The sequence below is a fragment of the Pseudomonas sp. BIC9C genome, assembly GCF_034541995.1.
Taxonomy (GTDB): Bacteria; Pseudomonadota; Gammaproteobacteria; order Pseudomonadales; family Pseudomonadaceae; genus Aquipseudomonas; species Aquipseudomonas fluorescens_CC.
In genome coordinates this window covers 977,291-1,018,504 of record NZ_JAWDGM010000002.1, presented here as the reverse complement: position 1 = coordinate 1,018,504, position 41,214 = coordinate 977,291, and the positions used below count along the sequence as shown (strand labels likewise).

33 protein-coding genes and 2 pseudogenes (1 of these 35 running past the window's edge) are annotated in these 41,214 nt (G+C 60.2%); 13 read left to right on the top strand and 22 right to left on the bottom strand.

Going from position 1 to position 41,214, the window contains the following annotated elements; genetic code table 11:
* The first annotated feature begins 776 nt into the window (after positions 1-776).
* Positions 777-1,643, top strand: a complete 867-nt coding sequence (locus RS887_RS14610; RefSeq protein ID WP_322615909.1) for an OST-HTH/LOTUS domain-containing protein — start codon at positions 777-779, stop codon at positions 1,641-1,643.
* A gap of 677 nt (positions 1,644-2,320) precedes the next feature.
* The gene (locus RS887_RS14605; protein ID WP_322615908.1) at positions 2,321-2,650 is read left to right on the top strand and encodes a hypothetical protein; all 330 of its coding nucleotides are present in this window, start codon (positions 2,321-2,323) and stop codon (positions 2,648-2,650) included.
* 376 nt (positions 2,651-3,026) lie between these two features.
* Here the strand turns inward: RS887_RS14605 and RS887_RS14595 are convergent, their stop codons facing one another.
* The 3 genes from RS887_RS14595 to RS887_RS14585 are packed head-to-tail and all read right to left on the bottom strand — an operon-like array spanning position 3,027 to position 4,509.
* A complete protein-coding gene (locus RS887_RS14595; RefSeq protein WP_322615907.1) occupies positions 3,027-3,437 on the bottom strand; it encodes a hypothetical protein in 411 nt (136 codons plus the stop codon).
* 60 nt (positions 3,438-3,497) lie between these two features.
* Complete coding sequence (locus RS887_RS14590; RefSeq protein WP_322615906.1) at positions 3,498-4,319, bottom strand: lipid II-degrading bacteriocin; 822 nt, start codon at positions 4,317-4,319, stop codon at positions 3,498-3,500.
* A 7-nt stretch (positions 4,320-4,326) separates the two neighbouring features.
* On the bottom strand, positions 4,327-4,509 hold the full coding sequence (locus RS887_RS14585; RefSeq protein ID WP_322615928.1) for a Com family DNA-binding transcriptional regulator: 183 nt from the start codon (positions 4,507-4,509) through the stop codon (positions 4,327-4,329).
* A 1,024-nt stretch (positions 4,510-5,533) separates the two neighbouring features.
* Between RS887_RS14585 and RS887_RS14580 the strand changes: the two genes are divergently transcribed.
* A complete protein-coding gene (locus RS887_RS14580) occupies positions 5,534-5,842 on the top strand; it encodes a DUF3077 domain-containing protein (RefSeq protein WP_322615905.1) in 309 nt (102 codons plus the stop codon).
* A gap of 172 nt (positions 5,843-6,014) precedes the next feature.
* Here RS887_RS14580 and RS887_RS14575 read toward each other — a convergent pair whose 3' ends face one another.
* A complete protein-coding gene (locus tag RS887_RS14575; protein ID WP_322615904.1) occupies positions 6,015-6,932 on the bottom strand; it encodes an Abi family protein in 918 nt (305 codons plus the stop codon).
* Positions 6,933-7,507: 575 nt separating this feature from the next.
* Here RS887_RS14575 and RS887_RS14570 point away from each other — a divergent pair.
* Genes RS887_RS14570 through RS887_RS14555 form a run of 4 tightly spaced genes read left to right on the top strand, consistent with a single transcriptional unit; the run spans position 7,508 to position 12,634 of the window.
* The gene (locus tag RS887_RS14570) at positions 7,508-7,984 is read left to right on the top strand and encodes a formate dehydrogenase subunit gamma (protein ID WP_322615903.1); all 477 of its coding nucleotides are present in this window, start codon (positions 7,508-7,510) and stop codon (positions 7,982-7,984) included.
* Positions 7,981-9,543, top strand: coding sequence for a formate dehydrogenase beta subunit (locus RS887_RS14565; RefSeq protein WP_322615902.1), 1,563 nt, complete (start codon positions 7,981-7,983; stop codon positions 9,541-9,543). Before RS887_RS14570 ends, RS887_RS14565 begins: the two co-directional genes overlap by 4 nt.
* Positions 9,540-12,416: a formate dehydrogenase subunit alpha gene (gene fdhF, locus RS887_RS14560; RefSeq protein ID WP_322615901.1), complete on the top strand. Its 2,877-nt coding sequence runs from the start codon at positions 9,540-9,542 to the stop codon at positions 12,414-12,416. Before RS887_RS14565 ends, fdhF begins: the two co-directional genes overlap by 4 nt.
* Positions 12,413-12,634, top strand: a complete 222-nt coding sequence (locus tag RS887_RS14555; RefSeq protein WP_322615900.1) for a formate dehydrogenase subunit delta — start codon at positions 12,413-12,415, stop codon at positions 12,632-12,634. The genes fdhF and RS887_RS14555 overlap by 4 nt, the downstream gene beginning before the upstream one ends.
* A 329-nt stretch (positions 12,635-12,963) precedes the next feature.
* Here the strand turns inward: RS887_RS14555 and RS887_RS14550 are convergent, their stop codons facing one another.
* The 8 genes and pseudogenes from RS887_RS14550 to RS887_RS14515 all read right to left on the bottom strand — a co-directional run bounded on the left by RS887_RS14550 (position 12,964) and on the right by RS887_RS14515 (position 24,963).
* Positions 12,964-13,308, bottom strand: coding sequence for a potassium channel family protein (locus RS887_RS14550; protein WP_322615899.1), 345 nt, complete (start codon positions 13,306-13,308; stop codon positions 12,964-12,966).
* Positions 13,309-13,610: 302 nt separating this feature from the next.
* Positions 13,611-15,254 (bottom strand): fatty acid--CoA ligase, encoded by a 1,644-nt coding sequence (locus RS887_RS14545; RefSeq protein WP_322615898.1) that lies wholly within the window; start codon positions 15,252-15,254, stop codon positions 13,611-13,613.
* Between the two features lie 24 nt (positions 15,255-15,278).
* Positions 15,279-17,056 (bottom strand): annotated as a pseudogene (locus RS887_RS14540) (acyl-CoA dehydrogenase C-terminal domain-containing protein).
* Positions 17,057-17,062: 6 nt separating this feature from the next.
* Positions 17,063-19,582, bottom strand: a complete 2,520-nt coding sequence (locus RS887_RS14535) for an efflux RND transporter permease subunit (protein WP_322615897.1) — start codon at positions 19,580-19,582, stop codon at positions 17,063-17,065.
* Between the two features lie 16 nt (positions 19,583-19,598).
* Entirely contained in the window at positions 19,599-20,690 is a 1,092-nt protein-coding gene (locus RS887_RS14530) for a WD40/YVTN/BNR-like repeat-containing protein (RefSeq protein WP_322615896.1), read from the bottom strand.
* Between the two features lie 178 nt (positions 20,691-20,868).
* Complete coding sequence (locus RS887_RS14525; RefSeq protein WP_322615895.1) at positions 20,869-22,227, bottom strand: DUF1329 domain-containing protein; 1,359 nt, start codon at positions 22,225-22,227, stop codon at positions 20,869-20,871.
* Positions 22,228-22,268: 41 nt separating this feature from the next.
* A complete protein-coding gene (locus tag RS887_RS14520; protein WP_322615894.1) occupies positions 22,269-24,272 on the bottom strand; it encodes a DUF1302 domain-containing protein in 2,004 nt (667 codons plus the stop codon).
* Positions 24,273-24,396: 124 nt separating this feature from the next.
* Positions 24,397-24,963: an RBBP9/YdeN family alpha/beta hydrolase gene (locus RS887_RS14515; protein WP_322615893.1), complete on the bottom strand. Its 567-nt coding sequence runs from the start codon at positions 24,961-24,963 to the stop codon at positions 24,397-24,399.
* Between the two features lie 356 nt (positions 24,964-25,319).
* On the opposite strand from RS887_RS14515, the gene RS887_RS14510 reads away from it, so the two are divergent.
* On the top strand, positions 25,320-26,354 hold the full coding sequence (locus RS887_RS14510; protein WP_322615892.1) for an AraC family transcriptional regulator: 1,035 nt from the start codon (positions 25,320-25,322) through the stop codon (positions 26,352-26,354).
* A gap of 138 nt (positions 26,355-26,492) precedes the next feature.
* On the opposite strand, the pseudogene RS887_RS14505 reads toward RS887_RS14510, so the two are convergent.
* The 7 genes and pseudogenes from RS887_RS14505 to RS887_RS14475 all read right to left on the bottom strand — a co-directional run bounded on the left by RS887_RS14505 (position 26,493) and on the right by RS887_RS14475 (position 32,902).
* Positions 26,493-27,502: pseudogene (locus RS887_RS14505) on the bottom strand (YeiH family protein).
* Positions 27,499-27,825, bottom strand: a complete 327-nt coding sequence (locus RS887_RS14500) for a Rieske (2Fe-2S) protein (RefSeq protein ID WP_322615891.1) — start codon at positions 27,823-27,825, stop codon at positions 27,499-27,501. Before RS887_RS14500 ends, RS887_RS14505 begins: the two are co-directional and overlap by 4 nt.
* Entirely contained in the window at positions 27,822-28,484 is a 663-nt protein-coding gene (locus RS887_RS14495; RefSeq protein ID WP_322615890.1) for a DsbA family oxidoreductase, read from the bottom strand. The genes RS887_RS14500 and RS887_RS14495 overlap by 4 nt, the downstream gene beginning before the upstream one ends.
* Positions 28,481-29,812, bottom strand: a complete 1,332-nt coding sequence (locus RS887_RS14490; RefSeq protein WP_322615889.1) for an MFS transporter — start codon at positions 29,810-29,812, stop codon at positions 28,481-28,483. The genes RS887_RS14495 and RS887_RS14490 overlap by 4 nt, the downstream gene beginning before the upstream one ends.
* A gap of 91 nt (positions 29,813-29,903) precedes the next feature.
* The gene (locus RS887_RS14485) at positions 29,904-30,956 is read right to left on the bottom strand and encodes a 3-keto-5-aminohexanoate cleavage protein (protein WP_322615888.1); all 1,053 of its coding nucleotides are present in this window, start codon (positions 30,954-30,956) and stop codon (positions 29,904-29,906) included.
* Between the two features lie 103 nt (positions 30,957-31,059).
* Entirely contained in the window at positions 31,060-31,908 is an 849-nt protein-coding gene (locus RS887_RS14480; protein WP_111281072.1) for a TauD/TfdA dioxygenase family protein, read from the bottom strand.
* Between the two features lie 13 nt (positions 31,909-31,921).
* Positions 31,922-32,902 carry a quinone oxidoreductase gene (locus RS887_RS14475; protein ID WP_322615887.1) on the bottom strand — a complete coding sequence of 327 codons (981 nt, stop codon included), beginning with the start codon at positions 32,900-32,902 and terminating at the stop codon, positions 31,922-31,924.
* 255 nt (positions 32,903-33,157) lie between these two features.
* Here RS887_RS14475 and RS887_RS14470 point away from each other — a divergent pair, with 255 nt between their 5' ends.
* The 4 genes from RS887_RS14470 (at position 33,158) to RS887_RS14455 (ending at position 36,877) form a co-directional block, all read left to right on the top strand.
* Positions 33,158-35,080: an alkaline phosphatase D family protein gene (locus RS887_RS14470; protein WP_322615886.1), complete on the top strand. Its 1,923-nt coding sequence runs from the start codon at positions 33,158-33,160 to the stop codon at positions 35,078-35,080.
* Positions 35,081-35,671: 591 nt separating this feature from the next.
* Positions 35,672-36,163: an adenylate kinase gene (locus tag RS887_RS14465; protein ID WP_322615885.1), complete on the top strand. Its 492-nt coding sequence runs from the start codon at positions 35,672-35,674 to the stop codon at positions 36,161-36,163.
* Positions 36,164-36,371: 208 nt separating this feature from the next.
* Positions 36,372-36,626, top strand: coding sequence for a type II toxin-antitoxin system prevent-host-death family antitoxin (locus RS887_RS14460; RefSeq protein ID WP_057716335.1), 255 nt, complete (start codon positions 36,372-36,374; stop codon positions 36,624-36,626).
* Positions 36,623-36,877 carry a Txe/YoeB family addiction module toxin gene (locus RS887_RS14455; RefSeq protein ID WP_322615884.1) on the top strand — a complete coding sequence of 85 codons (255 nt, stop codon included), beginning with the start codon at positions 36,623-36,625 and terminating at the stop codon, positions 36,875-36,877. The genes RS887_RS14460 and RS887_RS14455 overlap by 4 nt, the downstream gene beginning before the upstream one ends.
* 8 nt (positions 36,878-36,885) lie before the next feature.
* Here RS887_RS14455 and RS887_RS14450 read toward each other — a convergent pair whose 3' ends face one another.
* Positions 36,886-38,061 (bottom strand): aspartate aminotransferase family protein, encoded by a 1,176-nt coding sequence (locus RS887_RS14450; RefSeq protein ID WP_322615883.1) that lies wholly within the window; start codon positions 38,059-38,061, stop codon positions 36,886-36,888.
* Between the two features lie 102 nt (positions 38,062-38,163).
* Here RS887_RS14450 and RS887_RS14445 point away from each other — a divergent pair, with 102 nt between their 5' ends.
* Positions 38,164-39,069, top strand: coding sequence for a LysR family transcriptional regulator (locus tag RS887_RS14445; protein ID WP_322615882.1), 906 nt, complete (start codon positions 38,164-38,166; stop codon positions 39,067-39,069).
* A 47-nt stretch (positions 39,070-39,116) separates the two neighbouring features.
* Here the strand turns inward: RS887_RS14445 and msrA are convergent, their stop codons facing one another.
* Both msrA and RS887_RS14435 read right to left on the bottom strand, forming a co-directional pair.
* A complete protein-coding gene (gene msrA, locus RS887_RS14440) occupies positions 39,117-39,824 on the bottom strand; it encodes a peptide-methionine (S)-S-oxide reductase MsrA (RefSeq protein WP_322615881.1) in 708 nt (235 codons plus the stop codon).
* A 30-nt stretch (positions 39,825-39,854) separates the two neighbouring features.
* Positions 39,855-41,214, bottom strand: partial view of a cytochrome c biogenesis protein DipZ gene (locus tag RS887_RS14435; RefSeq protein WP_322615880.1) — the 3' portion only. The gene runs 416 nt beyond the window's last position; the window shows 1,360 of its 1,776 coding nt (coding positions 417-1,776); its start codon lies off the right edge, out of view — the gene reads right to left on this strand; the stop codon is at positions 39,855-39,857.

Here is a 41,214-nt window from a genome sequence, read left to right as displayed (position 1 = left end):
ATTGACTAGCAGTCTAACTCCACAAGCACCCACACGAATTGCTTGATTCAGTTGTTAAAGAGCGGTTGGTTAAGATCTTTCGTCTCAACCGAGGCGTGCATTCTACAGCAAACCCCTTTAAGCAGCACCCTTAAAAGTTTCTGATTTTAACAATAAAATCAACTACTTAAGCCAAAACCAGCATCAAGCTGCTCGTTAGCGGGAGGCGAATACTACAGCATTAAATTACGTGGTCAACCCCTGCCTAGAAATTCTTTTCCCTTACCAAAGAGCCTAGGTTGCCACTATGAAAATTTCCAAGGTCTGTACAAAACATCAGGGCAGCAGAGTACCCAGACCACGTCGTCACTAAATCGCCCCTTACTTTCGTAGACGCTGACTGACCGCTTTTGGCTGTGGATTGCTGCCTGTCGCGACAGACTGAAAACGACCCAGGCTGTGTAAAAACGCAGACACCGTTTTGAAGTCCTCGCTTCTACGTTGAATCTGCAAACGTCCGGTTAGTTAGCAGACCTGGATTTTGCGTAGGTGCGTGTTTTTCGCGCCGATTTTCACTGCCGCATCTGCCTTAAAATGTTTTTACACAGCCTCGCCCCATAGCTGTCACTCGCCAGCGGCAGCTGTCGACCGATTCTGTTGAAAAAGTCCGAGCGGATTGACTCAACCTACACTGAGCTTGAAAAGCGTCCGATTTACGCGTTGCTCGCCCTCCTAGCAGGGCGAGAGTATTGCAGTGAATCGCTCCAGCCCTACCACTTATGCCTGAGTCGTTAATCATGGAGGACGTCACTACCATGCCCTCGGATGATGTACCTGCTATTCAACACATCGTGCAGCGCAAACTCGGACGCTGCCTGTTGCGCTTGCAACAATACGAACGGCAGCTGAAAGCCATTGTCGCGCATGGTGAGCTGAACGGTCCTGTGGATCGGCTGCCTATCATCCGAGAGCAGAAGGTCGCACGTGCCCAGAACAAGACGATGGGCACGTTGATGGGGATGTTGACCGAAAGCTTTCTGTCCCCGCCGCCCCCAAATGAAGAAGAGTCACAGACGGAAGCCGATCTCGGTGACCAGATCTGGCTCAGGTATAGATACCAGTTGGAAATGACAGCCGAGAACTATGAGGCAATGAAGGCCGACCTCAAGGAGCTGGTTGACCTGCGCAATAAAGTGGTTCACCACTTTATTGAGCGTTTCGATCTCTGGTCTGAATCAGGCTGCCAGGCGGCGGTTGGTTTTCTGGAGGAAAGCTACGAAGCCATCAATCGGCATTGCCTAAATCTGCAATCCTGGGCCAAACACATGAGTGAGGCACGAGCTAAACTGGCTTCGCTTATGCAGAGCCAGGCATTTGAAGATGCGCTCATCGACGGTATCAGGGAGGACGGTTCAGTCTTTTGGACTGGCAGTGGGATATGCCGCTGTTTACGTGAAGCAGAAAACAAACTTGCCGAAGATGGCTGGACTCGACTGGAAGCAGCCATCTGCTGGATTGGTGGTACCTATCCAGAGCAGACGCCCAAGCGCTACGGTTGCAAAAGCTGGAGGCATGCCCTGTACGAATCACGGCAGTTCGAAATACGAAAATCCCAAGCTGATAACGAACCTACTGCCGTCTGGTATCGCAGCAAAGTCAGTTGAAAACTGAATCCTCCTTCCTTTTGCAAGCGCGCTGAGTGAATGCTCCTAGCCGACTTCTGCCTGTCACTACCGTCAGCTTTGGGTCCAGGCTGTGTAAAGACGCAGACACTGTCTTGAAGTCTGTGTCGCTACGTAAAATCTGCCAATGATTGGTGTATCAGGGGAGCTGAAATTTGTGTAGGAACGCGATTTTCGTTCTGGTTCTGACTGTCAAACCTGCTCTAAACCGTTTTTACACAGTCTCGGTCGTTTTCTGCCTGTCATGACTGACATGTTTGGGTCGACAGTTGCCTATAGCGGTAGGCCAGACTCCACCAAACCCGATTGCTTTGTTGACAACAATGACTCACACAACATGCATCTCGTCGGAAATCAGAAAGGCGAAATCTGGAATCTTCCATCCACCAAGTTCCATTGATATAAATCACTCAAATTTACACTTTTCCGTATATTAAAAAGTGTACATGTGCTTTTATAGATATTAATCAAATGCTTAACCTATTCTTCGAGTCCCCCTCGGGCACCAAAATTAAGAAAGGTCTTGCTTTGCAAGGCCTTTTTTTTCGTCTGCGAAAAAGCACCTGACACCCCACCGATCTGTAGGAGCCGGCTTGCCAGCGAAGCTTTTTAATCTCTCGCACCCTCGGTCGGCACGACCCCTCTCAAGGATTCCCCCCATGGAATTGCACCTGGAAACCGTCGCCCTCTTCTCCCTCAAATTGGCTTATGAGAAGGAAGACTCAAGCCCAATTTTGCGTGACGATCTGGTTATGGGTGATTACCAGCGGGATGTGTTTGAGTTGCTGGTGCGTCGGGGGGATGTTGAGGCGATTCAGGTGAAGGTGGATGAGTGTGTGGGGTTGGCGTTGGAAACTCTAGGCGGCGCGGGGAAACCCCTTGGCCGGGAGCTAAACAGACTGGCGACTGATTTTGGCAGCGCACAGACGATGAACCACCTTGATATCCCGCTCATGGCGCTTAGGGATTATTTGAAAGCCATCCAGTGACGGTGCATTTAATGGCCGAACACCTTGGCCGCCATGTGTTGACCAATAATAAATCCGCCCCTTTATTTGCAAGCGGAGCCTGTCGCCTCCCCTCCCCCATAGATCAAGCGCAAGAGGGCGACCCAGAACGACAAGGTCGCGACATAGAATATCGGCGAGTGTTGGCTAAGCCAGGCCATGACGATGGGCCTGGTACTGGTTTGTCGGGCATGTTTGGCATCCGAACTCCTCTCTTTCGGGGGGAGCGAGAATAGGTCCAGCAATCCACGCCATCCTTATCTTCTCGGAGCAAAGACGGGGTAAGGGTGCCAGATACGAAAAAGCCACAGCGATTGGTGGCTTTAGAGATATAGAGGGTTAGAACACGCTGCTGTGACTATGTGTTTCGTGTACGGAATAACGCCAAATCCTGCCGAATAAAGAAAAACGTTGTGGCTAGATAAACAAGTGCTGGTGCAAGAGCCAGTAAAGAAACCTCATAGGCCAATACCAGACTTAAAGCTCCGACAAAAAACGTAAAAATCGTTGCGGGTAAGCGCAACAGAAATGACAGCACCTTGGCCCATTGTTTATTTGGAGCCAAAACAAGTAGAAATGAAGAAAAAGCCTGCAAAAAAATAATAAAAGCAGAGAAGTACGCAACATAAAAAACCACAAAGAACATAGGAGCTGGCTTTTCCATCTCATCTACGTTGACGATCGAACAATAGAGTGAGCCCCATAGTAAAATGGCGCCCAACACGAGCAGTAATGTTGGTGAAAAGGCCTTGCAAAACTGCTTAAGCATATCTTTCTCCATGATGGGCGCTAAAGTAGGCGCCTCGAATACAAAGACGCCTATATTACATCAACGATTGATCGAGATGCCTAGATAACCCTCAATCGCGATCTCATAGGGTTGACCATTCATTACCTTTTGTACCGTGTCAAGGATTGCGGTAGAGGACTCTCCAAGCCAGCTCCGATGAGTACTTGGGTTGCCGTCATAAATATCGTTGTAAGCCTTCGCATCACCATTGAAGGTCAAGTAACCATCTGCCGTCTTGGTGACAGTACCTTCAATTTTCAGAGTGATGCTACCAAGCCAGGATGCGGTCATCCACGAATCGTTTGCTGTATTGTAGGGCACCTTGTCTAAGTAAACTGAAGAGGCACCAAGCGGAGCTGCGGCCAGTGCAGCTTCCAGTAACGGCATCTTCGTTGTGGACAATTGCAAGCCCAGACTGTTGATATTGGTTCTTGCAGTGGTGCCTTTGCCGAACACCAAATGACTCATCGCTGCAACTGGAGTCAAAATCCCGCCCGAAAAATATGCACCATCGTACTCAAATAGTTTTTTTTCCGAAATTTGGCGACTGGCGTAGTTCAAAGCTTGCGCAGGGCTCTGATCAGGATTGTGAGAGCTAAATGTATCTGCCCAACGTATTGTTCCGAAGTCGAAAGGAAAACCATGCACAACGTAGTTTACATGACCGTAATGCGCTTGCTCATTACAAAGCTTAATTATCATTTCGCGCCAATGGCCATTCGCATAATGAACATTTCGCTGTTGTTGCTGCTGAAACAGAATGACCCCGGGGTTTGGGCCAGGAAAAGGTGCGCCAGGTGGATTAGAATAGCCGGGCTTCGTTGCATATACATAAATTGGTGGTAGTTCGACTGTGCTCATGGTTTACCTACGATATTTTAAATTGTGCAGCATATGCTGCGTTTGAGTCGCTCGTAGGCGATCGCTCGAGGCTCTTGACCTTCACATGATTAAACGTCCCACATCGGGAGCATTTAATCTGGAGCTCAGTGCACTCGCCCATTCGGGCGAGAAGTCGATTGCAGTTACCGCACCTATAGTCTCTTAACATCTTCAAGTCCATTTGAACTTCTATTAAGCGCCACCTCGCTCGCGACAAGAAAGTGGACAGATCTATTTCCACTCGAACAACAAATCTGTACACGCTCCACCGGTTGAAGAATACGCCTGTGACACTTACACCCAGCCGAAAATCCCACCAGCGCCACCAAATAGAAAAAGCAATTCAACAATGATAATCATTCCCCCCAGCGCAATATGACAAGCTTGCATTTAATAGAAACCGGAAGGATATTTATATTTTAAACCCGGCCCTTCGCGCCCTTGCGCGAAGCCGAACATCAGGATGTGAGTATCGACCCCCAGAAACTCGCCACCACAAATGGTCTTATCACTTTTGTAAATAAAGTATCCCTTCGTCATTGCTTGCACTCCGTGTCCATTCACGCGCCAGGCAAGGTACGTGCTGCGGCTATATGAATTGCACCGACTCAGGAATGAGTGGATCAACACAAAATACGTGGATTCCGAGGCAATTCAAGGCACTGCGAAACGAACAGTAGACCTCCTACAAGTTATACAGAAAAAGGAGACAAAAAATTAAATAAGGCAAATACACGCTCGTACTTTGTTCGCATTCGAATTGAAAAGATGAGAACAAACCACACTACTTCACAAAGTAGATTTGTGGCTGATGTGTTCAGAGGTTGCGAGAAAAGGGCCTTCACGATAACCTCCCACGGTCGCTGCCAATTCAGCGACCGGGTGTGAGAGCCCGAAACAATCAAGGCGCAAAGCGCCCCAAAACCTATCGCGGCGTTTTTTTTCGTCTGCGATATGGCTTTATGGCGGCTGTGCGTGGGAGACCTTCGGGTCTACCGGTTGCCTTGATTGCCGGTTTCTCACCCCGCGCACGGCTGTCACCCAAGCCCGTGAGAAGGCTCGTGGCAGCTCCTCAAATCAAGGATTTTGACCATGACCAAGATAAATCCGTTTGAAATTTGGCTTTCCCCACTACGCAATTCCCAATCGCGTAACACCCTCCCCCATTGCCCCTCCATCCTCGGAGGTGGTCAATGACCGAACAACCCGAACTCAAAACCATCGGTTTAACCCCCGCCATCTACTGCTCCGATCAACCGCTGTTCCACGTCACTCGCGGCGTTCCCCTCTGCGATGCGTTATCAATGGCTTCTGATTTTCTGTTCCTGGCCAAATCGCTCACCGAAGATGCAGCCTACGCCACAGACACCGACCGCCACGCCTGGGCTGCGCATTATCTGACGTCGATGAGTAAAGCGTTGGTGGATGATGCGGTGAAGGTGCTGACGCGGGATTGGACTGGTGCGCCAACTTCCAAGCGAGCGGCGGAGGCTGAGGGGTAGCTCCTAGAAGTTGGGCATGATGCTTGTAGGGCGGGGTTGGTTGCGGTAGGCGTGGGCATTCAGCAGGAATGGTGGTTGCCTTGAGTTTTTCGCGAGCGAGCTCGCTCCTACAGGGGTGTGGCTATCTGGCGGGTATTAGCCCCGAGTTTTTCGGGGTTTTCGTCGAAGTCAGCTAGATCCCGAACAGTTTTCGAGGAAAGCCCGATTCATCTGAAAACCCCATTGCTTTGAAAGTGCAGCCGGGCATAGCAGGCTTGCGATCGATCAGATCCGCAATGTCGTTGATCCAGGTCGAAGCCGGTGCGATTTTCTGTAGCAGAAACCATATGACCGCAATTAACCCGTACAGCCGCTTGAGCGCATGTTGATCCAGCCCCAGTCTCTGAAAATAGGGTTCCGAGGGGATCGATAACGGGTTTGCCGAAGCCTGATTCCAGATGCGAGTATGGTGAGCACAGCGGTTGCGCAAATGGCTGGTCTGCTGCACCCACCGACTGAGCATCTTTGCGTTGTTCAAACCGAGACGCGCGAGTATCAAATTCTGATACTTGCTGGTGAGCAGCTCGAAGAACTCCGAAAGATCCCCGAAATCCCAGGCTTCCACGGCGACCCAAACAGGAATGGACTTACCGGCTCGCAAGTGCCACTGAATACAGTCCTCTTTGCTCCGCGCAATATGCGACTGCTGTTTCAGACTCCACTCTGTCCACTTGTTGCGCGCATTACCACGGCTGTCCGTGTACGGCTGGGTCCATTTGTGCAGGATAAATTTCACATTGGTGTAGGCCATCGGGTCGTGATACCCAACCTCGTGAGCCATTATGGTCTTGAGGTGGACCTCCAGACGCTCGACTGCATCCAGCATGAGCATTCGCAATCGTTTATCGAACTGGTAAAGGTCTACGATCGCATCGAAAGAGGTGGTCGCCTGGAAAGTGTCCAGACGTAGAGGCTTGCCCGCGACCGGGCAGATTTCTTGCGCAAGGCCATTCATTTTGAATTCCCGCGCCGGGTACCAGAATCCGCTTAGACGGTAATACCCAAGCTGAGCGAGCTTGCGTTCTGCGCGAGACTGATCATTGATCTGCATACCCCTGCTTGTCAGGAGCGCAACCATGTCAGGGTACGTAAGGAAAGGCTTCGGAGGGGCTGGTTTAGGCAACTTCCATGTTCCATAAACAAGAAGGCCCGAACGTAATGCCGGACTGAGCCAGCACCAGAGGATCGGGCGCGATTGGGATCAATGCTGCCGTAGCCAAGTAACAATGTCAACGTCGACGACACCGGCAGGAACGGTGGTTGCCTTACGTTTTTCGCGAGCAAGCTCGCTCCTACAGGGATTTCGGTTGTCTGGCAGAAATTATGTAACAAGCCTCCAGCAACAGCACCTCGCCTCGCATTCTTCTAGACTCAATACAAGGTCGTAGACAGAACCAAACACGTCGCTCTGGTGCAGATAAATCAAAGGCGGCGTGGCAATCTGGCTTTTATGCCCTTACCGATGCGCGGCGAAGACCGCGCCGGGCACAACAAGATGCCCGCCCAGGGTGCCCTGGCCAACGGCCTGAAAATGCCACGATTCCGTGACGTGGTGTGAGTGCCGCAGCCGACACTTTCGGACAACCGACGACCTTCTGGTTTGTCCGTGACCGTGAGGAATGCTGTATGCCTGATGAGAGTTTGCACCTGCCTGTGGTCAACAGCCTGCTGGAGCGCCACAAGGGCTCTGCGGGTGCACTGTTGCCCATTCTTCATGATATTCAGGAACGCATCGGTTACGTCCCCGATGTCGCCGTCCCCGAGATTGCTCACGCCCTCAATCTGAGTCAGGCGGAGGTTCGCGGGGTGATCAGTTTTTACCATGACTTCCGTACCGCGCCGCCGGCCAGGCATATCCTGCGGTTGTGCCGCGCCGAGTCCTGCAAGAGCCGTGGTGCCGAGCAGTTGGCCGCGCAGTTGCGCGAGCGTCTGCAACTGGACGATCACGGCAGCAGCGCTGATGGCAGCATCAGTTTGCGTCCGGTGTATTGCCTTGGCGCCTGCGCCTGTTCGCCTGCTCTGGAGCTGGATGGCCGGGTGCATGCACGGCTCAGCGCTGAGCGTCTGGATGCGCTGCTCGACGCTTGCCGGGAGGACGCATGATGCCGACGCTCTATCTGCCCTGTGATTCTATTGCCCGTGCCGTGGGTGCCGATGAGGTATCCGTGGCCCTGATCACTCAGGCCAAGGCACTTAATCTGCCGCTGGAGCTACAGCGCACCAGTTCGCGCGGCCTGTACTGGCTGGAACCGCTGCTGGAAGTGGACAGCCCCCAAGGCCGGATCGGCTTCGGCCCGATGACCGCTGCTGATGTGCCGTCCGTGCTCGATGCGTTGCAAGGCGAGCCGTCCAGCCATCCACTGGCCTTGGGCCTGGTGGAAGAGCTGCCCTATCTCAAGACTCAACAACGCCTGATGTTTGCCCGCGCCGGCATTACCCGGCCGCTGTCGCTGGAGGATTACCGGGCCCACGGTGGTTTCGAGGGTTTGACCCGCGCCATCGCGGTGGGCGGCGAGCAGACCGCGACGGAAGTGTTCGATTCGGGCCTTCGTGGCCGTGGCGGTGCGGCCTTCCCGGCCGGGATCAAATGGCGCACGGTGCGCGGCACTCAGGCTGCGCAGAAGTACATCGTGTGCAACGCCGACGAAGGCGACTCCGGCACCTTCGCCGACCGCATGTTGATGGAAGGCGACCCCTTCCTGCTGATCGAAGGCATGGCCATTGCCGGCCTCTGCTGCGGCGCCACCTACGGCTACATCTATGTGCGCTCGGAGTATCCGGATGCCGTGGCCACTCTGCGTCAGGCGCTGAACATAGCCCGTGATGCCGGTTATCTGGGCGCCAATGTCGGCGGCAGCGGTCAGGCTTTCGACATGGAAGTACGAGTGGGTGCCGGCGCGTACATCTGCGGCGAAGAAACCGCGCTGCTGGACTCGCTGGAAGGCAAGCGCGGTATTGTTCGCGCCAAGCCGCCGATCCCTGCGTTGCAAGGCCTGTTCGGCCTGCCGACCCTGGTGCACAACGTGCTGACTTTGGCCTCGGTGCCGCTGATTCTGGCCAAGGGCGCGCAGTTCTATCGCGATTACGGCATGGGCCGTTCGCTGGGCACCATGCCCTTCCAGTTGGCGGGCAATATTCGTCACGGCGGGCTGGTGGAACGGGCCTTTGGCCTGACCCTGCGGGAGCTGGTGGAAGACTACGGCGGTGGTACTGCCAGTGGCCGGCCGCTGAAGGCCGCACAGGTCGGCGGCCCTCTCGGCGCCTGGGTGCCACCTTCGCAATTCGATACGCCGCTGGATTACGAGGCCTTCGCCGCCATCGGGGCGATGCTCGGTCACGGTGGTGTGGTGGTGGCTGACGACAGCCTGGACATGGCCCACATGGCGCGTTTTGCCATGCAGTTCTGCGCCGAGGAATCCTGTGGCAAATGCACCCCCTGCCGCATCGGCTCGACCCGGGGCGTGGAGGTGATCGACCGTTTGCTGGCCGCGCCCGACCAGAGTGGTCGCGATGAGCAGGTGATCATCCTCAAGGACCTGTGCGACACCCTGCAATACGGTTCGCTGTGCGCGCTGGGCGGCATGGTCTCTTTCCCGGTAGCCAGCGCCCTCAAGCACTTCCCCGCCGACTTCGGTCTGCAAGCCTCGGAGGCCGAGCAATGATCACTGTATTCGATCCGAAAACCGATATGGATCTGGGCACGCCGGCCCGCGAAAGCCAGGTGCAAGTCACCCTGAACATCGACGGCCGCAGCATCAGCGTGCCCGAAGGCACTTCGGTGATGCGTGCCGCCGCGCTGCTGGGCACCACCATTCCCAAACTCTGTGCCACCGACAGTCTGGAAGCCTTTGGCTCCTGCCGCATGTGCCTGGTGGAGATCGACGGCATGCGCGGCTACCCCGCGTCCTGCACCACGCCGGTCACTGAAGGCATGACCGTGCACACCCAAACGCCGAAGCTCGCGACCCTGCGGCGCAATGTCATGGAGCTGTACATCTCCGATCACCCGCTGGACTGCCTGACCTGCTCGGCCAACGGCAACTGCGAGCTGCAAACCGTTGCCGGCCAGGTCGGCCTGCGGGAAGTGCGTTATGGCTATGAAGGCGAGAACCATCTGGAGGACGTGAAGGACACCTCCAACCCCTACTTCGATTACGACCCGAGCAAGTGCATCGTCTGCAACCGCTGCGTGCGCGCCTGCGAAGAAACCCAGGGCACCTTTGCCCTGACCATTACCGGGCGCGGTTTCGAATCCCGGGTTGCGGCCGCCGGTGGCGAGAACTTCCTCGACTCGGAATGCGTGTCCTGCGGTGCCTGTGTACAAGCCTGCCCCACCGCGACGCTGATGGAAAAAAACGTGGTCGAAATGGGTCAGCCTGAACGCAGCGTGATCACCACCTGTGCCTATTGCGGTGTGGGCTGCTCGTTCCGCGCCGAGATGAAAGGCAACCAGCTGGTGCGCATGGTTCCCGACAAGAACGGCCAGGCCAACCACGGCCACTCCTGCGTCAAGGGGCGCTTTGCCTGGGGCTACGCCACCCACCCGGATCGCATCACCAAACCGATGATCCGCAAAAACATCAGCGACCCTTGGCAGGAAGTCAGCTGGGATGAAGCCGTGACCTACGCCGCCAGCGAATTCCGCCGGCTGCAGCAAAAGTACGGCCGCGATTCCATCGGCGGCATCACCTCCAGCCGCTGCACCAACGAAGAAACCTACCTGGTGCAAAAACTGGTGCGCGCCGCCTTCGGCAACAACAACGTCGACACCTGTGCGCGGGTCTGCCACTCGCCGACTGGTTATGGCCTGAAGCAAACCCTGGGCGAGTCCGCCGGCACCCAGAGTTTCGACTCGGTGATGCAGGCCGACGTGATTCTGGTGATGGGCGCCAACCCCAGCGACGCCCACCCGGTGTTCGCCTCGCAACTCAAGCGCCGCCTGCGTGAAGGCGCGCGGCTGATCGTCATCGACCCACGGCGCATCGATCTGGTGGACACGGTGCACGCCCGCGCCGAATATCACTTGGCTCTGCGCCCTGGCACCAACGTTGCCATGCTCAATGCCTTGGCCCACGTGATCATCACTGAAGGCCTGCAAAACCAGGCCTTTATCGACGCCCGTTGCGAGGGCGGCGATTTCGCCCGCTGGAGCGAGTTCGTCAGCCGTGCGGAAAACTCGCCGGAAGCGATTGGCCCGATCTGCGGTGTACCCGCTGCCGACATCCGTGCCGCCGCTCGCCTGTACGCCACCGGTGGCAATGCGGCGATCTACTACGGCCTGGGCGTCACCGAACACAGCCAGGGCAGCACTTCGGTCATGGGCATCGCCAACCTGGCCATGGCCACCGGCAACATCGGCCGCGAAGGCGTGGGCGTGAACCCGCTGCGGGGGCAGAACAACGTTCAGGGCTCCTGCGACATGGGCTCCTTCCCCCACGAGTTGCCCGGCTACCGGCACATCTCCAACGAGGTCGTCCGCACGCAATTCGAACAGGCGTGGAACGTCACCCTGCAACCCGACCCGGGCCTGCGCATTCCCAACATGTTCGAGTCGGCACTGGCCGGCAGCTTCAAGGGCCTGTACTGCCAGGGTGAAGACATCGCCCAGAGCGACCCGAATACCCAGCACGTCACCGCGGCCCTGTCGGCCATGGAGTGCGTGGTGGTGCAGGACATTTTCCTCAACGAAACCGCCAAGTTCGCGCATGTGTTCCTGCCGGGCGCTTCGTTCCTGGAAAAGGACGGCACCTTCACCAACGCCGAGCGGCGCATCTCGCGGGTGCGCAAGGTGATGGAGCCGCTGGGCGGCAAGGCCGACTGGGAAGGCACGGTGGCCCTGGCCAATGCCCTGGGTTACCCGATGAACTACAAGCATCCATCGGAAATCATGGATGAAATCGCCAGCCTGACGCCGACCTTCACCAACGTCAGCTACGCCGCACTGGATAGCCACGGCAGCCTGCAATGGCCGTGCAACGCCGAGGCACCGGACGGCACGCCGACCATGCACATCGAGGAATTCGTGCGCGGCAAGGGGCGCTTCATGCTCACCGGCTACGTGCCCACCGAGGAGAAGGTCAACAGTCGCTATCCGCTGCTGCTGACCACCGGGCGCATCCTCAGCCAGTACAACGTCGGCGCCCAGACCCGGCGTACCGACAACGTCGCCTGGCATGACGAAGACCGCCTGGAAATCCACCCGACCGACGCCGAGAGCCGTGGCATCAACGAAGGTGACTGGGTCGGCATCGGCAGCCGCGCCGGGCAGACCGTACTGCGTGCGCGGATCACCGAACGGGTCGCCCCGGGCGTGGTGTACACCACCTTCCACTTCCCTGAGTCGGGCGCCAACGTCATCACCACAGACAACTCCGACTGGGCCACCAACTGTCCGGAGTACAAGGTCACGGCCGTGGAAGTCAGCCGCGTCTACCACCCTTCCGAGTGGCAAAAGCGCTTCCAGGCATTCAGCGATGAGCAGCACCGCTTGCTCAAGGATCGCGCCCGTGGCGCTAAAGCGGAGGTACGTCGATGAGTACTGAAAACCTGATCAAGATGGCCAACCAGATCGCCCAGTACTTTACCAGCGAACCGGACCAGCAACAGGCCGTGCTCGGGGTGCGCAATCACCTGCAAATGTACTGGACGCCCGGTATGCGCAAGGAATTGCTGGCCTGGCAGACAGAGCACCAGGGGGCGGACCTGCACCCCTTGGCGCAGGCGGCAGTGACTGGGGCGGGTTGGGAGGCTTAGCTTGCTGGCTGCAAAAAACTAATGTGGGAGCGACGGTGCGGCGATCCGACTTGCTCGCGATGGCGTCAGCTCAGTCAGCTCGATGTTGAATGTGCTGGCCCCTTCGCGGGCAAGCCCGCTCCCACAGGTTTGTGCGTCGATTACAACACTTGTATACGACACGAACCCTGTGGGAGCGAGCTTGCTCGCGATAGCGGTGTATCAGCCAGCAAAAATGTCGAATGTTTCGCCGCCATCGCGAGCAAGTCGGATCGCCGCACCGCCGCTCCCACAGGGTTTGCAGCGCTCACAAGTGTAGAGGTCAGTTCAAAGTAGATGCTGGCTACACCTCACGCCTCACCTTTGCGTGTCGCCGTCACGGTCACTTCAATTGCCCGGACACTGATGGCCGCGAATGTCGCGGTCAGCAGTACGCCGTTGAAACCCAGCAGCACTGCCAGCACTCGCGAAGCGCCGAGTTTGGGCACGAGTTCGCCGTAGCCAATGGTCAGGCCCGTCACGAAGGCGAAGTAGATACCGTCATCAGGGCTCCACCCTTCCAGATGGGCGATGATCAGGCCGAACACTACGATCACTAACAGCAGTATCGAGAAGATCGGCCACACCACTTTGAAATAGAACCAGACCGCTTTGTAGAACTCTTTGCGGACGTTTTCTGCACGGGTGAAGTTCATGGCGTGGGCTTCCTGGGGTTTGCCTGACCGGCAATGGGATGCACGGCGATTCAATACCCCGTTCAGCTTGGCACAAGCGCTGAAAACTGCGACCAACGGGGCGATATCGCTGGCGTGCGCAGGACTATGACAAAGACGGCACCACCGAGACTATCCAGAAACCGCCCGGCGCCGGTGGATTCTTGTAGGAGCGAGCCTGCTCGCGATGGTCGTTAACGATTACGCGTGTTTACTGGTTAAACGCGGCGCTCTCGAGTCCATCGCGAGCAGGCTCGCTCCTACATTGTTCGTGTCAGTTCGTGTCAGTTCGCTTCAGTTTCCCGAATCAGCTTCTTGTTGATCTTGCCGACGCTGGTCTTGGGGATTTCGGCGACGAACTTGAACTGCTTGGGGATCGCCCATTTGTTGATGCGCCCGCCGTCGACAAAGGCTTGCAGGTGCGTCTCCAGGATCTTGCGATCCAGGTATTGGCCCGGCTCGCTGACGACCATGGCCATGGGCCGTTCGCCCCATTGCTCATCGACAATACCCACCACCGCGACGGACATGACGCCCGGGTGTTCGCTGATCAGGCTTTCCAGTTCCAGGGAGCTGATCCACTCGCCACCGGTCTTGATCACGTCCTTGATGCGGTCCTTGATTTCCACGCCACCGAGCTTGTCGATGGAGGCCATGTCACCGGTGTGCAACCAGCCGTTGTGCCACAGCTCCGCACCTTTGTCCGGGGCTTTGAGATAGCCCTGGGTCAGCCACGGCGCGCGCACCACGATCTCCCCCAGGGACTCGCCGTCGTGGGCCACGTCATTGCCGTCGGCGTCGATGATTTTCAGGTCGACCATCGGCACCGGCGTGCCGGTCTTGATGCGGATCGGCAGCTGCGCGTCGGCGGACAGCTTGAGGTCTTCGTCGCGCAGGTACGTCAAGCACAGCAACGGGCAGGTTTCGGACATGCCGTAGCCGGCATGCACCACCATGCCTTTGGCGCTGGCTTCGCTGGCGATGCCGAGGGTCAGCGCACTGCCGCCCAGGAGCATTTTCCAGCCGTCGAAACGGGTCGCCTTGCCTTCCTCACAGTTGAGGATCATCTGCAGGATGGTCGGCACGCAGTGGGAGAAGGTCACCTTCTCTTCGCGGTACAGCCGCACCAGACTGTTGGGCTCGTAGCGGCCCGGATACACCTGCTTGATGCCCATCAGGGTCGCGACATACGGCACGCCCCAGGCATGCACGTGGAACATCGGCGTGATGGGCATGTACACATCGTCGGAGCGCAGCAACGGCTGGCCCTGATAGACGCCCAGGGTGCCGACGGCGTTCAGGGTGTGCAGGACCAGCTGGCGATGGCTGAAGTACACGCCTTTCGGGTCGCCAGTGGTGCCGGTGGTGTAGAACAGCGTGGCCACCGAGTTCTCGTCGAAATCGGGGAAGTCGTACTGGTCCGAGGCCAGGGACAGCAGGTGCTCGTACTCGCCCAACACCGGCAGCGAGGTCGTGGTCGCCTCGTCATCGGTGAGTTGCAGGTAGCCTTTTACGGTTTCCAGCCGACCGTGGATCTGCTCGACCAGCGGCAGGAAATCATCATGCACCAGCACCAGGTCATCCTCGGCGTGGTTCATGGTGAACAACACCTGCTCCGGCGACAGGCGAATGTTCACCGTGTGCAGCACCGCGCCGATCATCGGCACGGCAAAGAAGCATTCCAGGTAGCGGTGGCTGTCCCAGTCGAGCAGGGCCACCGTGTCACCGGCCTTGACCCCGGCGGCGGTCAGCGCATTGGCCAGTCGGCGGATGCGCTGGTTGAGTGTCTGGTAGCTGTAGCGCAGCTTGTCGGCGTAGACGATTTCCCGGCCCGGCTCATAGCGCACGCCGGACAGCAGCAATTGCTTGATCAGCAAGGGGTAGGCATAGGCGCCGTCGGCGGGCGGGATTATTTTTGTCGCCATCATGATTAAGGTTCCTTGTCCTTTAGATCAGAACTGGTCGGCTTGCAGCTCGTAGAGGCAGTCGCTGCCGGCCTTGGCCGATGCGCTCAACGAGTGGATACGCGGCAGCAAGCGGGCGAAGTAGAAGCGCGCGGTCGCCAGTTTGCTGGTATAGAAATCATCCTCGACGTGCGAGCTCATGACGGCCTTGGCCATGCGCGCCCACATGTAGGCATACGCGGTGTAGCCAAACACGTGCAGGTACTCGACCGAGGCCGCGCCGATTTCATTCGGGTTGTTCCGGGCACGGTCCAGCAGCCAAGCGGTCAGCTCGTCGAGGGTATCCACGGCGGCATTCAACGGTTTGGTGAACTCGCCGAGGTCGGCGCAGGCATTGGCGGTAAAGTTGCGGATCTCCGAAGCGAACAGGCGGTAGAGCGCCCCGCCGCTGCCGACGATCTTGCGCCCGACCAGGTCCAGGGACTGGATGCCGTTGGTGCCTTCGTAGATCTGGGTGATGCGCACGTCGCGCACCAGTTGCTCCTGGCCCCATTCGCGGATGTAGCCGTGGCCGCCAAAGATCTGCTGGCCGTGAATGGTCGTCTCAGGCCCATGTCGGTGAGAAAGGCCTTCGCTACCGGGGTCAACAGCGATACCAGTTCCTGAGCGCGGGTGCGGGAGGCGGCGTCTTCGCTGTACTTGGCGATGTCCAGTTGCAGGGCCACGTAGCTGGAGAACGCACGGCCGCCTTCGTTCAAGGCTTTCATGGTCAACAGCATGCGGCGCACGTCCGGGTGCACGATGATCGGGTCGGCGGCCTTGTCCTTGAATTGCGCACCGGTCGGCGCACGGCTTTGCAGACGGTCGCGGGCGTAGGCGACGGCGTTCTGGTACGAACGCTCACCCTGCGCCAATCCCTGGATGCCCACGCCCAGTCGCTCGTAGTTCATCATGGTGAACATCGCCGCCAGGCCCTTGTTCGGTGCGTCGACGATCCAGCCCGTGGCGCCATCGAAGTTCATCACGCAGGTGGCGGAGGCCTTGATGCCCATCTTGTGTTCGATGGAGCCGCAGGACAGCGCATTGTTTTCACCCAGCGAACCGTCGGCGTTGACCAGCACCTTGGGCACCAGGAACAGCGAGATGCCTTTGGGCCCCGCCGGTGCATCCGGCAGTCGCGCCAGTACCAGATGGATGATGTTCTCGGTCAGGTCGTGGTCGCCGCCGGTGATGAAGATCTTGCTGCCACTGACCTTGTAGCTGCCGTCGGCCTGCGGCTCGGCGCGGGTGCGAATCAGGCCCAGGTCGGTGCCGGCGTGGGCTTCGGTCAGGCACATCGAACCGGTCCAGGTGCCGGCGTACATGTTCGGCAGGTACGCCGCTTTCAGCTCTTCGCTGGCGTGGGCCTTGATCGACAGGCACGCGCCGGCGGTCAGCATCGGGTACAGGCCGAACGACAGGCTGGCCGAATTGACCATCTCTTCGACCTGCGCGGAAATGGCCTTGGGCATGCCCATACCACCGTACTGCGGATCACCGCCAACCCCGACCCAACCGCCCTCGGCGAAGGCTTGATACGCCTGGGCAAAACCGTCCGGGGCGGTGACCGAGCCATTGCTCCAGGTGCAGCCCTGTTCGTCGCTGGCGCGGTTCAAGGGCGCGATCACTTCGCCGCTGATCTTGCCGGCCTCTTCGAGGATGGCGGCGGCGGTTTCTTCATCGATCACATCGGCCAGGCCGGGCAACTTGGCCCAGAGCCGGGATACCTGGAAAACCTCGTTGAGTACGAAGCGCATGTCGCGCAGGGGAGCTTTGTAATCAGACATCTTGGCTTACTCGGAAGTGGTCAGGGCATGGGGCATGCCGTGACGTTCAATGGATTCAGGGTTTTCGGCTGCCGCCACAGAACCGGGCAGCGGTGCCCGTTCGCGCAGCAAAAACCAGGACAGGGCCGGAATCAGGATCAGCGCGCCGAGCATGTTCCACAGGAACATGAAGGTCAGCAGGATGCCCATGTCGGCCTGGAACTTGATCGGCGACCAGACCCAGCACACCACGCCGGCCGCGAGGGTGATGCCCACCAGCCCGACCACCCGGCCGGTGAAGGACACGGCGTTGCGGTAGGCCTGGGACAGCGGCAAGCCCTGGCGCTGGAAGTGCAGTTGCACGCTGAGCAGGTACAAGGCGTAGTCCACGCCGATGCCCACCCCGAGGGCGATCACCGGCAGGGTCGCGACTTTCACGCCGATGCCCATGGCCACCATCAAGGCTTCGCAGAGGATCGAGGTCAGCACCAGCGGCAACAGCGCCACCAGCGTGGCGCGCCAGCTGCGGAAGGTGATCAGGCAGAACAGCGTCACCGCCGCATACACGTACAGCAGCATGGTGCGGTTGGCTTCGCGCACCACGATGTTGGTCGCCGCCTCGATCCCGGCAGTGCCGGCGGCGAGCAGAAACTGGCGATCTTCAGTGCTGTTTTCCCTGGCGAACTTGTCGGCAATCGCCACCACCGCGTCCAGGGTTTCAGCCTTGTGATCCTTGAGGAAGGTGATCACCGGCATCAACGAGCAGTCGGTGTTGAACAGTTCCGGCGAGTTGACCGAGGCTTGTTGCGCCGCGTAGTTCAGCACGTCCTGGTTGCGCTGGATGCTGTTTAGCTTGGGGTTGCCTTCGTAGGTGCCGGCGGTGATCTGCCGCACCGCGTTGACCAGCGAAGCCGTCGCCTGCACGCCCGGGTACTGTTGCAGCTCCCACGCCAGGCGGTCGGCGAGCACCAGGGTCTTGTAGTTCAGGCAGCCTTCCGGCGCCGTCTTGATCATCACCGCGAACAAGTCGCTGGACAGCGCGTAATGCTGGGTGATGTAGGCGTTGTCGCGGTTGTAACGCGAGTCGGCGCGCAGCTCCGGCGCACCGCTTTCCAGGTCGCCGATCTTCAGATTCAGGCTGACCATGTAACCGCCGACACCCATCAACACCGCGACCAGAACCGCGCCCGTGGCCCACTTGGCGGTGGTGAAGCGGTCGAGCAGATCCCAGAGTTTGCCGAAGCCCTTGTGGTGCTCGGCGCGAGTGTCGATTTTCAGCGCACGCTCGGCGGCCTTGGCACCGACGCCGACATAGGACAGCGCCACCGGCATCAGCAACAGCGAGGTGAAGATCAGCACCGCGACGCCGATGCTGGCGGTGATCGCCAGGTCCTGGATCACCGGAATATCGATCAGCATCAGCACCGCAAAGCCCACGGCATCGGCCAGCAATGCGGTGACGCCGGCAATGAACAGACGGCGGAAGGTGTAACGCGCGGCGATCAGCTTGTGGGTGCCACGGGCGATGTCCTGCATGATGCCGTTCATCTTCTGCGCGGCGTGGGATACGCCGATGGCGAAGATCAGGAACGGCACCAGCACCGAGTACGGATCGATGGCGTAACCGAGCCAGGCGACGATGCCCAGTTGCCAGACCACCGCGATCAGCGAGCAGCCGACCACCAGCAGGGTGCTGCGCACGCAACGGGTATAGGCGTAGATGATGACCAGCGAAGTGACGACCGCCAGACCGAAGAACATCATCACCTGAATCAGGCCGTCGATCAGGTCACCCATCAATTTGGCGAAACCGATCACCCGCACCTTGTACTGACCGCTGCCTTCTACCCCGGATTTACGCGCAGCGCTGTCGCCGGCGTATTCGATCTTGTCGCGCAACTGCTCTTCGAGCATCTGCGAGAACGCGTGGTAATTGATGCGCTGTCCACCGGCGGCGGCTTTGTCCAGCAGCGGCACGATCAGCATGGTCGACTTGAAGTCGCTGGCCACCAGGCTGCCGACAATGCCGGCGCGGGAGATGTTCTGGCGCAGCTGTTCGATCTGTTCAGGCTGGCCTGAATAGGTGTCGGGCATCACCGGGCCACCCTGGAAACCGTCCTCGGTGACTTCGGTCCAGCGCACGGCCGGGCTCCACAGCGACTTCATCCACGCACGGTCGACGCCTTCGGTGAGGAACAGTTGGTCGTTGACCTGTTTGAGTACGTCGAGGTATTCGGGGTCGAAAATATCGCCCTTCGTGTTCTCGACCACCACCCGCACCGAGTTGCCCAAGCCGCGCAGCGAAGCGCGGTTTTCCAGGAAGTTCTGGATGTACGGCTGGCTCTGCGGAATCATTTTTTCGAAGCTTGGGCGCAACTCCAGGCGAGTCACGGCCATGAAGCCCAGCACCACGGTGACCAGCGCCATCAGCAGCATGAAAAGCGGGCGGAAGTTGAACACCAGTCGCTCGAGGAGGTTGCCGGAGCGCTGGTCGAAATCACGCACATCGCGGATCACCGGCATGGCGTCTTGTTTGATATTGCCCATGTCTGGGTTCTCGCTCTTAGGGTTCGAGGGCTGGGTCGGCGGACAGCGTCCGGGCACCACGGCTGCCGGCCAGCACCAGGGCGCCATCGGCGGACTGGGTGGCGCCGGCGACCGGCGTCGGTGCCGGTTGCTGCACCAGATGCAACTGCGCGCCCGTCCCCTGGCTGACCAGCATCTGCCCGCCCTGGGTGAACAAGCGATAATTGCCACGGGCATCGATCAGGCCCGCGGTGATGCTGACGTGCAGGCCTGTGTCCAGTGCGGTCCAGCTCTGGCCGCCGTCGGCGCTGCGCAGCACGTTGCCGCGCAGGCCGTAGACCAGCACCTCGCCGGGCTTGCCGAGCACGCCGAAGAAGCTGCCTTGATAAGGCGTCGGCACGGTGGCGAAGCGTTGGCTGTTGTCATCCCATTTGAGCAACAGGCCCTGCTCGCCGGCGATATACAAACCGTCACCGGTGGAGGCGATGGCGTTGAGGTGAAAGCCCTGCGGGTTGTCGGTGCGATCCTGGAACGGGGTCCAGGTCTGGCCACCGTCCTCGGTGCGCAAAATCAGGTTGAACACACCGACCACATAACCCAGTTTTTCGTTGGCGAACCAGACGTCGAGCAACGGTTTGTCCGCGCCCTGTTCGGCTAGCTTATGGCCCTCGGTGACCAGCAGCGGCCATTGCTCATTACCCGGTTCGGCGCTGGCCAGCGCCGTGTAATGCTTGACCAGCAAGGCGCCGATCTGGCGACCGTCGAGCTGCTTTTGCCAGGTCGCACCGGCGTCGCTGCTGTGCAGCACCACGCCGTCATTACCCACCGCCCAGCCCTGGGTGGTGGTCGGAAAATTCACTGCGGTGAGGTCTGCACTGACCGGCACCGCCGCTTGTTGCCAGTGCTTACCGGCATCATCGGAAAACAGAATGTGGCCACGCTGGCCGACGGCAATCACGCGCTCACCGGCGCGGGCCATGCCGGACAACGGGCTGTTGATCGCCAAGGCACTGACCCTGGCGGGCAGGTCCAGCACGTCGACGTACTCGGCCGCGTGGGTGACGCCCTGCGACAGGCAGAGCACAACGCCGAACGCCAGCCGCAACCTATTATTTTTATACGAACACATACTGCGTCCTCTTCGGAAAACCACGCCGGGACACACATCCGTGTACCTGACGAGCCGGTCATGCCGTTGTAGGAGCGAGCTTGCTCGCGATGGTCGTTAACGATTACGCGTGCTTTCTGGATGCCCGCGTCGCCCTCTGGTCCATCGCGAGCAGGCTCGCTCCTACAACACGGTTGGCTTAGCGAATGCCGCTGCCGGCCAGGGATTCCGACGACCACTGCGCCTTGGAGAGCGGGTCTATGTACTTGATGCCGCCATACGGGCCGACTACGCCGTTGATGTTGTACGAGCCACCCACCAGGTCGTAGATCATGAAGGGCGTCGAATCCGGCACCTGCTTGTCGTAGCTCTGGCTCAGGAAGGCGAAGGAGCCGCGATAGAGCTGACCACGGGCGTCATATTGATCCGAGGCCAGAGCGGTCCAGCTGTCTTCGTCGAGGTAGAAGCGGCGCTTGGCGTAGATGTGACGGGCACCGGCCTTGAGGTTGCCTTCGACGACCCACACGCGGTGTTTTTCCCAACGCACGAAGTCCGGTGCCAGGTGGTTGGCGGTGGTCAGCGACTTCGGATCCTGGACGTAGGTCAGCTTGTAGGTGTTGTAGGGCACGATCATTTCCTGCTTGCCCACCAGCTTCCAGTCGTAGCGGTCCAGCGCACCGTTGAACACGAACACGTCATCGTAGGTACCCGCGCCGGCGGTGCCAGGGTTAGGCGTGTCGTACGCCAGGTTCGGCGCCAGTTTCACCCGACGCTGGCCCGGCAGGTATTGCCAGGCGCGACGTGGCTGCTGCAACGGGTTGGCAGCGTCCTTGAGCATCACCGCTTCGCCGGCCCGACGCGCAGGGCCGGTGTACGACAGCTTCATCTGGTAGTACACGTCGGCGCTGCTGATCGGCTGCGCGAGGTTTTCGTAGATCGGGTAGGAAATGAACGCCTGCCCGGTGGTGGCCAGGCTCGGCACACCGGCGGAGTCGACGTTCCACGAGTCGTACTTGGAGTTGATGCTCACACCCTGGTAACGCAGCAGGAAGTTCCACATCGCTTCGTTGCCCGATTGTGGAATCGGGAACGGCACGCCCGGCAGGACGTTGTCGATGGCCAGGCCACCTTCCAGGGACTTGGCGCCGCTGGCGTTCTTCACGCCGTTATCCAGAATGGCCTGGGGCAGCGAAACGGTGCGGTGGGTCGGGTAAACGTCGACATGGAAAGTCGGGAAGCGCTTGGCCAGTTCAACGGTGGTGGCCGTGAGCAGGCTCTTGTACTGATCGACGTTCTTGCCGTCGATCACCACCAGCGGTTTTTCGCTGGCAAACGGATCCGGGCGCATGCTGTCGCCGGATTTAAAACTGGCCGGCGGTGTGGTCAGGCCACCGTTGTAGGCAGGGATGGAACCATCGGCGTTGCCGGCTTTTTCAGCGCCTACCAGGGTCAGGCTGGTGCCCAGTCTGGCAGCTTCCTGGGTTGAAACAGCGGCCTGTGCCTGGGCGGCAAGGACCATGGCCAGCGAAACGGCCAACACGGTTTGTGCGAATTTCATCTTGTTATTCTCCTGCTTGCGTTGAGCAAATCAGTGGTGCATCAAAAGGTTGTTTTCATCGTCAGGTACACGGCGCCACGGTCCTCGGTCGTGGCACCACCGCCCGAGAAGGACGAGTAGCCACCGGCGAAACAGGCGTAGTTTTCGTTGCCGCTGAAGGCGTTCGGCGTGGAGCCGTCACCGCCGGTCGGGCCGGTGCTCACTCCGCTGACGTCACACTTTTTGGTCTGGCCGAAGGAGTCCACGTACTTCAGGTCGACAAAGTATTTGTTGTACACAACGGCACCGACGCCCACGGCATAGTTGCCGGTGTCCTTGGCGCCACCACCGGAGACCGGCGACACGCCGGCGATACCGACGTTGACCGACATCGGTGCGTTGAGATCGACACCGGGAAACACCTGGTACCAGGTCGGTGTGAAGTTGACCGCGATGCCCCAGTTGTCCCGGGTCGGCGCGTCGATGCCGCGATAGCTGTCCTTGCCTTTGTAGAGCGCCTCGTTCTTGCTATCGAGCTTGAGCAGGTTGCTGTAGTACAGCTCGGCAAGCACGGTTGCCTGATCGAACACCGGGGTTTTCGGCAGGGTCATCAGGCCGTTGAGCGTCCAGTGCAAGGTGTCGCCAGTGGCGCTCATGCTGTCGCCGCGGTGCGGGGTGTCGTAGATCACACCCGTGGCATCCGTACGCGCCGGCAACAGGCCCAGGCCTTTGCCCAGGCCCAGCGGGCTGGTGCTGCTGACAATCGCCGGAATACTGGCCAGCGGCATGTTGTGACGGATGTTCAGGTCCGAACCGACACTGATCCCGCCCACGTCCTTGGACAGGCTCAGGCCAAAGATCTTGATGTTGTCGGCATAGGCCAGTTGATAGGTGGCGGTGTCCAGCGAGTTGAGGGTGTTGACCACCGCCGGCACTTGCCCTGCCGGCCGGGTGCCGTTGGGGTTGGCCGAGGTAATGCCCCTGGCATCCAGCCAGGCTTGCGGCAGGATTTCCGAAGTCTCGCGGTAATAGACACCGAGGGTGCCATCCAGCCAGGCCGGCGACCACTTGGCCATGATGCCCCAGTCGCCGCTGCTGCCCGGTGTCAGGTCATGCCCGCGACGCACGTTGGTCAACGCGTTGCACGGCGCCAGGCCGCAACCCAGCGGGCTGCCAGGCACCTTGGCGTTGGTGTTGCCGAGCAGGAACGACTGCGCACCATAGCCGATCAGATCGGAACCACCGTAGTAAGTACCGGCTTCCGGCAGACGCGCGGCGTCCCAATCGAGGAAGTACTGGGCACCCACGGTCAATTCCGGATTGACGGTGAACGTCATCGACAACTGGTTGCGCGGGACGAACAGCTCCTTGGCTTCGGTGCCCGGCGACGCGGCAAGCTTGGCCAGGTCGAGGCCGGACTGGCCGTAGCTGACCGAGTGCACCGGGTTGAGAATGGTCTCGCCCCAGAACACGTTGTGCTGGCCGGCCTTGGCGCTGAACATCGACTCCTCGCCCACTTCGGTGCTGTAGAACACGAAGGCATCGAGGATTTCGCCCGAAGGACCGCTGTAGTAGCGCTGGGCATAGTTGCTCAAGTGCGGGCTGCCATTGCCGACGTTGTCATGGGTGACCGCTGCCAGGCGCGGGTCGTTGGCGATCAGGCCTGACGTCGATCCATTGCCGTTGACGAACGGGTTGGAGTTGGAGCCGGTGTTGTCATAGGCCTTGTCGTACCAGCTGGCGGCGCTGACGCGAAAGCCCATGGAATTCTTGTAGACCACATCCATTTCGGTCAACAGGTCGATACGGTTGGTGATGTTGGTACCGGCCTTGCGGAAGTTGTAGTCGCCGTCGTTGTTGTTCGGCGTTCCCAACATGCGTTTGTCGGCGCTTTCGGTACGCACGCCGTAGTTGTACTTGACAGTGTTATCCAGGCGCGCAGTCCAGTCCGCGTTGCCCAGATCGATCTCGACCCCGTGGGCAGCAGGCGCAATGACGGCCAGAATGGCCGAAGCCAGCAAGGTGTAGCGTGCAGCGGTGAAGCCGTGACTCTTATTGTTGTGCATTGCGTTGTCTCCGCCTTTTTGTATTTGTTTTAAGCGCAGCCGCCCTCGCGCAATCCTCTATGGGTTTGCGTTTAAGGAATGAGGGCAAATGCCGGTTGGCGTACTGCCAGTCCAGCTCCTTGTACTAGCGGTCCAGCTCCAGAATGAGTGCCTCGGCTTGCTGCCAATGGCCAAATCCTGCGGCCGGATTGAGATGGCCGACATCGCCCAGATTGAGCAATTCGGCGCCCCAGCCTTCTGCCATGCGGGTGACCGCAGCAAGGCTGGCGAGGTGATCGTTGGTGCTGCCGGCCACGATGCTGCGAAATGGCAGCGGGCCCTGGGGCAGAGGATTCCAGCCCTGGCTACGCAGGGTTTCGGAAGAGGGATAGTTTGCCGGCCAGACCGCATCGAGGTCCGGTGGCGCGGCCAGCAAGGCGCCCTTGACCGGATGGCTGTAATGCGCCGCCCAGTGCGCGACCATCAGCACGCCGGCGCTGTGGGCCACCAGAATCACGGGGCCGTCGATCTGTTCGAGTTCGTGTTGAATCGCCCGGACACGGGCCATGCAGTCGAGCTTGTCGGTCTCCAGCGGCGGGACACTGCGCACCTTGCTCAATCTGGCTTGCAACAACGTTTGCCAATGTTCGGCCACGTGCTCGCGCAGACCCGGAACGATCAGAACGGTGGCGGCAGTTTGCAGTTTGTCCACGGTCAACACCTTCGCTTTCTCGATAACTCGACTGGCTGTTTTCGCCAGGGGCTTTTTGTAGGGTCGACATTAAAGAGCGACCACCCGAAGCGCTTTACATTGGACGTCAGGCACTTTTCTTTTGATGACAGATTGTCGGACAGCAGGACAGCGCGACCGCTGGTCGAAAAGTGCCGCAGGTTGGCGCAGGGTCACTGTAATCAACGGGTGAGGGACGATTGCATCAGCCAACGCAGAGAGTGCGTGACCGGCCAGCATGAGAATCATCGACGACATGACAACTGTTCAACTGTTGATACGCTGGATATAGTCGCCACGCTCACGCCAATCGCCATCGGCCCAGGGAAGACCTTCGCATGCCCAAGCTTGTCCGCGCCGCCGTCTTGACCAACTACCTGGAGGTCACCCAGTACCTGGGTTTCAACCCGCGAGATGTCATGGCAGGCGTCGGCCTGAGCAGAGCCCAATTGCAAGCGCCTGAAACCCGCATCCCCATCGATGCCGCGGTGCGCCTGCTGGAAGATTCCGCCACCGCCAGCGGTTGCCAGACCTTCGGCCTGAGCATGGCCGAGTCGCGCCAGCTCTCGGACTTCGGCGTGGTCAGCCTGCTGCTCAGCCACCAGCGCACCCTGCGCGACGCCTTGCAGGTTGTGGTCAATTACCGGCACCTGATGAACGATTCGCTGGCCATCTTCATTGAAGAGGCCGGCAAGATGGTGATCATTCGCGAAGAGGTGGTCACCGAAACGCCAATGGCCAGCCGTCAGGCCACGGAGCTGGCCATCGGCGTGATGTTCCGTCTGTGCTCGGCCCTGCTCGGCTCACACTGGCACCCCTACAGCGTCAACTTCATGCACCAGCCACCGGAGACCCTGCACCTGCATCGTCGGCTGTTCGGCTGCAACCTGGAGTTCGGCAGCGAGTTCAACGGCATCGTCTGCCCCGACATCAGCCTCGACATGACCAACCCCAACGCCGACCCGGCCATGGCCCGTTACGCCCAGAGTTACCTCGATTCGCTGCAGAACCACGAAGGGGCCTCGATGCTGTTCGAGGTGCGCAAGGCCATCTACCTGCTGCTGCCCATGGGGCGCGCCACCATCGAACAGGTCGCCCAGAGCCAGGGCATGAACGTGCGCACCCTGCAACGCCGCCTCAAGGACGACGGCTGCGCCTTCAACGACGTGATCAACGACGTGCGCCGCGACCTGGTGCTGCGCTACCTGGACAACCCGAACTACGCGCTCAGCCGCATCGCCGACATGCTCGGCTACTCGATGGCGAGCTCGTTTACCCGCTGGTTCATCAGCCAGTTCGGCATGCCGCCGGCGACGTGGCGGGCACAAAGGCAATCGAGCACAAAACCTGTCGCAGGCCCGAAAGAGCCCTGAGTCGACCGGGCAAAAAAAACGGCGACTGCTGGTACAGTCGCCGCGAAAAACCGGTGTTTGTGACACCGGTCGAGAGCCCCACGGCATGAGGAGTCAACGCCGTGCAGCCCTGCCATAACACCATGGGTGGTGACGCGTTCAGAGCCCCCAGCGCAGCAACAACAGCACCAGCACAACCAGGAACACCGTCTCCCCCACCATCAGCAGAATCGGCTTGATCCCGACCGCCGCCAGCTCCTTGAGCCGGGTCTTCATGCCCAGGGCGCTGATGGAAATCACCAGGCACCAGCGCGACAGTTCGTTGACCGATCCTTGCACCGCAGGCGTCACCCATCCGGTGCTGTTGATGCAGGCCAGGATCAGAAAACCGACGGCGAACCACGGCAACAGCGGTGGGCGCTTGCCGGTCGGGTCGTCGCCTTGCATGCGGGTGATCATCGCGGCGGTGACGATCACCGGCAGCAGCATGGCAACGCGCATCAGCTTGACCACCGTGGCCGTGTCGCCGGTCTCGGTCGACATGCTGTAGCCGGCGCCGACCACCTGGGCCACGTCGTGGATCGTGGCGCCGAGGAATACCCCGCCACCTGCGGCGACAATTCCAGCCAGTTGGCGATCATCGGGTAGACGATCATCGCCAGCGTGGACAGCGCCGAGACGCCGATCACCGTGAACAATGTGGCGCGTTCTTTCTGCGGATGGTTCGGCAGCGCCGCCGCCAGGGCCAGTGCCGCCGAGGCGCCGCAGATGGCCGTCGCGCCACCGGTCAGCATGCCGAACAGGCGCTGGAAACCCAGGGCCTTGGCCGCGACCACCGAGACACTGATGGTCACCACCACCAGAATCACCACCAGCGCTATCGGCTTCCAGCCCAGCGCCGCCATTTGCTCCAGGGTGATGCGCATGCCCAGCAGCGCCACGCCAATGCGCAGCACCGTGCGGGCGGTGAACTCGATACCGGCCTTGCACGGGCCGTCATCGGCGAGAAAATTCAGGGCCATGCCCAGCAGCAAGGCGAACAGCATGACCGGCGCACCGTAGTGCTCGGACAGGAACGACGCGGCGGCCGCCACGATCAGACTGACGATAAACCCCGGTGCCAGTTCGCGCGTGCGACTGTGGATTCGGGTGAGAGCAATGGCGCTCATGGCGCGGTCTCCTCGGAAACGATGACGATGAACGCCTGGTCGTCGATGATCTCGACCGGGTAGCTCGTGACTTTTACGGCTTTGGAATTAAGCAGGTAGCCGCTGTGCAAATCGAAGCGCAGGCCATGGGCACAACACTGGATCACTCGGCCCTCAAGGCGGCCGCCACACAGCGACGCGCCCTGGTGCGGGCAACTGTCGTCGATGGCAAACAACTGCCCGCCGACGTTGAACAACGCCAGGCTTTTGTCTTCGAATTCGAACAGCGCCCGGCCACCGGCCTGCGGGTGTTTGCCGGCAGGTACGGGAATGCGCCGGGTCATGCCGGTTGCCGCTCGCGATCACTTTCCTTGAGGGCTTCGTTCATCGCCGCGAGCAGCGCCTCAGCAGGTTGCGCACCGATCACTGTCACGCGGCGGTCGAACTGGAAGCTCGGCACGCCACTGGTCGCGTCGGGGGACCCTTCAAATGGCGTGGCGTCGCCCTTCAGGCAATCGAGCACCCCGTCCGTATCGACGCCACAGGAGCGGGCAATGGCGAGCAAGGTCTCACGGCAACCGAGGTTTTCGCGTCTCAGGAAATACGCGGCGAACAGGCGTTCGAGCAACATTTCACGCTGAGCCGCATTGCCCAGTTCACTGGCACGCTCGAACAGACGATGAGCGTCTGCGGTGTTGGGCATGGTCTCGATGCGGCTGAGGTCGATGGTCAGTCCGACTGCCCTGGCAGCCTGCTGTACCTGGCTCTGGCGCATGGTCACGGCGTCAGCGTTGCCCAGACGCTTGCGATAGAAATCGGCGAAGGGCTCACCTTGTACCGGCAACTGAGGCAACAACTGCACGCCATGCCACACCGTGGTGATCTGCACATCCGGGTGGCGACTGCGAAACTGGACCTGCGCATGCTCCAGTTGGCGTTTGCCGATCAGGCACCAGGGGCAGATAAAATCGAAAAACACATCAATACGTAAACGACGACTCACAACTTCACCTCTAGCCCGGCTTCACTGACGGGGTCAGACACGCGCTGACCCTGAAGGCGGGCAATATCTCTGTGGTAATGACACTTGGCATAAAAGAACACCGCTGCCGCCGCGAGGCTGACCAGTGGCACCAGTTGAAACGCGGCATGCAGACCGATCAGGTCCGACACCCGACCGGTGATGAACGGCCCCGGTGCCAGCCCCAGCATGTTGTTGGCCAGGGTCAGCGTGGCGAACGCCGTACCGTGCACCGAGTAATGGGTCAGGTTGGCAACCATCGCGCCGCACGGGCCGGTGGTGCCGGTGGCAATCAGCATGCCCAGGCAGATCAGCAGCAGTTGTACCGGCCCCGCCTGCAAGGCAAACGCCGCCGACAACAGCAGGCAACTGCCCAGGCAAAATCCGATGGCCAGGCTGACCTTGCGCTCCGGCGAGTGGCGACACAGGCGATCGCTGAGCATGCCGCACAGAATCATTCCCGTACCGCTGCACAACACGATGATCGCCGCCATGCCGCCAGCCTTGTCGGTGGGCATGTCGTAGTAGCGGTTGAGGTAGCTGGGAATCCACACCATCACCGTACCGCCAACGAACAACTGCAAGCCGCTGGCGACGTAGGTCGCCACCACCGAACGGCTGGACCATAGCGTGCGCAACGGCCGCTTGACCGCTGTCGTGGCCTTGTTCGCCACTTGAGCGGCACGCTGCGGAGCGATGCGTGCCTCCTTGACGATGAGCGGATAGAGCAGCGCCAGCACCAGGCCAAACAGCGACATGCCGGCGAACGACCAGCGCCAGCCCAGCTTGGCCGCGATGGCGCCGCCCAAGGCCATGCCCAGCACCGAGCCGAACATCCCGCCGGCCATGAAGGCACTGGCCAGGGTGGCGCGCATGTGTTTGGGGAACACCGAAATCACCACGGCGATGCCGACGCTGCCATAGGCCGCTTCGCCGACCCCGACCATGAATCGTGCAATAAACATCTGCTGATAGTCTTGGGCCAGCGCGCAGCCCAGAGTCGCCAGACTCCAGAGCATTGCCATCAACGCCAGGCTCTTGACCCGGCCGAAGCGGTCGGCCATCAACGACAGGGGGAATGTCAGCAGGCCCACCATCAATGCGACGATGCCGCTGAGCAGTCCGAGCTGACCGTCGCTCAGCGCCCACTCGCTCTTGAGCAGCGGGAACACTGCGTTCAGTACCTGACGCGACATGTAATCGGAAATCAACAGGCCGAACGTCAGTGCAAAGACGATCCAGGCATATTGGCGCGCAACGCCGACACTACCAGTGTCGTCATCGCCAGCGGCGATTGGGTGAAAGGCCATGCAGCCTCCTCAAAGCTTTTATTTATTTTTGTTATCAAGCGTGTTGCAGCTCGGTGCGCGGGAGGTCACGGCCTCTCGCGCACCTGCTCGGTCAGCCGCGTTGCGGCACGCCTTTCTGCCCAGCCTTGCGGTTGGGGGCCATGCCGTTGGCCAACAGCGTTTGCTCGATGGTTTCGTACTGCACGCCAATGCGGTAGATCTCGCGAGCTTCTTTGCCGGTAGCGATTTCGCGCCCCAGTTCGTGGGCAATGCGTACGGTTTGCTGGATCTGCGCCACCGAGCCGAAGCGATCGCCCTTGTGATCAATGATAGTGTCTTCGTTGCCCACACGCGGGTGCATGCCCATGGCCATCGACATGGTGTTGAACGGCATCACGTTCTTGAGCAGCGACTCGGAGGTCAGGGTGCAACCGTCCGGCGCGCGGTGGATGAAGTTGAAGAAGTTGAACGGGTTCGGGCCGTCGAAACCGCCACCGATACCGATCCAGGTCAGGTTCAGCGGGCCCTTGTAGATGCCCCTGCGCACCAGGCGCTCGAGGGTTTCCAGGGCATGCATGCCGGTCAACTGGAAGTGCGGCTGGATGCCGTTGTCCATCAGGCGCTTGAGGTGCTCGGCGACCCAGGCGGGACCTGCTGGCACGGTCATTTCGCTGTAGGCAGCCTGGACCAGCGGGTTGGCCAGGGAAGTGCCTTCCAGGTATTCCGGATACAGCAGCTCCATGATGTTCATCTGGGTGGTATTGATCGCCACCGTGACCTGATCCGGTTTCGGCGTCAGCTCGGCCAGCATGTGGCGGGTATCGTCGGACAGCCACTTGGCGGCTTCACCATCGCTTTCCGGGGCGAAGGAAATCGAGCCACCGACCTGGATGATCATGTCCGGCACCGCTTCACGCACACCGGCGATCAACTCATTGAACTTCGACAGACGCTTGGAACCCTTGCCGTCCAGTTCACGTACATGCAAGTGCAGTACGGTGGCGCCGGCTTCATAGCAATCGACCGCTTTCTGGACTTGCTCGTCCATGGTCAGCGGGATGTCTTCCGGGAAGTCTTCAGGCATCCATTCCGGGCCGTACGGGGCCACGGTGATGACTACCTTTTCCATGTTTTCCGGGTGCAGGGAATCGTCGAAGAATTGCATGGTCTACTCCAGTTCTTATGATTGTCCCGTCCACCCGGGGTCGTGCCGGGCAGACGTGTTTACGAGTGCGAATGCTACGAGTGCGAATGCAGATGGCGTTCGATCAGAACGTCTTGTCGCCGATGATCCCGGCACGCTCCATCTTGCGATGGCACGGCGGGTAATCCATGACGGCGTAGTGCTGGGTACTGCGGTTGTCCCAGATGGCGATGCTGTTGGGCTTCCAGCGCCAGCGCACCTGATACTCGGGGATGTACGCCTGGCTGATCAGGTAGCGCAGCAATTCGCTGGCGCCGGGGTTGGCGTCCTGGCCGAAGCGCACCCGCTCAGGGGTGTGGTAGTTGCTGAGGTGGGTGGTGAAGGCGTTGACGAACAGCACCTTCTCGCCGGTTTCCGGGTGGGTGCGCACCACCGGGTGTTCGGCGTCCGGGTACATCGCCTTGAGCGCCAGGCGCTTTTCGATCGGCATCGCCGCACCGAAACTCGCTTCGATGCTGTGGCGGGCACGCAGGTCGGCGATCTTCACCTTCACGTCTTCCGGCAAACGCGCGTAAGCCTCGACCATGTTGGCCCACATGGTGTCACCGCCGACCGGCGGGCATTCCACGCAGCGCAACACGCAACCCATTGGCGGCGCCTCGCGCCAGGTGGCGTCGGTGTGCCAGGCGTTTTCATAGCGGTCCATCGGCTGGTCCGGATTCTTGTAGATCCGCACCAGCCCCGGATGATCCGGATCGCTCCCGGCCACCGGATGATCCTCCAGCTCGCCGAAGCGTCGGGCGAAGGCCACGTGTTCGGCGCGAGTGATGTCCTGATCACGCAGGAACACCACGCGGTGCTTGAGCAACTGGGCACGAATCTCGGCAAACAGACCGTCGTCATGGACGGCGTCGGCCAGATTGACGCCGATCAGTTCGGCGCCGATGGTGCAGGTCAACTGTTCGACTTTCATGGCTGGCCGCTCCTTAAATGACGAAAATCGACGAGCCCGTGGTCTTGCGTGATTCAAGGTCGCGATGGGCCTGCACGGCGTCCTGCAAGGCGTAGTGCTGGTTGATCTCGATCTTGATCCGGCCGCTGCCGACGTGGTCGAACAGTTCACCGGCCAGCGCGGCTTTTTCGGCCGGGTCGGCGATGTAGTTGGCCAGGGCCGGACGGGTCAGGTACAGCGAACCTTTCATCGCCAGCATCACCGGGTCGAACGCCGGGATCGGTCCGGATGCGGTACCCACGCAGACCATCAGGCCACGGGGTTTCAACGAATCCAGCGAACCCATGAAGGTGTTCTTGCCAACGCTGTCGAACACCACGTTGACGCCCACACCGTCGGTCAATTCGCGAACGCGAGCGGCGACGTCTTCATGGCTGTAATTGATCGTATGGTCGCAACCGTGAGCCTGGGCGATTTCGGCCTTTTGCTCGGTCGACACCGTGCCAATCACGTTCAAGCCCAGCAGTTTGGCCCACTGCGAAACGATCAGGCCGACACCGCCGGCAGCGGCATGCAGCAGGATGCTGTCGCCAGCCTTGAAGTCGTAGATGCGGCGCATCAGGTACGAAGACGTCAAACCGCGCATGGTCATCGCGGCAGCCGTCTCGAAGCTGATGGTTTCCGGCAGCTTGATCAGTGGCGCGGCCGGGATCAGGCGCTCGGTGCTGTAGGCGCCGAGGGTGTTGAGAAAACCGGTGTAGGTGACGCGGTCGCCGACCTCGACGTTGGTGACCCCTTCACCAACGGCCTGGACGACGCCAGAGGCCTCGACGCCCATGCCGTTGGGCAGAGGAATCGCATAGGTACCGTTACGGAAATAGGTGTCGGCATAGTTCAGGCCGACTGCCACATGACGAAGCCGAACCTGGCCGGGACCGGGTTCGCCGACTTCGACGTCCTCATAACGTAGAACTTCGGGACCACCGGTTTCGTAAAAGCGTACGGCTTTGGCCATTTTTCTTATTCTCCAATCTGCAATATGGGCGTGTTGCATCGAATTGCGCTGATTGGACTGTAGGTCGCGGCCTGTTGAGACGCTTCTCATCAGACGACAATGGCTTTTCATTTGGTGACAGGCGGGGCAGCTCCCTCCTTGCTATCCGGGGCCTTGTCATTTTTTGTTTCCGGTGGCGGCCGGTGCTGAAGGGTTGTCCGGTCCTCACCTGCGCTATCATCGCCCGCCTCGATGCCCCAAGAGCCTTGCCCCCGGATGTCCGAAACACTGCCACTGCCCGACGATCACCAAGCCCTGCCGCCGGTCCTGGCCGGCCCGCTGTTGCGGCGTCTTGAGCCCACGCGGCTGGTACTGTGGCTGGTGGGTTCCCGGGCGCTGGCGCTGACCTTGCGCTTGCAGGGCGTCGGCGATATCCGTCTCGATGCCGGGCAATGCACGGTGATTGCGGTGGGGGTTCATGCCTATGTGCACTTGATCGATATACACCTGGATTGCGCCCTGCCCTGCGATAAGTCGATCGACTATGACCTGCTGATCGATGGCGCGGAAAAAGGTATCGCCGACTGGGCGCCACACCTGCTGTATGGCGATGCCCGTTGCCCGAACTTCGTGCTGCGCGCACGGGTCGATCAGTTGCTGCACGGCTCTTGCCGCAAACCTCATCACCCGGCGGCGGACGGCATGCTGTGCGTCGACCGGTTGCTGGCGCAGCAACACGCCGCCAAGGACCGCCCGGCACTGCTGATGATGACGGGCGATCAGGTCTACGCCGACGATGTCGCGGGGCCGATGTTGCGGGCGATTCACGCCTTGATCGAGCGTCTGGGCCTGTACGGGGAACACCTCGAGGGCGCCGTGGTCAGCGACAGCGCCAGGCTCTACGAGCATCCGGCCAGTTACTACCACCGTGCGGATCTGCTGCCGGCACTGCAAGGCAATGAAACCCTGCGCGAACGTTTTTTCGGTGGCGCACGCAAGCCCATTTTCACCAGCAGCAATGCCGACAACCACCTGGTGACGTTTGCCGAAGTCATGGCCATGTATTTGCTGGTCTGGTCACCAACGCCCTGGACCCAGATCACGCCCCAGCCGCCGACGCTGACGCCGGAACGACTCAAGCGCTACGCCCTTGAACAGACGCGCATCGATGCCTTCAAGGCAGGCCTGGGCAACGTCGCGCGGGCACTGGCGCACCTGCCGACGCTGATGATATTCGACGACCACGACATCACCGACGACTGGAACCTTTCCGCACAATGGGAGGAAACGGCCTACGGCCATCCGTTCTCCCGACGCATCATCGGCAATGCGCTGCTGGCGTACATGTTGTGCCAGGGCTGGGGCAACAATCCGGATGCGTTCGGTGCCCTGCTGGAAAAGGCTGGTGCCTTGAGCGCCGGCGCACACGACCGTCACCTCGACAGCAGGGTCCAGGATGATCTGATCGATGATCTGCTGAAGTTTCAGCACTGGCATTACGTACTGCCGACCACACCGGCCATGGTGGTGATCGACACCCGCACCCGGCGCTGGCGCAGCGAGATGAACCTCAAGCAGCCTTCCGGCCTGCTCGACTGGGAAGCCCTCAGCGAACTGCAACAGGAACTGCTGGACCACCCAAGCGCAATCATCGTTTCGCCGGCACCGATCTTCGGCGTCAAACTGATCGAAACCGTGCAGCGGGTATTCAGCTGGTGCGGTTATCCACTGCTGGTGGACGCGGAAAACTGGATGGCCCATCGCGGCGCGGCCCAGGTGATCCTGAACATTTTCCGCCACTCGCGCACGCCGGGTAACTACGTAGTGCTGTCGGGCGATGTGCACTATTCCTTCGTCTACGAAGTGCTGATCCGCCACCGCAAGGCCGGGCCGCGCATCTGGCAGATCACCAGCAGCGGCATCAAGAATGAATTCCCGGCCACCCTGCTCGAGTGGTTCGACCGCCTCAACCGCTGGCTGTACTCACCCCGCTCACCGCTGAACTGGCTGACCAAACGTCGACGCATGCGCATCGTCCCGCACGTCCCGGAACACGCCGAAGCCGGTGAGCGGCTATGGAACTCGGCGGGGATCGGCCAGGTGTTCTTCAATGACCTGGGGCAGCCGCAGACGATCTACCAACACAACTCGAACGGCTCACCGAAAACCCGGATGATTGCGCCGCAAGGCGACGATTGAGGTAGAGAGGACTGTGGGAGCGGGCTTGCTCGCGAAGGCGGTGTGACAATCGACATCTTCTTCTCTGACCCACCGCAATCGCGAGCAAGCTCGCTCCCACAGAAGAGCAGAGCAAAGGCGGATCGGCATACACCCACGCTTCTCACCACTCAACAGGCCGAGCGTTAGCTCGCCTGCCGCTCTTGATCCACCCGCCCCCTCGGCAGGCTGAGCGGAGGTGTTCATCCGGGGATGGGCGCGCAGCGCCGTTCGACGCAGTCGAACCCATTGCATGTAGGTCGAGCGAAGCCGACCGGAGGGCAATGCCCCCGGATGAATACCGGAGCGAAGGAACCCCGAGCCTCAGCGAGGGGCCGTACGTAAGGGGCGAGACCTTTGGTTCCTTTGGGGCGTTTGCCAAAGGGACTCGCCGTAAAGGCGAAACCACCAGCCGCCGTTACCGCAGCAACGGATATGTACACAGTCAACAAACGACAGACTGGCTGTCAGGCCGCCTTCGCGAGCAGGCTCGCTCCCACAATTGAATCAGGTGCAGCGCTAAAATCAGGGCAGCTTGCAGACAGCTGCTCCCACATTTGAACGGTGTCGCCCATGGACCTCACCCGAACCCTGATCATCGGCAACTCCGGCTCCGGCAAGAGCTGGCTGGCACAGCGGCTGGCCAAGCAATTACATGCACCCTGGACCGATCTCGACCAAATTCACTGGCTGTCCGACGAACACAGCATCGCCCGCCCCCGAAACGAAGCACTGGGAATGGCACGCCGCGCGGCAAGTGAAAAACACTGGGTGATCGAAGGAGTATACGGCTGGATCGTCGGCGAACTCCTGCCACGGGCGACTGCTCTGATCTGGCTGAGCGTCGGGGACGAAGAATGCGTGGCCAACATTCGACAACGCGAGGCCGGGCGCGATGAACAGGACCTGTTGCTGATCGCCTTGCTGGAGTGGGCGGGCAGTTATCGCCAGCGGCAGGGTTCCAGTGGGTTTGCGGCTCATCAGCGACTGTTCGAGGGGTTTTGCGGTGCGAAAATCCGGCTGGAAGATCGGGAGGAAATCACCGCACTGGTTCGTCACTCGTAAGTATTCGGAGCTGTGGTCGGACACAAACCTGATGGATGGCATGTAGCTCAGAATGGGATTACACCTGTCTCGGAAACGTCCTGAGGAACATTCGGCGATACTTGATACAAATGTGGATGCACTTTCTACGTAACAACCATTCGTAGGTATCGCCTTGCTAACATGTACTCATTTCTGTACGTTCTCTGCATCAAGCGAGGACAAACACATGGAAACCATCAACTACACCAACGCTCGGGCACACCTGGCGCAAACCATGGACCGGGTGAATGAAGATCGCGCCCCGCTACTGGTAACTCGTCAGAAAGGCGAGCCGGTAGTGATGATGTCATTGGCCGAATACAACGCTCTCGAAGAGACCGCCTATCTGCTCCGTTCCCCAGCCAACGCTGAACGCTTGATCAAATCAATCGGCAACCTGCGAGCCGGCAAAACCAAAGCCAGGCAACTGATTGAAGAATGAATATCGAGTTCACCCCTGAAGCCTGGGAAGATTACCTCTGGTTCCAGCAGAACGATAAGGCAGGGCTCAAACGTATCAACCTGTTGATCAAAGCTATCCAACGTGAACCTTTCGACGGCCTTGGAAAACCCGAACCGCTCAAGCATAACTTGAGCGGGTTCTGGTCACGCCGGATTACGGCTGAGCATCGTTTGGTCTACGCCATTGAAGACGGCGAAATACACGTCGTGATGTGCAGATACCATTACTGAGCAGAGCCTCAGCCCGCTTTCACTACCCGACTCACCCCCCTGACAATCATCTCCACCTCCCGCTCATCAACGGTCAGCGGCGGCAGCAGGCGAATGGTTTTGCCCCGCGTGACATTGATCAGCAAACCATGATCCCGGGCGGCGATCAGGCTCAGGTCGCGGATCGGTTGTTTTAGCTCGATGCCAATCATTAGCCCCTGACCACGGATCGCCATGACATTCGGGTTGCCCGCCAACTCGGTGCGCAATCTGTCGAGCAGACGCTCGCCCTGACGCCGGGCGTTTTCCAGCAGCCCTTGTTCTTCAACGATCTCCAGCACGGTGCAACCGACCCGGCAGGCCAACGGATTGCCACCGAAGGTGCTGCCATGGCTGCCCGGCGTAAAGAGTTCGGCCGCCTTGCCACGGGCCAGGCAAGCGCCGATGGGCACGCCGTTGCCCAGGCCTTTGGCCAGGGTCATGACGTCCGGGACGATGCCTTCGTGCTGGAACGCGAACCACTGGCCGGTGCGGCCGATACCGGTCTGGATTTCATCGAGCATCAACAGCCATGAGCGCCGGTTGCACAGTTCGCGCACGGCGCGGAGATATCCCTCTGGCGCCAGTTGCACACCGCTTTCGCCCTGGATCGGCTCCATCAGGATCGCCACGATCCGCGAACCGTGGGCCTGTTGCACCCTGTCCAGCGCGTCGAGGTCGCCGAACGGCACTTTGACGAAGTCTCCCGGCAGCTTGTTGAAACCCAGGCGTACCGCCGGACCATCGCTGGCAGACAGCGTGCCAAGGGTGCGGCCATGGAATGCGTTCTCCATGACCACCACCAGCGGCTGCTCGACGCCTTTGTGCCAGCCATGCAGCCGGGCGATTTTCAGTGCGGTTTCGTTGGCTTCGGCCCCGGAGTTGTTGAAAAACGCCCGGTCCATGCCCGCCAGGCGGGTCAGTTTCTGCGCCAGCCTTTGTTGCCAGTCGATGCTGTAGAGGTTCGAGGTGTGCAGCAGCAACCCGGCCTGTTCAACGATCGCGGCAACGATTTTCGGATGGGAGTGGCCGACGTTGGTCACCGCCACACCGGCGACCGCATCCAGGTATTCGCGACCGGCCTGATCCCACAGGCGAGTGCCCAGGCCCTTGTTGAAACTCAAGGCCAGGGGTTGGTAAGTGCTCATCAGGCAGGCGGCGGTCATGACATCAAGCTCCAGCAAGGGTCGGTGTTTTTGCAGTATGGTTAGCCACCCAAGCTGGATAAACACCGCAAAACTTCAATCATTTAAAAGCAGAGCTTGATAATGGATTTATTCCAGGCAATGAACGTTTACGTCAAAGTGGTGGAGACCGGCAGCATGACCGCCGCCGCTTTGCAGTGCGAAATGTCCACGACCATGGTCGGCAACCACCTCAAGGCCCTGGAGCAACGGCTGGGTGTGCGCCTGCTCAACCGCACAACGCGGCGCCAGCGGCTGACCGAGTTCGGCGCCGCGTATTACCAGCGCTGCCTGGAAGTGTTGGGATTGGTGGCCGATTCCGAGCGCCTGGCCGAACAGGCGCTCGACGAACCGAGCGGCACCTTGCGCATCACCGCGCCCTTGACCTTCGGCACCGAGCGCCTGGCACCGGCACTGAGTGAATTCAGCCGGCAAAACCCGCGGGTGAAACTTGATGTGGTACTGACCAACCGACGCCCGGACCTGCTGGAAAACGGTCTGGATGTGGCGTTTCGCCTCGGCGCGCTGGAGCCCTCCAACCTGATCGCCCGCCCGCTGATCGACTACACCCTGACCATGTGCGCGTCACCGCAATACCTGGCCCGTCGGGGCACACCGCAAACACCTGAAGACCTGCGACACCACGACTGCCTGTCCTTTGCCTATCCGGCCGGGGATGACTGGCAATCGGTGCAAAAGGAATGGCGCCTGGCCGGTCCCGATGGCGAAGTCAGCGTGGGGGTCAGCGGGCCGATGCTGATCAACAGTTCGGCCGGTTTGCATCAGGCGGCGCGGACCGGCATGGGCATCGTGATGATGCCCGACGCCCTGGTCGAGCAGGACCTCAAGGACGGAAAGCTGTTGGCCTTGATGCCCGATTACTGCCCGCCCAGTCGGCCGATGCACCTGGTCTATGCCCAGGATCGCCACCGTTTGCCGAAGTTGCGCCGTTTCGTCGAATTCGCCATGCAGATGTGGGGCAAGCACTGATCCGCTGACCGTCGATTCAGTGGCAGGGTTGTCCATCCCCCCTTCACTCACATCCCCGCCTTCACCAGCACCGGTTGTTCCTGATAGCGATTCGGGTACAGCTGTTTCAACTGCGCGACCTTCGGCAAATCGTTGATCACGATGTACGGATAGGTCGGATGCTCGGTCAGGAAGTCCTGATGTTCTTCCTCCGCCGGGTAAAAACCGTTGAAGGTTTCGAGTTTGGTCACGATCGGTTTGTCAAAGACATGCGCGGCGTCGAGCTGGGTGATGTAGGCCTGTGCGACCCGCTGCTGCTCAGTGCTTTTGGTAAAGAGCGCCGAGCGGTACTGGGTGCCGCTGTCCGGTCCCTGGCGATTGAGCTCGGTGGGGTTGTGCGCCACTGAAAAGTAGATTTGCAGCAAGGTGCCGTAGCTGACCTGACCGGGATCGAACGTGACTTCTACCGATTCCGCATGGCCGGTATTGCCGTTGCTGACACGCTCGTATTGCGCGGTATTGGCCGCCCCGCCCGCGTAGCCGGAGACAGCGTTTTTCACACCTTTGACATGCTGGAACACCCCCTGGACGCCCCAGAAACAGCCGCCGGCGAACACGGCGGTTTCGCTGTGGGCCTGGGTGGTTTCGTCGAGGGTCGGCGGTGGAATGATGACCGCCTTTTCGGCGCCGCCGAAGGAGAAGGCCGAGCATTGGCTGATGATGCCGGCAGCCGCCAGCCCCAACAGGGTACGGCGCCAGGTAAAGAGGGTTTTCATGGGGCGAACTCCTGAAGCGTTGAACAGTGATCAGCCGAAGGTGAAGGCGTACGCCGACGCCCCCGGATCAAGAAACTCGATGCTGAAGGTCCGGTCGGTCACACCGCCGCTCTGGCGCACCAGTTGATACAAGCGCTGGTCAGTCACGGTGCCGCTGCCGTCGGGCGCCACGTCCATGCCATGGGCATCGCCGGGGGCCTTGCCGTCGATCAGCACCTTGAAGCGCACCGGCTTGCCATCGGTGCCAGGGCTGAGCACCAAATGCAAGTCACGGGCGTGGAAGCGATAGACGATGCGACTGGCCGGTGCGCTGGCCGTGGCCCGCTCCGGGCCGACATGCCATTGGCCACCCAGACTCCAGTCGTTGAGGGTCAGTTGCGCCGGTGGGTTGTAGGCCGCCACCTGGTCCGGTGCCAGCGCGGTTTCCGGCACGAAATGCTCTGCACGCTGATAGCCGACGTAGGTTTCCGGCGACTGCACTTCGCTGTTGTCCGAGGCCATTTGCACGCCGTCGGCCTTGGCACTGATCAGCCCGTCCGCGACCTTGGCCGCGCCCGCCTCGCGCAGCAATTGCTGGATGACCCGCTCCGACTCGGCGTACTCGCCTTCGCCGAAGTGGTGATAACGAATGCGTCCCTGGGCGTCGGCAAAGTAATGCGCCGGCCAGTATTCGTTGTTGAAGGCGCGCCAGATCCTGAACTCGTTATCGATGGCCACCGGGTAGTTGATGCCCAGATCCTTCATGGCTTTGGTGACGTTGTTGATATCACGCTCGAAGGCAAACTCCGGCGCATGCACGCCTATCACCACCAGCCCCTGATCGCGATACTTCTCGGCCCAGGCTTTCACATAGGGCAACGAGCGCAGGCAGTTGATGCAGGAGTAGGTCCAGAAATCCACCAGCACCACCTTGCCTTTCAATGCCTGGGTATCGAGGGGTGGCGAGTTGAGCCATTGCACGGCGCCCTCCAGCGACGGCAGGTTGCCTTCGACCGGCAAGGTGCCCGGGGTTTTGTCGGCCACTGGCAGCGCCCCTTCGGCAGCCGGGTTTTGCGCCGTCATCACCTCGCTGTTACGTGGCGATTTGCCGGACAGTTTCTCAACCAGCGCTTGCTCGATACCGCCGGTCGATGCCGTGGAAAACCGCGCCAGAACGCCCGTATCCAGCCCCAGGGAAATCGCCGCCACACCGGCCAGCATCGCCGCGCCGAGACCGCGACGCAGCCATTCGCCCGCGCCAATGGAACGTTTCATCGCCGTGAAGACTTTGCCGCCCAACAGCAACGCCAGCGCAAGGGAACTGGCAGCACCCGCGGCGTACGCCAGCAGCAAAAAGGTGGTTTGAATGCTGGCGCCTTGCAGCGCCGCGCCGGTCAGCAACAGCCCCAGG

Coding starts and splice junctions, on each gene's coding strand:
- RS887_RS14610 (WP_322615909.1), top strand. CDS start 777: ATGGAGGACGTCACTACCATGCCCTCGGATGATGTACCTGCTATTCAA.
- RS887_RS14605 (WP_322615908.1), top strand. CDS start 2,321: ATGGAATTGCACCTGGAAACCGTCGCCCTCTTCTCCCTCAAATTGGCT.
- RS887_RS14595 (WP_322615907.1), bottom strand. CDS start 3,437: ATGCTTAAGCAGTTTTGCAAGGCCTTTTCACCAACATTACTGCTCGTG.
- RS887_RS14590 (WP_322615906.1), bottom strand. CDS start 4,319: ATGAGCACAGTCGAACTACCACCAATTTATGTATATGCAACGAAGCCC.
- RS887_RS14585 (WP_322615928.1), bottom strand. CDS start 4,509: ATGTTAAGAGACTATAGGTGCGGTAACTGCAATCGACTTCTCGCCCGA.
- RS887_RS14580 (WP_322615905.1), top strand. CDS start 5,534: ATGACCGAACAACCCGAACTCAAAACCATCGGTTTAACCCCCGCCATC.
- RS887_RS14575 (WP_322615904.1), bottom strand. CDS start 6,932: ATGCAGATCAATGATCAGTCTCGCGCAGAACGCAAGCTCGCTCAGCTT.
- RS887_RS14570 (WP_322615903.1), top strand. CDS start 7,508: ATGCCTGATGAGAGTTTGCACCTGCCTGTGGTCAACAGCCTGCTGGAG.
- RS887_RS14565 (WP_322615902.1), top strand. CDS start 7,981: ATGATGCCGACGCTCTATCTGCCCTGTGATTCTATTGCCCGTGCCGTG.
- fdhF (WP_322615901.1), top strand. CDS start 9,540: ATGATCACTGTATTCGATCCGAAAACCGATATGGATCTGGGCACGCCG.
- RS887_RS14555 (WP_322615900.1), top strand. CDS start 12,413: ATGAGTACTGAAAACCTGATCAAGATGGCCAACCAGATCGCCCAGTAC.
- RS887_RS14550 (WP_322615899.1), bottom strand. CDS start 13,308: ATGAACTTCACCCGTGCAGAAAACGTCCGCAAAGAGTTCTACAAAGCG.
- RS887_RS14545 (WP_322615898.1), bottom strand. CDS start 15,254: ATGATGGCGACAAAAATAATCCCGCCCGCCGACGGCGCCTATGCCTAC.
- RS887_RS14535 (WP_322615897.1), bottom strand. CDS start 19,582: ATGGGCAATATCAAACAAGACGCCATGCCGGTGATCCGCGATGTGCGT.
- RS887_RS14530 (WP_322615896.1), bottom strand. CDS start 20,690: ATGTGTTCGTATAAAAATAATAGGTTGCGGCTGGCGTTCGGCGTTGTG.
- RS887_RS14525 (WP_322615895.1), bottom strand. CDS start 22,227: ATGAAATTCGCACAAACCGTGTTGGCCGTTTCGCTGGCCATGGTCCTT.
- RS887_RS14520 (WP_322615894.1), bottom strand. CDS start 24,272: ATGCACAACAATAAGAGTCACGGCTTCACCGCTGCACGCTACACCTTG.
- RS887_RS14510 (WP_322615892.1), top strand. CDS start 25,320: ATGCCCAAGCTTGTCCGCGCCGCCGTCTTGACCAACTACCTGGAGGTC.
- RS887_RS14500 (WP_322615891.1), bottom strand. CDS start 27,825: ATGACCCGGCGCATTCCCGTACCTGCCGGCAAACACCCGCAGGCCGGT.
- RS887_RS14490 (WP_322615889.1), bottom strand. CDS start 29,812: ATGGCCTTTCACCCAATCGCCGCTGGCGATGACGACACTGGTAGTGTC.
- RS887_RS14485 (WP_322615888.1), bottom strand. CDS start 30,956: ATGCAATTCTTCGACGATTCCCTGCACCCGGAAAACATGGAAAAGGTA.
- RS887_RS14480 (WP_111281072.1), bottom strand. CDS start 31,908: ATGAAAGTCGAACAGTTGACCTGCACCATCGGCGCCGAACTGATCGGC.
- RS887_RS14475 (WP_322615887.1), bottom strand. CDS start 32,902: ATGGCCAAAGCCGTACGCTTTTACGAAACCGGTGGTCCCGAAGTTCTA.
- RS887_RS14470 (WP_322615886.1), top strand. CDS start 33,158: ATGTCCGAAACACTGCCACTGCCCGACGATCACCAAGCCCTGCCGCCG.
- RS887_RS14465 (WP_322615885.1), top strand. CDS start 35,672: ATGGACCTCACCCGAACCCTGATCATCGGCAACTCCGGCTCCGGCAAG.
- RS887_RS14460 (WP_057716335.1), top strand. CDS start 36,372: ATGGAAACCATCAACTACACCAACGCTCGGGCACACCTGGCGCAAACC.
- RS887_RS14455 (WP_322615884.1), top strand. CDS start 36,623: ATGAATATCGAGTTCACCCCTGAAGCCTGGGAAGATTACCTCTGGTTC.
- RS887_RS14450 (WP_322615883.1), bottom strand. CDS start 38,061: ATGACCGCCGCCTGCCTGATGAGCACTTACCAACCCCTGGCCTTGAGT.
- RS887_RS14445 (WP_322615882.1), top strand. CDS start 38,164: ATGGATTTATTCCAGGCAATGAACGTTTACGTCAAAGTGGTGGAGACC.
- msrA (WP_322615881.1), bottom strand. CDS start 39,824: ATGAAAACCCTCTTTACCTGGCGCCGTACCCTGTTGGGGCTGGCGGCT.